Genomic DNA, 57339 nt, shown 5'->3' with positions numbered 1-57339 from the left:
TCACCACGGCAGCGGAGCCTAATGCCATGAACACACCTTTTCCGGTGGCTATCGGATGTGACGAAGCGGGTTTTGAGCTCAAGGAGCTGTTGAAGCGCCATATCGAGACGCTGGGGTATCCGGTGACCGACTTTGGTACCCATTCCACGGCGCCGGTGCTGTACCCGGATATTGCGCTGGCGGTGGCCACGGCCATCAACGGCGGGCAGCAGCGCCTGGGAGTGCTGGTGTGTGGCACGGGCATCGGCATGGCCATCTCGGCCAATAAAGTCTTGGGTATTCGCGCGGCTCAGGCCCATGACACCTATTCGGCGGAGCGGGCGCGCAAGAGCAACGATGCGCAGATCCTGTCCATCGGTGCACGGGTGGTGGGGGCGGAGCTGGCCAAGAGCATCGTCACCGCGTTTCTGGCCTCGGAGTTCGAGGCGGCGCGTTCCGGGGCCAAGGTCGAGCGCATCAACGCCATTGAGCGTGATGGGCATCAGTAGTGGACGTAGCGGGGCAAGAGTCGGGAGAATGCGCCTTTGACGCCGAAACGGAAGCCCGTCCCCATGAGTGACAGTACCCTGCGCACCGCCAGCGATATCGATCTGATGACCGAAGTGGCGATGCTCTATTACCTTGAGAACGTCACTCAGGAAGCCATCGCCAAGCGCTTTGACCTGTCCCGGGCCAAAGTCAGCCGGCTGCTCAAGCGTGCGCGCGATGAAGGGATTGTCGAGGTGCGGGTACTGCAGCATCCGGCGATGAACAACGAATTGGAACAGGCGTTGGTGGAGCGCTTCCAGCTGGACCGTGCGTTGATCGCGGTCGATCACAGTGACGCCGACACCCAGCGCTCCGCCGTGGCCAGCCTGGTGGCCAACTACCTGAACAAGACCCTGGGCGACGGCATGATTGTCGCTGTGGGCATGGGGCGCAATGTGGGGGCGGTAGCCGATAACGTGTTTTTGCCGGTGACGCGCAACTGCACATTTGTCTGCGCCATTGGCGGTTCGCTCAAGGCGGGCGAATACATGAACCCCGACCATATCTGCCGACGCCTGGCCCTGCGTTTTGGCGGCGAGAGCGAAAGCCTGTACGCCCCGGCGCTGGTGGCCAACCCGGAACTGCGCAGCGTGTTGATCAGCAACGACACCGTACGCTCCACCCTCGACCGCGCACGGCGCGCCGATATGGCGCTGATCGGCATCGGCGACATGAGCGAGAACAGCAATATGGTGCGCATGGGCTGGTTCTCACCCCAGGAAATCGCCCAGGCGCGCTTGTCCGGCACGGTGGGTGACATGATGGGTTACGACTTTATCGACATTCATGGCCAGCCGGCGGTCAACGCCATCCAGGGGCGGGTGATCGGCTTGACGGTGCAGGAGTTATTCCGCATTCCCGATGTGGTGGCGATTGCCAGTGAAAACACCAAGGCGGCGGCGACCCTGGGGGCGTTGCGCTCGGGGGTGATCAATACGCTGGCGACCACGGTAACCAATGCCCACACCATCCTGGCGCTGGACGACGCTACCCGCAAAACCTGACCTGTCGCCTCTCAAAATATGGGCACTGGCGTGTGGGGGGGGGGCTGGCTTGTGTGGGAGCTGGCTTGCCTGCGATAGCATCGCCTCGATCTAACTGATACACCGAGGTGCCTGCATCGCAGGCAAGCCAGCTCCCACACAAGCCACCACGCAAGACCACGGCACAGGCTTTCGAGGGGCGGCTTTTACAGATCTTGTAATGGTTTTAAATTGTAGGGAATTTGTATTTTTCATGTAGGATTAACGTCCTTTTCTCACTGCAGGATTTGCATGAACACCCTCTCGGAGCCCCCCAGTCGTCTTTCTCCAAGACCGCTACTGCCGACGTTCCCGCTGAAACATCCTCTATTTAGGCTGCTAACCTTTTCCCGGTCATCGGACCGCGTTTTGTTGTGCCCGGCATTCTGAAAATCAATAAAGAGACAGAGACTTCTATATGGAATGGTTAGCGGATCCAACGGCCTGGCTCGGCCTGTTGACCTTGATTGTGTTGGAACTGGTACTGGGTATAGACAACCTGGTGTTTATCGCGATCCTGGCGGACAAGCTGCCACCGGAGCAGCGTGACCGTGCGCGGTTGATCGGCCTGTCCCTGGCGTTGATCATGCGCCTGGGCCTGTTGGCGAGTATTTCCTGGTTGGTGACCTTGACCCAGCCGTTGTTCGAGGTGTTCGACAAGAGCTTCTCCGGACGTGACCTGATCATGCTGTTTGGTGGTGTGTTCCTGTTGTTCAAGGCCACCATGGAGTTGCATGAGCGGCTCGAAGGGCATGTCACCGAGCGCACCGGCAATGCCGCCTACGCGATGTTCTGGCCGATTGTGGCGCAGATCGTGGTGCTGGACGCTGTGTTCTCCCTCGACGCGGTGATTACTGCGGTCGGCATGGTGGACGAGCTGGCGGTGATGATGATCGCGGTAATCGTGTCCATCGGCGTAATGATCGTGGCCAGCAAGCCGCTGACTCGCTTCGTCAATGCGCACCCGACGGTGATCATGCTGTGTCTGGGCTTCTTGATGATGATCGGTTTCGCCCTGACCGCCGAAGGTCTGGGCTTCCACATCCCGAAAGGCTACCTGTACGCGGCCATCGGCTTCTCGATCCTGATCGAGGTGTTCAACCAGATCGCCCGGGCGCGCCGCAAGAAGTCGGCGCAAGGCCTGCGGCCGATCCGTGAGCGCACTGCCCATGCGGTGATGCGTCTGCTGGGCGGTCGCAGCCTGGCGGTGGAAGAAGTGGGTGAGGACGTTACGGACCTGTTGGGCGACTCGCAGGACCATCAAGGCCCGCTGTTCGACCGTCGCGAACGGATCATGATCAGTGGTGTGCTGCAACTGGCCGAGCGGCCGATCCGCACCTTGATGACCCCGCGGGCGAATGTCGACTACATCGACTTGGCCGACGACCCTGAGACGATCCGCCTGAAACTGATGCACTCGTCCTACTCGCGCTTGCCGTTGATCCGTAACGGCGCGGTGGATGAGCCCCTGGGCTTCGTGCATAAGAAGGAGTTGCTCAAGGAGTACCTGGCCGGCAATGAGCCGAACCTGGAACACCTGGCGCGGCGGGCGATCAACCTGCTGGACAGCTTCTCGATCCTCAACGCCCTGGAGCAGATGCGCCAGGAGTCGACGCACATTGCCTTTGTGATCAACGAATTTGGCGATTTCATGGGGGTGTTGAGCATGACCGACATCCTTGAGTCCATCGCCGGTGAGTTGCCCGATGCCAGTGAAGTCGAAGGTCCGGACATCGTCGAAGAGCAGGGCGGTTATCGCGCCAATGGTGCGTTGAACCTGAACCTGATTCGCCAGCGCACCGGGTTCAAGGCTGTGGCCACCGAGGATTACCAGACCCTCGCCGGCCTGGTCATGAGCCTGTTGGATCGCCTGCCAGTGGTCGGTGACAGCCTGGAATACGAAGGCTGGCGCCTGACCGTGGCGGCGGTGGAGGAGCGGCGGGTGACGCAGGTACTGCTGATCCCTGTCGCGCTGGGTTAACGGGGCTTTGCCCGTTTGGTCGGCACACCCCGGGTGTGCCGCTCGAAGGTTCTTTTCAGGGTCTGCTCCTGGGTCTCCCAGGGGCCGAACCCCTTGAGCTTCTCTACCAGCCTGCCGTTTTTCAAGATCAGCAGCGTCGGCGTGCCGGTCACCTCGGGATGCCGTGGGGTCTGGCTGGTGTCCAGTACATAAAGCGCCGCCTGGCGTCGATAGCGACCGGCCACTTTGCTGAACAGTGGCTTGGCCGCGCCGCACGCCGCGCACTGGGGCGATACAAACAGCATAAACACCGTGCGGGGCGTCTGCAGCGCACGTCTATACGCCTGTGCGTCGTCGATCACCGTGTTGATCGGTCCCATGACAGTCTCCTTGTAGGCACTTGGCCAAACCCTAAGTCGGGTGGGCCGGACGGTCTACTGTGAGAATTCACAGGTAACGCACCCAAATGGGATGGACCGCAACGGATTGTGGCGCACGGTAGCAGTGTGTCTGCCGGCGCTGGCGGCGCGGTGATTCGTCGGTGCCTTCTTATCTCTCTGATTTAAAAACACTTGCGCGCTTCAATAGGCTTCTGCTGCTGGCTGTGGCACACTTTCTGCTGTCTATTCCGTTGTTACATACCTGATTCCGGTATAGCGGAATACACAACTTCTGGAGTGCTTGCCATGCATCGCCGACCTTCCGTGTTTAAAGCCTGTGTTTTTCTCTTCGCCGCATCGGCTTGCCTCGCCAGCCAAGTGCAGGCGGACAGCAAGCTCGATGAAGTGCTCAAACGTGGGCATCTGCTCGTCGGTACAGGCAGTACCAATGCGCCGTGGCACTTCCAGGGAGCGGATGGCAAGTTGCAGGGGTTTGATATTGATATCGGGCGCATCGTCGCCAAAGGCCTGTTCAACGACCCGAGCAAGGTCGAGTTTGTGGTGCAGTCGTCCGATGCGCGGATTCCCAACCTGTTGACCAACAAAGTCGACATGAGCTGCCAGTTCATCACCGTCACCGCCAGCCGCGCGCAGCAGGTGGCGTTCACCCTGCCGTACTACCGCGAAGGTGTGGGCCTGTTGTTGCCGGCCAACAGCAAATACCAGCAAATCGAAGACCTGCAGGCAGCGGGGGATGACGTCACTGTGGCGGTGCTGCAAAACGTCTACGCCGAAGAGCTGGTGCACCAGGCGCTGCCCAAGGCCAAGGTGGATCAATACGACAGCGTCGACCTGATGTACCAGGCGGTGAACTCCGGGCGTGCCGACGCGGCGGCCACCGACCAGTCCTCGGTCAAGTACCTGATGGTGCAGAACCCCGGCCGCTACCGCAGCCCGAGCTACGCCTGGAGCCCGCAAACCTATGCGTGCGCGGTCAAGCGTGGCGATCAGGACTGGCTGAACTTCGTCAACACCGCCCTGCATGAGGCGATGACCGGCGTCGAGTTTCCGACCTATGCAGCCTCGTTCAAGCAGTGGTTTGGCGTTGATCTGCCGACCCCGGCGATTGGTTTTCCGGTGGAATTCAAATGATTGTTGAGCGTGGGGCGTCGCAGCGGGCGCCCCAATCAAGGTAGTGCCGACCATGAACTATCAGCTGAATTTTGCCGCAGTCTGGCGCGATTTCGACACCCTGCTGGCGGGCCTCGGCCTGGGCCTGCAACTGGCCTTGCTGTCGATTGCCATCGGCTGCGTGATCGGCCTGTTGATGGCCTTTGCCATGCTGTCCAGGCACCGTGCGCTGCGGATTCTGGCCTCGGTGTATGTGACGGTGGTGCGCAACACGCCGATCCTGGTGCTGATCCTGTTGATCTACTTTGCCTTGCCCAGCCTGGGCATCCGCCTGGACAAGATCCCCTCGTTCATCATCACCCTGTCGTTGTACGCCGGGGCCTACTTGACCGAAGTGTTCCGTGCCGGCCTGTTGAATATTCCCAAGGGCCTGCGCGAAGCCGGCCTGGCGATTGGCCTGGGGGAGTGGCAGATCCGCGCCTACATCACGGTGCCGGTGATGCTGCGCAACGTGCTGCCGGCGCTGTCGAACAACTTTATCTCACTGTTCAAGGACACCTCTCTGGCGGCGGCGATTGCCGTGCCGGAGCTGACCTATTACGCCCGCAAGATCAACGTCGAAAGCTACCGGGTGATTGAAACCTGGCTGGTGACGACCGCGCTCTACGTGGCGGCCTGCTACCTCATCGCCATGCTGCTGCGTTACCTGGAGCAGCGCCTGGCGATTCGTCGATAAGAGGGGTTTTCCATGTATTGGCTGCATGAGTTGTGGATCGCCCGGGCAACCCTGTGGGCAGGGTTCCAGACCAGCGTGTATTGCTCGGTGCTGGCGATTATCTTCGGCACCCTGATCGGCATCGTCGCCGGGTTGGTGCTGACCTACGGCAAGTTCTGGATGCGCGCGCCGTTTCGTCTGTACGTTGACCTGATCCGTGGCACCCCGGTGTTTGTGCTGGTACTGGCCTGCTTCTACATGGCCCCGGCGCTGGGCTGGCAGATTAGTGCGTTCCAGGCCGGTGCTCTGGGCCTCACGCTGTTTTGCGGCTCCCACGTCGCCGAGATTGTGCGCGGTGCGTTGCAAGCCATTCCCCGTGGGCAACTGGAAGCGGGCAAGGCCATCGGCCTGACCTTCTATCAGTCCCTGGGCTATGTATTACTGCCCCAGGCACTGCGGCAGATTTTGCCGACCTGGGTCAATTCCTCCACCGAGATCGTCAAGGCCTCGACCCTGCTGTCGGTGATTGGTGTTGCCGAGTTGCTGTTGAGCACCCAGCAAGTGATCGCCCGGACCTTTATGACCCTGGAGTTCTACCTGTTTGCCGGCTTTCTGTTCTTTGTCATCAACTACGCCATCGAGTTATTCGGGCGCTACATTGAAAAGCGGGTGGCCTTGCCATGAATCAACCATTGCTCAACATCAGCGGCCTGCGCAAGCAATACGGTGCGGTGGAAGTCCTCAAGGGCGTTGACCTGTCGCTGCAGCGCGGCAACGTGGTGACCTTGATCGGCTCCAGCGGCTCGGGCAAGACCACGCTACTGCGCTGCGTCAACCTGCTGGAAGAGTTCCAGGGCGGGCAGATCACCCTCGACGGCGAGTCCATTGGCTATGCCGATGTTGCCGGCAAACGCGTGCGCCACCCGGAAAAACTCATTGCCCAACACCGCGCCATGACTGGCATGGCGTTCCAGCAATTCAACCTGTTCCCCCATCTGACGGCGTTGCAGAACATCACCCTGGGCCTGCTCAAGGTCAAGCATATGGGCAAGGACGAGGCGGTAGCCCTCGCGGAAAAATGGCTGGAGCGCGTCGGCCTGCTGGAACGGCGCAACCACTTCCCCGGTCAGTTGTCCGGCGGCCAGCAACAGCGGGTGGCGATTGCCCGGGCGATTGCAATGAACCCCAGCCTGATGCTGTTCGACGAAGTGACCTCAGCGCTGGACCCGGAGTTGGTCGGCGAGGTGCTCAGTGTGATCAAGGGCCTGGCGCAAGAGGGCATGACCATGTTGCTGGTGACCCACGAAATGCGTTTTGCCTACGAGGTTTCGGACAACATCGTGTTTATGAACCAGGGGCGGATTGAAGAGCAGGGCCCGCCCAAAGCGGTCTTTGAGCGCCCGCAATCGCCACGCCTGGCGGAATTTCTGAAAAATATTCGTTTTTAATCAAGGAGCAACTTTATGAGCATTACTCGTTACGGCGCCGGCAGCACTGCCGGCGGTGGCCAACCCCGCCCATTTGCCCGTGCAGTGGAGGCTGATGGCTGGTTGTACGTGTCGGGCCAGGTGCCGGCGGTGGAGGGCGAGATTATCAACGGCGGGATTGTCGAGCAGACCCACCAGACCATGAAGAACGTGGTGGCGATCCTTGAAGAGGCCGGCTACGGGCTTGAAGACGTGGTCCGGGTCGGCGTATGGCTGGAAGACCCGCGGGATTTCTGGAGTTTCAACAAAGTCTTCGGCGAATACTTCACCCCCGAACACGCCCCGGCGCGGGCCTGTGTGCAGGCGAATATGATGGTCGATTGCAAGGTTGAGATTGATTGCGTGGCCTACAAGAAAAAAGGCTAAATGCCCGATCTCAAGACCACTAAAAATTCAATGTGAGAGTGAATTCGGGTGGGAGCGGGCTTGCTCGCGAAAGCGGTGTATCAGTGCCAGATTTGTTGGCTGACACACCGTTTTCGCGAGCAAGCCCGCTCCCACACAAAGCGACTCTTACATGGACCTCTTACGCTGATGAAGACCGCCATGACCGAAGACACCATCAAGCGCCGCGCAAAAGGCCTGGACCGAGCGTTCGATATCCTCGATTTTCTCAAGGAAGTCGGCCAGCCCCTGCGCCCCAATGATATTGCCAGTGGCATCGGCAGCCCCAAGTCCACGGTCTATGAACTGGTCGCCTCCCTGCTGGAGCGGCGGATTCTCGAAACCGTGGGCAAGGACGGTCACGTGTACCTGGGCCGTCAGCTGTACTTCCTCGGCCAGGCCCACTTGCGCCATTTCGACCTGACCCGCGAGGCCGATCACGCCTTGCAGGAGATCGTTAGCCAAACCCACGAGACGGCGCAGATGTGCCTGCTCAACGGGCGCAAGTACACGGTGGCGCTGATGCGCGAGGGCGAGCGGCACTTCCGGATTTCTTCGGATATCGGTGAAAACGCGCCCATCCCCTGGACTGCGTCCGGGCGCCTGTTGCTGGGGCATTTGAGCGACCAGCAGATCATCGACCTGATCGACCACGACGACTTTATCCTGCCGGACGGCCAGCGCTTACCCCTGGACACCTTCCTCGGGCAGATCCGCCAGGCCAGCGTCGATGGCTTTTTTTCCTTCGACAGTGTTGCCGACACCTTTACCCACTGCTTTGCCGCCCCGGTGCGTGACGCCCAGGGCGTCGCCATTGCGACCCTGTGCATCGTCGCCCCACGGGCCGACGCCAAGAACAATTACGACGACTACCGCCGGGTGCTGATCGAAAGCGCCAATAACCTGGCCCGTCGCATCAATGAATAGCGAAACGGAGTAACCCCATGTCTGCCTTCAATGCCGTTGAAAAAGGCGCCGCCGCCAGCGGTGCCCACCTGGTACGCGACGTCAGCCTGCCCGCCCTGGTGCTGCACCGCGCGGCCCTGGAACACAACATCCGCTGGATGCAGGACTTTGTCAGCAACAGCGGCGCGCAACTGGCGCCCCATGGCAAGACCAGCATGATGCCGGCGCTGTTTCAGCGTCAGTTGGCACAAGGCGCCTGGGGCATCACCCTGGCTACCGCAGTGCAGACCCGCGCGGCCTATGCCGGTGGCGTGCGCCGGGTATTGATGGCCAACCAACTGGTAGGCGGGCCGAACATGGCGCTGATCGCCGAGCTGCTGGCTGACCCCGAGTTTGACTTCCATTGCCTGGTCGATCACCCGGACAACGTCGCTGACCTGGGCGCATTCTTCGCCGCCCGTGGCCTGCGCCTGAACGTGATGATCGAATACGGCGTGGTCGGCGGCCGCTGCGGTTGCCGCAGCGAGCAAGAGGTGCTGGACCTGGCGCGGGCAATCAAGGCCCAGCCGGCCCTGGCCCTTACCGGGATCGAAGGTTATGAAGGGGTGATCCACGGCGAGCATGCCATCAGCGGTATCCGCGAGTTTGCCGCGTCCCTGGTGCGCCTGGCGGTGGATATGCAGAACAGCGGGGCCTTTGACTTGGGCAAGCCGATCATCACCGCGTCGGGTTCGGCCTGGTATGACCTGATCGCCGAGTCTTTCGCCGCGCAAAACGCCGAAGGGCGCTTCCTCAGCGTGCTGCGCCCCGGCAGCTATGTGGCCCACGACCACGGCATCTACAAGGAGGCGCAATGCTGCGTGCTGGACCGGCGCAGCGACCTCACGGAGGGCCTGCGCCCGGCCCTGGAAGTCTGGGCCCATGTGCAGTCGTTGCCGCAGCCGGGGTTTGCAGTGATCGCCCTGGGCAAGCGCGACGTGGCATACGACGCCGGCCTGCCGGTGCCCCTCAAGCGCTACAAGGCTGGCGTGCTGCCGGCGGTGGGCGATGACGTGAGTGCCTGCAAGGTCACGGCGGTGATGGACCAGCACGCCTTCATGAGCGTGGCGGCGGGGGTTGAACTGCGTATTGGCGACATCATCTCGTTTGGCACCTCGCACCCGTGCCTGACCTTTGATAAGTGGCAGGTGGGGTGTTTGGTGGATGAGCAGTTGCAGGTGATCGAGACATTGCACACCTGTTTCTAGAGCGCGTCGCGGCCATCCCAGGCAAGCCAGCTCCCACATTGGGATTTGTGAACACATTCAAATGTGGGAGCTGGCGGGCCTGGGATGAGGCCCCAAAACCCAGCCGAGAATCCAAATATGACCCCACACCCGCGCATCGCCCTGATCGGCGAATGCATGATCGAACTGCAACACCGCGCCGACGGCAGCCTGCAACAGAGCTTCGGTGGCGACACCCTGAACACCGCCGTCTACCTGCGCCGTGAACTGGGGGCCAGCAGCACGGTGGATTACGTCACCGCCCTGGGCGATGACAGTTTCAGCGATGCCATGTGTCAGCAATGGGTCGTCGAAGGCCTTGGCCTGGACCAGGTCCAGCGCTTGCCGGGGCGTCTGCCGGGTCTGTATTGCATCCAGACCGATGCCCACGGCGAGCGCAAATTCCTCTATTGGCGCAACGAAGCGGCGGTGCGCGATTGCTTCACCACGCCAGGGGCCGAGCCGGTCCTGGCGGCCTTGCCGAGTTATGACGTGCTGTATTTCAGCGGTATCACCCTGGCTGTATTGGGCGAAGTGGGGCGCGTGCGCCTGTTGGCCGCGTTGCTGGAAGCCCGCCAGCGTGGCGCCCGGGTGGTGTTCGACAACAACTACCGGCCGCGTCTGTGGGCCAGTGTCGAAGCCGCTCGTGAGGCCTATCAGCAGGTGTTGGCGCAGGTGGATATGGCCTTGCTCACCGAAGACGACGAGCGTGCCCTGTTTGGCTATGCCGACAGTGAGCAGGTGTTCGCCGCTTATCCAGGGATCGAGGAAGTGGTGCTCAAGCGCGGCGCGGATGACTGCCTGATTCGCCAGGGCGGGGAGCGTTTTGCGGTGCCGGCGCAGGTGGTCGAAAAGGTGGTGGACACCACGGCGGCGGGGGATTCGTTCAGCGCAGCGTATCTGGCCAGCCGGCTCAGGGGTGGTTCACCGCAAGAGGCGGCCTTGGCGGGGCATCGGTTGGCCAGCCGGGTGATCCAGATTCCGGGTGCGCTGATTCCCAGGGACTGATCGTTCCCACGCTCCGCGTGGGAATGCAGCTACGGACGCTCCGCGTCCCAGAAGCGGACGCAGAGCATCCAGTGAGGCGTTCCCACGCGGAGCGTGGGAACGATCAGGGTGCTCTAGTCGCGGTAGAACACCTGCACCAGGTGATACCCAAACTTGCTCTTGATCGGCCCATGCACCACCCGCAGCGGTTTCTTGAAAATCACCGCATCAATCACCCCGACCATCTGCCCCGGCCGCACTTCACCCAGATCGCCGCCGCGCTTGCCGGACGGGCAGGTGGAGAACTTCTTGGCCAGCACATCAAAGGCTTCGCCCTTGGCAATACGCTGCTTGAGTTGTTCGGCTTCTTCGCTGGTCTTGACCAGGATATGGCGGGCTTGGGCTTTCATCTGGCAGTTACCTTGCAACGGTCGGGCTTAAAGGCGCGGGATTATGCATCAACTTGGCCTTTGACGCCGATCATGCTGCGGATTTTCGTGGCCAACTGGTCAATGGAAAACGGCTTGGCCACCATGTCCATGCCGTCCTCCAGAAAACCCTGGCGCTCGGCGGCGGTCTCGGCGTATCCGGTCATGAACAGCACCTTGAGTGTCGGGCGGTGCTGGCGAGCGATTTCCGCCAGTTGTCGGCCGTTCATGCCGGGCAGGCCGACATCGGTCACCAACAAGTCCACCCGCAGGTCAGACTCCAGCAGTGGCAGGGCTGCGCGTGCGTCGGCCGCCTGGTGGGCGGTGTAGCCCAATTCATCCAGCAGGTTGACCACCAGCATGCGCACCGCCGCATCGTCCTCGACCACCACCACGGCTTCGCCGTCCAGCGCCAGGGGGGCTTCCACGGGGACCTGCGGCGGGACTTTTTCCAGGGCGGTGCCATGCAGGCGCGGCAGGTACAGGCGCACGCAGGTGCCCCGGCCCGGTTCACTGTGGATCGTGACGTGGCCGCCCGATTGCTGGGCAAAACCATAGATCATCGACAATCCCAGGCCGGTGCCCTGGCCGATGGGCTTGGTGGTAAAGAAGGGGTCGAAGGCCTTGGCCAGGATTTTCGGGGTCATGCCGGCGCCGTTGTCGCACACGCCGAGCATCACGTAGTCGCCGGCCTTGACCGGCTCCAGGGTGGTGATGTCGGTGCCGTCGAGGTAGCTGTTGGCGGTCTCGATGCTCAGTAGCCCGCCATCAGGCATGGCATCGCGGGCGTTGATCACCAGGTTGAGCAGGGCGTTTTCCAGTTGGCTGGCGTCGGTGTTTACCGGCCAGATATCGCTGCCCAGTTGCACCTTGAGTTCGATATGAGCGCCTTTGGTACGGCGGAACAGGTCTTCCAGGGACGCGACCAACTGGTTCGGGTCCAGGGGCCGGCGGTCCAGGGACTGACGCCGGGAGAAGGCCAGCAGGCGATGGGTCAGGGCGGCGGCGCGGTGGGCCGAGGACACCGCAGCGTCGGTGAAACGGCCGATCTCATCGCTACGGCCGGCGGCGATGTAGCGCTGCATCAGGTCCAGGCTGCCGATGATCCCGGTGAGCATATTGTTGAAGTCATGGGCTATCCCACCGGTAAGCTGGCCGACCGCTTCCATTTTTTGCGCATGGCGCAGCGCGTCTTCGGCACGCTCGCGCTCGAACATTTCGTTTTGCAGGCGCTGGTTGGCTTCGGCCAAGGCCTGGGTACGCTGGGCCACGCGTTCTTCGAGGTTGTCGTTGAGGTGGCGCAGGGCTTCCTCGGTGAGTTTGCGCTCGGTCTCATCAATCACAAAGATGTAGAAACCATTGACCGAGCCATCGGCGCTGAAGCGCGGCAGGTACTTCATCAGCGCATGCCGGGGCCGGCCATCGCGATGGGGGGTGACGGTAATGAAGCTGCAGGCCTTGCCCTTGAGGGCGGCGGCGATCTTATCGGCGCGCCCGGCGTAGATCTCGGCGCCGATCACTTCGCGGATGGTCTTGCCATACAGCTCTTGCGGGGTCAGGCCATACCAATCGAGGTAGGCGCTGTTGTTCAGGCGAAAGCGCTCTTCGTGATCGACATAACCGATCAGCACCGGCATCGCGTTGATGATCAACTGCAGCTCGGTCTGGCTCTGGCGCAGGGCTTGCTCGGTGTGCTTGCGTTCGGTCAGGTCCAGGGCCGCCCCGAGAAAGCGCGCCGGCCGGCCGTGGTGATCCTTGTAGCAGCGGCCACGGGCAAACACCCAGCGCACCTGGCCGTCGGCCTGGAGCAGGCGATATTCCTCGGCGTACTCGGAGCCATGGCTGATGCAATGCTTGATGCTGCGGGCCACCATGGCACGGTCTTCCGGGTGCACGCCTTGCAGGTAATCACTGATGGGCAACTGCCGGGCTTTAGCCGGATCAACCCCATGCAGCTGGGCAAAATGGCTGTCGGCGATAAAGCGGTCTTCGCTGATATCCCAGTCCCAGGTGCCCACTGCATCGGTGGCGGCCAGGGCCAGTTGCAAGCGTTGCTCGGTATCGTGCTGGGCCTTGAGGCTGGCCTCGGAGCGTTGTTGCAGCTCCTGGGCGAGTTGCCGGCGCTCGTTGGTTTCAATCGCCGTCACCAGGACCCCGGCGACCCGGCCGCGTTCGTCGCGGATCGGGCTGTAGGTCAGGTCCAGCCAGATTTCCGTATCACGGTGATTGCGCTGCAGGATAAAACGCTGCTCGCTGAACGTACGCACCTGGCCGGCCAGTACGGCGCTGTAGATCGGGGCGGTGAAGTGTTGCATCTCCGGCCAGACCCGGTGGGTCGGCTGGCCGAAGGCCTGGGGGTGCTTGTTGCCGGCCAGCAGGGCGAAGCCATCGTTGTAGATCTGCGTGAGTTCGTCGCCCCACAGCAACAGCATCGGCATCGGTGAGTGGATGACGATATCGACTGCCGTGCGCAGGCTTTGTGGCCAATGGCTGGCATCACCGAGGGGGCTTGTGGCCCAGTCCAGCCGTGCGATCAGGGCCGCGGCCTGGCTGCCGGTGGGTGATCCGTTCATGTGTAAGTGTCCCGCGCGTAACGCTTGAAGAATGACAGAGGCCGATTATCCCGTGCTGCGGAAACGGCTGCCTACCCCTCGAAAAATAGCATGCTTGAGGGGTTTATCTTCAAATGAGTGTGTGGGCGCTGAAACCTTTCATCCTTTATGCCAGCTCAGGGCGGTCGCGAAACTGCTCCAGGGCTTCGGGGTTGGCCAGGGCATCGGTGTTTTTCACCGGTTCGCCATGCACGACATTTCTTACCGCCAACTCGACGATCTTGCCGCTGATGGTGCGCGGGATGTCGCTGACCCTGAGGATCTTTGCCGGCACATGGCGCGGCGTGGTGTTGGCGCGGATCACCTCGCGGATCTGCTGCTCAAGCGCGGCGTCCAGGTGTTCGCCGTCATTGAGGCGCACAAACAGCACCACACGCACGTCGTCCTGCCAGCGTTGGCCGATGGCCAGGCTTTCCAGGACCTGGGTGACTTTTTCCACCTGGCGGTAGATTTCCGCGGTACCGATGCGCACGCCGCCGGGGTTGAGCACTGCATCCGAACGGCCATGGATCAGCAGGCTGCCATTGGCGCGCTGCTCGGCATAGTCGCCCTGGGCCCAGACGCCGGGGAACTGGCTGAAATACGAGGCGCGCAGTTTTTCCCCCTGTGGGTCATTCCACAGGCCAATGGGCATGGCCGGGAAGTGCCGGGTGCACACCAGTTCGCCTTTTTCACCGACCAGCGCCCGGCCCTGGTCGTCCCACACTTCGATGGCCATCGCCAGGCTCTTGCACTGCATTTCGCCGCGCCGTACCGGCAGCACCGGGTTGCCGATGACAAAGCAGGAGACGATATCGGTACCGCCCGACATCGACGACAGGCACAGCTCCTGTTTGATGTCGCGGTACACGTAGTCGTAGCTCTGGGGCGACAGTGGCGAGCCGGTCGAGATCAGGCACTTGAGGCTGCCCAGGTCATGGCTGCGACGCGGTTGCAGGCCGGCCTTTTCCAGGGTAGCGAGGAATTTCGGGCTGGTGCCGAACACGCTGATGCGCTCCTGGTCGATCAGGTCAATCAGACGCTCCGGCCCCGGATGAAACGGTGAGCCGTCGTACAGCACTACCGTGGCGCCGATGGCCAGGACCGAGACCAGCCAGTTCCACATCATCCAGCCGCAGGTGGTGTAGTAAAACAGGCAGTCGTCGCGTGACAGGTCGGCGTGCAGGCCATGTTCCTTGAGGTGAGTCAGCAGCACGCCGCCGGTACCGTGGATGATGCATTTGGGCACGCCGGTGGTGCCGCTGGAGTAGAGGATGTACAGCGGATGGTCGAAGGGCACGGCGACAAACTGCGGTTCGCCGCCGGGGCGGTAGAAGTCATCCCACAGGGCGACGTTGGCCTGGGTCGGGTAATCCTCGACGCGCGCCTCGGGCCGGGCGTAGGGCACGATGATCAACTGTTGCAGGGACGGCAGGCGGTCGAGGATTTCATTGAGCTTGGCGCTCTGGTCGATCAGCTTGCCGGCATAGCGATAACCGGCGCAGGTGATCAGCACCTTGGGCTCGATCTGGCCGAAGCGGTCGATCACCCCTTGGGTGCCGAAGTCCGGCGAGGAACACGACCAGATCGCCCCGAGGCTGGTAGTGGCAAGCATGCCCACCAGGGTTTGCCAGGTATTGGGCATGCACGCCGCCACCCGATCACCCAGGCCCACGCCCGCCGCTTGCAGGCTGCGTTGCAGGCCGGCGACGTGGCGGGCCAGTTCGGCATAGCTCAGTTGTTCGCGCTGGCCGTCTTCGCCGATGGCGACCACGGCGGGGTGGTCATCGCGGCGGCGCAGCAGGTGCTCGGCAAAGTTCAGGGTGGCGCCGGGAAACCACTGGGCGCTGGGCATCTGCGTGCCTTCCACCAGCACGGTGCTGGGTGGCGTACGAAACTGCACGTCGAAGAACTCGACAATCGCCGCCCAGAAATCCGGGCGCTGGTCGATGCTCCATTGGTGCAGGGTGGGGTAATCGTTGATCTGCAAGGCGTGGCGATCATTGATAAAGCGCCGGAACTGGTCCATCCGGGTGGTGTGGATGCGTTCCGGGCTGGGTTGCCAGAGGATATCGGACATGGCGCACTCTCTTGTTCTTGTATGAAATCTGCCAGGCACCACACATCCAAACTGTGGGCGCAGGCTTGCCTGCGCCTACAGGGAATTTGCGGTGTTTGGGTTACTGGGCCAACCACCCACCATCAATATTCCACGCCGCGCCACGCACCTGGCTGCCGGCTTCACTGCACAGGAACAGTACCAGTTCACCCAGTTGCGGTGGGGTGACGAACTCCAGGGAGGGCTGCTTCTCGGCCAGCAGATCATGCTGGGCCTGTTGCGGGTCTACGCCTGCGGCAATGCGATCGTCGATCTGCTTTTGCACCAGCGGGGTCAGGACCCAGCCGGGGCAGATGGCATTGCAGGTCACATTGCTGGTGGCGGTTTCCAGGCCGACCACTTTGGTCAGGCCGATCACCCCGTGCTTGGCCGCGACGTACGCGGCCTTGCCGACCGAGCCGACCTGGCCGTGTACCGAGGCGATATTGACGATCCGCCCCCAGCCCTTGGCCTTCATGCCCGGCAGGCTCAGGCGCGTGCTGTGGAACACCGACGACAGGTTGATCGCGATGATCGAGTCCCAGCGCTCCACCGGGAAGTCTTCCACTGCCGCCACATGCTGAATGCCCGCGTTGTTCACCAGGATGTCGATGCCGCCGAACTCGCGCTCGGCGTAGGCGACCATCTCGGCGATTTGCGCCGGGTCGCTGACATCCGCCGGGTGATGGCCGACTTTGCCGCCGAAGGCCTGCACCTGGGCGATCACCGCGCTGGCATCGCCGAACCCGTTGAGGATCAGATTGGCGCCGGCCTTGGCCAGGCTCAGGGCAATCCCCAGGCCGATGCCGCTGGTGGAGCCGGTGACCAGGGCGGTCTTGCCGTTCAATGTCGTCATGAAAACCTCACACAATGCCGGTGGCGTAGAAAGTACCGATCACCACGAACACCGCGAGGGTCTTGATGATCGTGATGCCGAAAATATCCTTGTAGGCTTCGCGGTGGGTCAGCCCGGTGACCGCCAACAGGGTAATGACCGCGCCGTTGTGCGGCAGGGTGTCCATGCCGCCGCTGGCCATGGCCGCGACCCGGTGCAGCACTTCCAGGGGGATATTGGCGGCATGGGCCGCGGAAATAAAGCTCTCGGACATGGCCGCCAGGGCGATGCTCATGCCGCCGGACGCCGAGCCGGTGATGCCGGCTAGCAGGGTCACGGTAATCGCTTCGTTGACCAGCGGGTTGGGGATGCCCTTGAGCCAGTCCGCCAGCACCAGGAAGCCTGGCAACGAGGCGATGACCGCGCCGAAGCCGTATTCCGAAGCGGTGTTCATCGCCGCCAGCAGCGCGCCGCTGACTGCGCTTTTACTGCCTTCGGCCAGCTTGCTCTTGATCGCCTGGAAGCCGAACACCAGGACCATGATGATCCCCACCAGCAAGGCCGCCTGCACCGCCCAGATCGCGGTGAGCTTGGCGATTTCGGTGGTCACCGGTGCGCTCATGCCCGGCAGGGCGAGGCTGTGGGTCTTGCCGTACCACTGCGGGATCCAGTGGGTGAACAGCAGGTTCATCACCCCCACCAGAATCAGCGGCGACAGGGCGATCCACGGGTTGGGCAGGCTCAGGTCTTCGGCGGTTTCCGGCTCGTTGCGCAAGTCGGTGCCATAGCCTTCACCGGCACGCTGGGCCTTGTTGCGCTGGCGCGCCAGGTACAGCATGCCGGCGCAGAACACAAAGATCGTGCCGATCACGCCCAGCCAGGGCGCGGCCCAGGCGGTGGTGTTGAAAAAGGTGCTGGGGATGATGTTCTGAATCTGCGGCGTGCCGGGCAGGGCGTCCATGGTGAACGAGAACGCGCCCAGGGCAATGGTCGCCGGGATCAGGCGCTTGGGGATATTGCTCTGGCGGAACATCTCGGCGGCGAACGGGTACACCGCAAACACCACCACAAACAGCGACACGCCGCCGTAGGTCAGCAAGGCACACACCAGCACGATCACCAGCATCGCCTGGCGAGTGCCGAGCAAGCGGATGGCGGCCGCGACAATCGAGCGCGAAAAGCCTGACAGCTCGATCAGCTTGCCGAACACCGCGCCGAGCAGGAACACCGGGAAATACAGTTTGATAAAGCCGACCATTTTTTCCATGAACACCCCAGTAAAGGCTGGGGCAACGGCGGAAGGGTCAGTGAGCAACACCGCGCCGAGGGCGGCGATAGGGGCAAACAGGATGACGCTATAGCCACGGTAGGCAGCCAGCATCAGCAGCGCGAGCGCCGCCAGGGCAATGATCACACTCATGGTGTGTCTCCATCGGATTGTTATTGTTGTGGGGTGTAGCTGTAGGAAGGGGCTATAGCGGGAAGCGTGCCAAGTTTGTAACTTATTGATATATATGGATATTTATAATTTCTGAGCTGTGGTTTTCATGCTGAGTCTCTATTTCAAGACAGATGAAATTCCAATGTGGGAGCGGGCTTGCTCGCGAAAGCGCTGTGTCAGGCAATGATTTTGTTGCTGATAGACCGCATTCGCGGGCGAGCCCGCTCCCACATGGAGGTGTCTTTGTTGTGAGATTTATGTCTCTTTATTGAGATTGCTCGATGCCCAGCGCCACCATCTTCTTGTACAGCGTCGAGCGCCCGAGCCCCAATTGCTTGGCGGCCTCGATCACATTGCCCCCGCATTGGCGCAACGCTGCACCAATCAACTGCCGGTCAAACCGCTCCCGCGCCACGCTGAAGGTTTCGACCTCTACGGGCGCCACAGCGCTACGCTCCACCGGGCTGAAGGTGCCGATCGCCGCACGAATCTCCTGCGCATCCAACACCAGGTCATCACTGAGCAACGCGGCGCGCTCCAGTACGTTGCGCAGCTCGCGGATATTCCCCGGCCAGGCATGCTGGGCCAGCAGTGCCAGGGCTTCGCGGTCCAGTTCATGCTGGCTGCGCAGTTCTTCGAGGATTGCTTCACTCAACGCCGGGATATCGTCCAGGCGTTCGCGCAGGGGCGGGACCTGGATCGGCAACACGTTGAGGCGGTAATACAAGTCGGCGCGAAACTCGCCACGCTTGATCGCGGCTTCCAGGTCGGTGGAGGTCGCGGCAATCACCCGCACGTCGCTGTGGATCATCTCGTTGGAGCCCACCGGCTCAAATTCTTTCTCCTGCAGCACCCGCAGCAGTTTGCTTTGCAGGGGCAATGGCATGTCGCCGATTTCATCGAGGAACAACGTCCCGCCCTGGGCGATTTGCAATTTGCCGGGGCGGCCCTTGCGGTCGGCGCCGGTGAAGGCGCCGGGCGCGGTGCCGAAGAACTCGGCTTCCAGAAGGTCATGGGGGATGGCGGCGCTGTTGATGCTGACAAACGCTTTATTGGCTCGGGGTGACGCACCATGGATGGCCTGGGCCAGCAGCTCCTTGCCGGTGCCGGTCTCGCCCAGCAGCAACACCGGCGACTCGGCACTCGCGCTGCGCCGCGCCCGGCGCTTGACCTCGAGGCTGGCAGCGCTGGTGCCGATAAAGTGCGCGAAGTTGTACTTGCTCTGGCGTGAGCGCAGCAGCGAACGGGTCGAAGCCAGTTCCTGTTGCATGCTCAGGTAGCGCTCGATCATCGGCGAGAGGTTGCGCAACTCATCGAACAGGGCAAAGCCGATGGCGCCGATGACCTTGCCGGCATCGTCGTGGATCGGCAGGCGCATCACCACCAACGGGCCTTTGGGCGTGTCCTGGATATCCAGGAGGATCGGCTGGTCACTGCGCACCACCTGGCGCAACAGGCTGTTGGAGATCACCTGCTCGCAAGGTTGGCCGATGGCCTGGTCGGCGCTTTTCAGGCCGAAGCGCTTGGCATAGCGTTCGTTCATCCACACGATGTTGGCGTCGCGGTCGACAATCACCGTGCCTTCGCTGGACTGCTCGATGATCTCGAACAGGGACTGGATCGCCAGGCCGCGAACGTGCGGGTAGTCCTTGAGGCTTTCGGTGGTGTTCATGGTCGGGGCGCCAAAAATAAAGGATGAGTTCAATGGTAGGAGCCGGCTCCTACAGGGGAGCGTGCGCGGCAGCAAGCAGCTCTTGAGTGTAGGGGTGCTGTGGCGCGGCAAAGACGTCAGCGCATGGCCCGCGCTCAACCACCTGGCCATCCTTGATCACGATCATATCGTGGGCCATGGCCCGTACCACGGCCAGGTCATGGCTGATAAACAGGTAGGTCAGGGCGTATTTTTCCTGCAGTTCACGCAGCAGCGCCACCACTTGTTTTTGCACGGTGCGGTCCAGGGCCGAAGTCGGCTCGTCCAGCAGCATCAAGGCCGGGCGCAGCACCAGGGCGCGGGCGATGGCGATGCGTTGGCGCTGGCCGCCGGAAAATTCGTGGGGGTAGCGGTGACGGCTGGCCGGGTCGAGCCCCACATCCTGCAGCACTTTGATCACCTGGGCGTCACGCTCCTGTGGGCTGCATGGCGCGTGTACTTCCAGGCCTTCGCTGATGATCTGCTGCACCGACATGCGCGGGCTGAGGCTGCCGTAGGGGTCCTGGAATACCACCTGCATCTGCTTGCGCCACGGGCGCATCTGTTTCTGGCTGAGGCTGTCGAGGGCCTCGCCCTGGAAGCGGATGCTGCCGCTGGAGTCGAGCAGACGCAGGATCGCCTGGCCCAGGGTGGACTTGCCGGAGCCGGACTCGCCGACGATTCCCAGGGTCTTGCCCCGTTGCAGGTCCAGGCTGATGCCGTCCACCGCCTGCAGGTACTGCTTGCGCCGGAACAGCCCGCCACCGATGGGGAAGCGCACACTCAGGCCGGCGACCTGCAACACCGTCTCGCGCTGATCCTGGCACAGCGCGGTACCGACCGGTTCGGCATCCAGCAGCAGGCGGCTGTAGGGATGTTGCGGGGCATTGAACAGGGTTTGGCAGTCGGCCTGCTCGACAATTTCCCCGGCCTGCATCACGCACACGCGCTGGGCAATGCTGCGCACCAGGTTGAGGTCGTGGCTGATCAGCAGCAGCGACATGCCCAGGCGTTGCTGCAAGGATTTGAGCAGCAGCAGAATCTTGCGCTGCACCGTCACATCCAGGGCGGTGGTCGGCTCATCGGCGATCAGCAGTTCTGGTTCGCAGGCCAGAGCCATGGCGATCATCACCCGCTGGCGCTGGCCACCCGACAACTCGTGGGGGTAGGACTTGAGGCGTTCCTGGGGGTCGCGAATGCCCACCAGGTCCAGCAGTTCGAGGATGCGTGCCTGCGCCGCCTTGCCGCCCAGGCCTTTGTGCAGCAGCAGGGTTTCGCCGATCTGCTTTTCGATGCTGTGCAAGGGATTGAGGGAGGTCATCGGCTCCTGGAAGATCATCGCGATGCGGTTGCCGCGCAGCTTTTGCAGGGTGCCGGCCTCGGCGCCGATCAGCTCCTGGCCGCGATAGCGCACCGACCCTGTGGTAACGGTGCCGGCCTGGGGCAGCAGTTGCAGGATCGAATGGGCGGTCACCGACTTGCCCGAGCCCGACTCGCCCACCAGTGCCAGGCACTCGCCGGGGCGCACATCCAGGCTCAGGTTGCGCACCACGGTCTGGCCGCTGAAGGCGACGCACAGGTCGCGGATCTCGATCAGGTTGTCAGTCATGGATGCATCGCCCTTCATGATCGTGGGTCGAAGGCGTCACGCAGCGCCTCGCCGATAAATACCAGCAGTGACAGAATCAGCGCCAGGGTGAAAAAGGCCGTGAGCCCGAGCCACGGTGCTTGCAGGTTCTGCTTGCCCTGGGCGATCAACTCACCGAGGGACGCGCTGCCCGCCGGCATGCCGAAGCCGAGAAAGTCCAGGGCGCTGAGGGTGGAAATCGCCCCGGTCAGGATAAAAGGCAGATAGCTCAGGGTGGCGGTCATCGCGTTCGGCAGGATGTGCCGGCGAATGATCTTGGCGTCGCCCAGGCCCAGGGCGCGTGCGGCTTTCACGTACTCCAGGTTGCGCCCGCGCAGGAACTCGGCACGCACCACATCCACCAGGGCCAGCCAGGAAAACAGCGCCATGATCCCCAGCAGCCACCAGAAGTTCGGCTCGACAAACCCCGAGAGGATGATCAGCAGGTACAGGACCGGCAGCCCCGACCACACTTCAAGGATGCGCTGGCCGAGCAGGTCGACCCAGCCGCCGTAATAGCCCTGCAAGGCGCCGGCGGCAATGCCGATGACGGCGCTGATCAGGGTCAGGCCGAGGGCGAACAGGATCGACACCCGCGCGCCGAAGATCACCCGCGCCAGCACATCGCGGGACTGGTCGTCGGTGCCCAGCCAGTTCACCGTGGACGGCGGGCTGGGGGCAGGGCGGGTCAGCTCGTAGTTGGGCGTGTCATCGCTGAAGGGGATCGGCGGGAACAGCATCCAGCCGCCGTCTTGCTTGATCAGTTGCTGCACGTAGTCACTGCGGTAGTCGGCCTGGAATGGCAGTTGCCCGCCGAACTGCTGCTCGGTGTAGCGCTTGAACACCGGGAAATACAACTGGTCCTGATAGCTGAGCACCAGGGGTTTGTCGTTGGCGATCAACTCGCCGCCCAGGGTCAGGATAAACAGGCCGATAAACAGCCACAGCGACCACCAGCCCCGGCGGTTTTGCTTGAAACGTTCGAAGCGGCGACGGGCCACGGGAGACAGATTGAGCATCAGGCGTTCCTCGCGGCGAAGTCGATACGCGGGTCCACCAGGGTGTAGCAGAGGTCGCCGATCAGTTTTATCAGCAGGCCAAACAGGGTGAAGATAAACAGCGAACCAAACACCACCGGATAGTCCCGCGACACCGCGGCTTCGTAGCTCATGCGGCCCAGACCGTCGAGGGAGAAGATCACCTCGATCAGCAGCGAGCCGGCGAAGAACACACTGATAAACGCCTGGGGGATCCCGGAGATCACCAACAGCATGGCGTTGCGAAACACATGGCCGTAGAGCACACGCCGTTCGCTCAGGCCTTTGGCGCGTGCCGTGACCACGTACTGACGCGTGATTTCATTGAGGAACGAGTTTTTGGTGAGGATGGTCAAGGTGGCGAATCCACCGATCACCAGGGCGCTGACCGGCAGCACCAGGTGCCAGAAATAATCGGCGATCTTGCCCAGGGTGCTCAGTTGCTCGAAGTTCTCCGACACCAGGCCGCGCACCGGGAACCAGTTCAAGGTGCTGCCGCCGGCAAAGACCACGATCAAAAACATCGCAAACAGGAAGGCCGGCATCGCGTAGCCAATGACGATGGCGGTGCTGCTCCATACATCGAAACTGCTGCCGTGGCGCACCGCCTTGCGGATTCCCAGGGGGATCGACACCAGGTAGGTGATCAGGGTTGCCCAGAGGCCGAGGGAAAGGGTTACCGGCAACTTTTCCAGGATCAGGTCGATCACCGTGGCGCCGCGAAAGAAGCTGTTGCCGAAATCCAGCTGGGCATAGTTCTTGAGCATCAGCCACAGGCGTTCGGGGGCGGATTTGTCGAAGCCGTATTGTTTTTCGATGTCCTTGATCAGCTTGGGGTCAAGGCCGCGACTGGCGCGGGAGCCACTGCTGACGCCGTCGCCGGCCGAGCCGCCGACGCCCCCGCCGCCAATCCCCTGCAAGTGGGCGATGGCTTGCTCCACCGGCCCGCCGGGCGCGGCCTGGACGATCACAAAGTTCACCAGCAGGATAATCACCAGGGTCGGGATGATCAGCAGCAGGCGCCGCACGATATAGGCAAACATCAGTGGGCACCTCGCGGCTTGCTCAGTTCGGCTTTCATCTGCTCATTGGTCAGTGGCGTGGGGCTGACTTCCCACCACGATTCCAGGGCCTCGTCGTTGCTGGCCTCGATGGCCGGGCGACCGAAGCGGTTCCACCACGCGGCCGAGGTGCCGGGCGGGTAGTAATTGGGGATCCAGTAGTAATTCCATTGCAGCACCCGGTCCAGGGCATGGGCGTAGCTGAGCATCTGTGCCTGGGTGGTGGCGCGTACCAGGCCGGTGACCAGGGTATCGACCGCCGGGTTTTGCAGGACGATGTAGTTGTTGCTGCCCGGGTCGAACGCCGACGACGAACCGAAGTAGTTGTACAGCTCCATGCCCGGCGAGGTGGTGACCGGGAAGCCGGTGACGATCATGTCGTAGTCCCGGGTCATCAGGCGGTTGACGTACTGGGACGAGTCGATGCGCCGGATGTTGAGGGTGATGCCGATCTGCGCCAGGTTGCGTTTATAGGGCAGCAGCAGGCGTTCCAGGCCGTTTTGCACATTGAGGAAGGTGAACTCCAGGGGCTCGCCGGCGGCATTCACCAGTTTGTCGCCCTTGGGCGTCCAGCCGGCGTCTTCCAGCAGGGCCAGGGCTTGTAGCTGCTTGTCGCGGATCATGCCGCTGCCGTCGGTGGTCGGCGCCTTGAACACCTGGGTAAAGACTTCGTCGGGGATCTGCCCGCGCAGGGGCTCGAGAATCGCCAGCTCCTGGGCGTCGGGCAATTGAGTGGCGGCCAGTGGGCTGTTGGAAAAGTAGCTTTGCTGGCGGATATACAGGTTGCGCATCATCTGCCGGTTGGCCCACTCGAAATCCCAGAGCATGGCCAGGGCCTGGCGCACGCGGCGGTCCTGGAACATCGGTTTTTGCACATTGAACACATAGCCCTGGGCCGTTTGCGGGGCGTGCTTGGCCAGGTGCGCGCGTTGCAGGCGGCCATCGTCCAGGGCCGGGCCGTTGTAGCCGATGGAATAGCCGGTGGCGGAGAACTCGCGATTGAAGTCGTAGGCACCGCCGCGCAGGACCTGGCGCGCGACTTCGGTATCGCCGAAGTACTCCAGACTCAGGCGGTCGAAGTTGTACAGGCCGCGGCTGACGGGCAAGTCCTTGCCCCACCAGTCGGGATCGCGCTGGAAGGTGATGGTACTGCCGGCATTGATTTTGCTGACCTTGTACGGGCCGCTGCCCAGAGGCGCTTCATAGCCGCCACCATTGGCAAAGTCGCGGCTCTTCCACCAATGCTCGGGGAACACCGGCAGGGTCGCGAGATCCATGGGCAGGGTGCGGTTTTCATTGCTGGCGAAGTCAAAGCGCACTTGCAGCGGGCCTTCGACCTCGACGTGCTTGACGTCGGCAAACAGTGTGCGAAAGCGCAGGCTGCCCTGGGTCATCAGCAGGTTGAAGCTGTAGCGCACATCTTCTGCGGTGATCGGCTTGCCGTCGGCAAAACGTGCCTTGGGGTTGAGGAAAAACCGCAGGTACAGGCCGTCCTCGGCGCGCTCCATCTTTTGCGCGACCAGGCCGTAGACGGTATAGGGTTCATCCAGTGAGCGGTAGGCCAGGGGCGAATACACCCAGCCGTCCAACTGGCTGACGCCGATGCCTTTGTCGATATACGGCAGCACATGGTCGAAGCGGCCGACCTCGAGGGCCGAGCGCTTGAGGCTGCCACCCTTGGGGGCGTCGGGGTTTACATAGTCAAAATGGCTGAAGCCGGCAGGGTACTTGGCAGGCTCGCCGTAGACGGTCAATGCATGTTGCGGGGCTGCGAACGAGGCGGTACTCGCCAGCAGCAGGGCCAGGGTAGAGCCAACGAACGTGAGGAAATCCAGTCGCATTATCAGCCTTGAGCACCGGGTGAAGAAGGAAGGGGACTTGTACCCTAACCGTGCGCGGGTCGCCAGTCACCTGGCGACCCCGCAAACACAACGGCCCACCAAAAGGCGGGCCGTTGAGTGCTGCGCAGACGTGGATCAGTCCTGGCGGCTGGTCACTTCCAGCAGGTGATAACCGAACTGGGTTTTCACTGGGCCTTGCACGGTATTGACCGGTGCGCTGAATACGACCGCGTCGAATTCCTTGACCATCTGGCCAGGACCGAACGAACCCAGGTTGCCGCCGTCGCGGCTCGATGGGCAGTTGGAGTTGGCTTTGGCGACTACTGCGAAATCAGCGCCGCCTTCGATCTGGGCTTTCAGTTCGTTGCACTTGTCTTCGGTGGCAACCAGGATGTGACGGGCGGTGGCTTTGGCCATGGTGGGTAACTCCTTGAATAAAAAAGGTGAGCGTACCGGATTCAGGCGGCTATTTCCCGGCAAAGTTCCACTGATTTACATCAGGCTCGATCGCGCAGACGTGCGGCTGCTTCACGCAGCAACTGCTCAGTCCCGTCCCAACCCAGGCAGCCGTCGGTCACCGAGACGCCGTAGCGCATCGACGGGCTGAGCGGCTGGCAGCCTTCGAACAAATGACTCTCCAGCATCATGCCGATCAGCGAGGTGTCGCCCTGCAAGCGTTGCGCCAGCACGTCATTGAATACCGCCGGTTGGCGCATCGGGTCCTTGCCGCTGTTGGCGTGGCTGCAATCGACCATGATCCGCGTGGCCACTTTGCTTTTGGTCAGGTCGGTCTTGATCTGGGCCACGCTCTGGCGATCGTAGTTCGGGCCACGGTGGCCGCCGCGCAACACCAGGTGGGTGTCGGCGTTGCCCGGGGTCTGGATGATCGCCGGATGGCCCTGGCTGTCGACGCCGAAGTGGCGGTGCGGGTGGGCCGCCGTACGCATGGCGTCACAGGCGATGGCTACGCCGCCGTCGGTACCGTTCTTGAAGCCGACGGGCATGCCCAGGCCGCTGGCCATTTCCCGGTGGATCTGCGATTCGGTGGTGCGGGCGCCAATGGCCACCCAACTGAGCACATCGTCGAAGTAGCCGGCGGCCATCGGTTGCAACAGTTCGGTGGCGACCGGCAGGCCCAGGCGCAGCATTTCGCGCATCAGTTCCCGCGACAGTGTGAGGCCGGCGGCCATGTCATCGCTGCCATCCAGGTGCGGGTCGTAGGCCAGGCCTTTCCAGCCGATGGTGGTGCGCGGTTTTTCGACGTAGGCGCGGATCACCAGCAGCATCTGGTCACTGACGTCATTGGCCAGCTTCTTCAGATTGCGCGCGTATTCCATGGCGGATTCGGGATCATGGATCGAGCAGGGACCGACGATGACGAGCAGGCGGGAGTCTTGACCATTGAGAATCGCGCGGATGGCCTGGCGATGAGCGTTGACTTGCTCGGTCAGGAACGGGCTCAGGGGCAATTGGTGCTTGAGCTCAAGGGCGCTGGGCAAACGCTGGGTCAGCGCTTCATTGGCGCTGGACAGGGTGGTAACGGGCAGTGCGGTGATAGAGGAGTTCATGATTTGTGCTTCCTGGGCAAGCGGCGGGCTGTTCCCGCGCGCTCTGCCCTACTGGGGTGTTCGACAATTGGCCGTATTGGCTGCGTGTGTTGGCTTGCCACCAATAGGTGACCGATCGGAGGCGGCAGGCTGTCCCGAACGGAGCTTGCTAAATCGCCAGGCGGTGCAGGTGTCGTAACGGTAATAAGTGGTGAAGTTCATGGTGTGATTTCCTTTAAGTTCGGTGTGTAGCAAAAATTGTTCAGGGCTGGAAAAACAAAACCCCCGGTCGGGGAGCCGACCGGGGGTTAGATTTCTCTGGCAGGCGACCCCTTGAGTAGTGGGCGCCGATTTCAGGTATCAGGCGCGCCAGTGGCTAAACCAATACCCAAAATAAAAGCTGACCAGTGCGCTCAAACCGTTCACGCGGGTAGCCACGACCGAACGCTGGGCGTTGGCAGTAGGGCAGGCCTGGGTGAGGGTGAGTGGCAACATGGTGTTTCTCCAAATGATGGGGTGGAGCTTAACTGAGGGATGCCGCTGGATTCAATCAGTAATTTCTATCGCGATGAGCGACTTAGCGCTATGGCGCAAGTCCCGATATGCTGGATGGATAGTCCCAATGATTGCCAGGATGCGAGCATGACCGCTTTGATTATTGCCAGTGCCCAGACCTGTTCGATTGCTGGCGACCTGGCGGCCAATATCCAGCGTCACCTGGCGTTGATGGTTGCGGCCGCCGAGCACGGCGTACAACTGCTGGTGTTTGCGGAGTTGTCCCTGACCGGTTACGAGCCCGCGCTGGCGCAGGAGCTGGCGATTGCGCCGGACGATACGGTGCTTGCGCCCCTGCGAGAGCTGGCGCGTGAGCTGCAGATGGCGGTGGTGGTGGGCATGCCGATTCGCTTGGCGTCGAGCAGCGGGGTGTTGATTGGAGCGCTGGTGTTGGCGGCGGATGGCTCATTGGCGGTGTACAGCAAGCAGCATCTGCACCCCGGTGAAGACGCGGCATTTGTGCCGGGCTCGGGTGGCAAGGCGTTGGTGTGGGGCGAGGACCGGATTGCCCTGGCGGTTTGCGCTGACTTTTCCCACGCCAGCCATCCGCGTGATGCGGCGGCGCTTGGGGCTACAGTCTATGCAGCGGGTGTATTGATCAGCGAGGGTGGTTACGCCGCAGATAGTGCGTTGCTTCAGGGGTACGCCAGCGAACACTCGATGGTGGTGCTGATGGCCAATCATGGCGGGCCGTCCGGTGGCTGGGCGTGTGCCGGGCGCAGCGCTATCTGGGGGGCTGATGGCGAGTTGATTGCGGCTGTGCCGGGGGTGGGCGACGCCTTGGTAATAGCCCGCAGGGAGGCCGGCAACTGGAGTGGTTGGCAGGTCATGCTGTAACGCAATGGAGTACGCCGCGATGGCATTCACCCTCAAGGCCGCATCGGATCAGCACTTGGCCTTTGCACGCAGCCTGACGCATCAGGCGATGGGCCATTACTATCGGCAGTACGATCTGACATGGTCCGACAAAGGCTTCGACACCGCCTGGGCCGGGCGGGAAAACTGGTTGATTTGCCAAGAGGACAGGCTGGTGGGGTTCGTCAGTCTGAGCCGGGATGACAACGCGCTGTATATTCGCGAGCTGCACATACTCGAGGATTTTCGCCGCCAGGGCGCTGGCAGTTGGGTGCTGGAGCAGATGTTCGCCAAGGCTCGGGCCGAAAGCCGGGGTTATTTGCGATTGACGGTGTTCAAGACCAATCCGGCAAAAAGGCTGTATCAGCGCCAGGGCCTGAATATTGTCGGTGAGGAGGGCTGTTTCTGGCGGATGGAGTCTGTTTGTCTGTCAGCGCAGTCGTCCCGGTAAACCTCGCGCTCAACTTGAATCGGTGCATACTGCTCTTTAGGAGCCGATCTCCTGATCATTGCACAGGCTTTGCGCCTCGTTAAGGATGATCCCCTCTTTCATGCCCAGAAGGACCGCCACCTTATGGGCTTCTCCACGCCGCCCCTTTTTGCGCCCAGCGAGCACTTGATAGGTGGTCGCCGGGTCCACGCCATGTTCCCTGGCGAATGCCTGAACCGACTTGCCTTGATGTTCCAGCCAGGCTTTGGCTTGTGCAGCAGTACGGATTCCGGGCATAGTTCAAAACCGTTCAAGTTTGTGTAAAACGAGATGACATCGTCACCTCTTGGGGTGTGCCATAAAGGATATTACATCCAAATGAGTGGAATAGGTTCGCGCTTAAGGCAAGAAAGAGAGCGACTGGGCTTGTCGCAAAAGGTTTTTGGTGAAATAGGAGGTGTGGAGGCAAACGCACAGGGAAAATACGAAAGCGGTGGGCGCGCGCCGAAGGCCGATTACCTATCCCGCGTGGCAGAGAAGGGTGTCGATATTCTGTTTGTTTTGACAGGTAGCCCGACGCCCATCCACTTGGACAACCTGAGCCAGATCGAAGAAAAGGTCTTGGGTAACTACCGTGCGATGTTTAAAGAGGACCAGGATGCAATCCGCAGACTGACCAGCACCTTGGCAGAGCATTCCTCAGCGGCGAGTGGAAAACCCCGGTCGATCCTCAAGGAATCCTGACCTTTTGCCCAGGAAACACCCCCGCCTGCCGCTCGGCAGGCGTTCGTAGTGTATTGAAACTCTATATATATGACGCGTTCAGCTAGGTCTGTGCCTTGGTTTTTTGCTAAGGTGCTCAGCAACCTATAAGACCATTTCGCGAGGTGTCTGCTTGATTAGGGTGCTAGTAGTCGATGACCATGATCTCGTTCGTACAGGCATTACACGAATGCTGGCTGACATCGATGGCCTGCAAGTAGTCGGTCAGGCCGAGTCGGGGGAGGAATCCCTGATCAAAGCGCGTGAATTGAAACCCGATGTGGTCTTGATGGACGTCAAGATGCCGGGGATTGGTGGTCTTGGTGCGACCTGCAAACTGTTGCGCAGTCATCCGGACATCAAGGTCGTGGTTGTTACGGTCTGCGAAGAAGACCCTTTTCCTACCCGGCTTCTGCAGGCTGGCGCAGCAGGTTATCTGACAAAAGGCGCGGGGCTCGCGGAAATGGTCCAGGCTATCCGCCTGGTATTTGCCGGCCAGCGCTACATCAGTCCGCAGATTGCCCAGCAATTGGCGATCAAGTCCTTTCAGCCGGTCAGCGACTCGCCGTTTGATGCCTTGTCCGAGCGCGAGATTCAGATCGCCCTGATGATCGTCGGCTGCCAGAAGGTCCAGTCGATTTCCGACAAGCTTTGCCTGTCGCCGAAAACCGTGAACACCTACCGTTATCGAATTTTCGAGAAGCTATCAATCAGCAGTGATGTTGAACTGACCTTGCTGGCGGTTCGCCACGGCATGGTGGACGCCAGCGCCTGAAATGCAAGCCTCTGAAATAAACACCGTGTTTGATCCGAGTGCATTTCTTGCGACCTGCAGCGGCCGGCCAGGCGTGTATCGCATGTTCGACAGCGAGGCGCGCCTGCTGTACGTGGGCAAGGCCAAGAACCTCAAGAAGCGCCTGGCCAGCTACTTCCGCAAAACCGGCCTGGCGCCGAAGACGGCCGCCCTCGTGGGGCGTATCGCCCAGGTCGAAACCACCATCACGGCCAACGAAACCGAGGCGCTGCTGCTTGAGCAGACGCTGATCAAGGAATGGCGGCCGCCCTACAATATTCTGCTGCGTGACGATAAGTCCTACCCGTATGTGTTTCTGTCGGACGGTGACTTTCCGCGCCTGAGCATCCATCGCGGGGCGAAGAAGCACAAGGGTAAGTATTTTGGCCCTTACCCCAGCGCGGGGGCGATCCGCGAGAGCCTGAGCCTGCTGCAAAAGACCTTCTTCGTGCGCCAGTGCGAAGACAGCTTCTACAAGAACCGCACCCGCCCGTGCCTGCAATACCAGATCAAGCGTTGCAAGGCGCCCTGCGTCGGGCTGGTCGAGCCTCAGGAATATGCCGAAGACGTACGTCACTCGGTGATGTTCCTCGAAGGGCGCAGCAACGCCCTGGCCGACGAACTGTCCGGCGCCATGGAGCAGGCAGCCAGTGTCCTGGACTTCGAGCGGGCCGCCGAACTGCGTGACCAGGTGTCCCTGTTGCGACGGGTGCAGGACCAGCAGAGCATGGAAGGCGGTACCGGTGATGTCGACGTGATTGCGGCCTTCGTCAATCCGGGCGGGGCTTGTGTGCACCTGATCAGCGTGCGTGGTGGCCGGGTGCTGGGCAGCAAGAACTTCTTTCCCCAGACCGGGATCGAGGAGGAAGTGGCCGAGGTCATGGCCGCGTTTCTCGGCCAGTACTACGTCAGCAGTCCCGAGCGCGACTTGCCGGGTGAACTGATCGTCAACGTGGTTCACGAAGACTTCCCCGCATTGATTGACGCCATTCACGCCCTGCGCGGCCGCGAGCTGGACATCAGCCACCGCGTGCGCGGCACCCGTGCGCGCTGGCAGCAACTGGCGGTGACCAACGCCGAACAGGCCCTGAGCGCGCGCCTGGCCAACCGCCAGCACGTTGCCGCACGCTTTGAAGCGCTGGCCGACGTGCTCAAGCTTGACGAGCCACCGCAACGCCTGGAGTGCTACGACATCAGCCATTCCAGCGGCGAGGCGACCGTGGCGTCCTGCGTGGTCTTTGGTCCGGAAGGGCCGATCAAGTCCGATTATCGACGCTATAACATCGAAGGCGTCACCCCAGGCGATGACTATGCGGCCATGCACCAGGCCCTGACCCGGCGCTTCAGCAAATTGAAGGACGGCGAGGGCAAGCTGCCGGATATCCTGCTGGTGGACGGCGGCAAGGGCCAGTTATCCATGGCCCGTGACGTGCTCAACGAACTGGCGGTGCCCGACCTGATCCTGCTCGGCGTGGCCAAGGGCACGACGCGCAAGGCCGGTTTCGAAACGTTGTACTTGAATGATGCCGCCCATGAGTTCACTTTGAAGGGCGATTCACCGGCATTGCACCTGATTCAGCAGATTCGCGACGAAGCCCACCGTTTTGCCATTACCGGTCACCGCGCCCGACGTGGTAAAACCCGGCGTACCTCCACCCTGGAAGGGGTGGCGGGGGTAGGGCCGAAGCGGCGACGCGAACTGTTGAAACATTTTGGTGGATTGCAGGAATTGTCCCGTGCCAGCATTGAAGAAATAGCCAAAGCCCCCGGAATCAGTAAAAAGCTCGCTGAGTTGATTTATGCAAACCTACACAGCGAGTAGAATGCCTTCTCACCTCGTAGCCAGTTGTGCCGATGAATATCCCTAATCTGATCACCGTTCTACGCGTTCTGCTCATACCGATTTTCATTTTGCTGTTTTACCTGCCTTATGATTGGAGCTACATGGCCTCCAGTTCGGTCTTTGCCTTTGCGGCCGCGACCGACTGGCTGGACGGCTACCTGGCACGACGCCTGGAGCAAAGCACGCCGTTTGGCGCGTTCCTCGACCCCGTGGCCGACAAGCTGATGGTTGCGGTGGCGCTGGTGCTGCTCGTGCAGGAGCACGGCAACCTGTGGCTGACCCTGCCGGCGGCCGTGATCATCGGTCGCGAGATCGTCGTCTCGGCCTTGCGCGAATGGATGGCCGAAATCGGCGCACGCGCCCACGTGGCCGTGTCCAACATGGGCAAATGGAAAACCGCTGCGCAGATGCTGGCGCTGGTCATCCTGCTGGCCAACCCGTCGAGCTTCACCTTCTGGGTGCTGCTGGGTTATGCCTTGCTACTGATCGCCGCCGGCCTGACTCTGTGGTCCATGCTGCAATACCTGCGCGCCGCCTGGCCCCATCTGCGCACGACCGTGGAAAAGAAATAAAACTTTTTTGAATCAAGGGGTTGACGGGTGGTGAGGATTCTATAGAATGCGCATCACCAAGACGCGGGAATAGCTCAGTTGGTAGAGCACGACCTTGCCAAGGTCGGGGTCGCGAGTTCGAGTCTCGTTTCCCGCTCCAAACATAGTACTGCAGAGTTCCACTGAATTCTGCAAGTGATTGAAATAAGGACCTTCGGGTCCTTTTTTCGTTGTGGCGCGAACCACTGAAATCCAGCTCCATCCAGTGCGTTAAGTCCCGAATGAGGATCTTGGATTTGGATGTGCACTGAATCGGTTTTTTGCTGGAGCAGCTTGGATAGCGAGACGAGCATCTGGCCCTGACTCTGTTCAGGAGTTCGCTATGGCACTCTCGGATACGACCGTTCGGCAAGCCCGAATCACTGGCAATGACTGCACGATACTTCACTGGTTCTGCAGGCCGTCAGGATGGTAAACGGAGGGCTTTAGCGCTGAGCGCTTCTGCTTTTTCGAGGGGCTTCATGAAGGCGGGAAGCTCTGTCCATGCCAATGCTGCATGGTGCTTCACTGCACGTACTTCGGCGCGAGGAGGCAGCAGTTTGTCCCCATCGAGCAGGATTCTCACCTTCGCGCAGCCCCACGGCTTTGACCGCATCTACAACCCGTTCGATGCGGTTGCGCACACGGCTAGCGGTTTCGGGTATCACTGTCCAAATCGGCTTAAGAATTTTCAGTACGTGTTGAGTGCCAATTTCCTGCGTTGGAAGTTTGCCTATTTCTGCGAACGCATAGGGTGTCCTGCCATTGCTGTGCATGCTTGGTATTTTTCCAGCCTGGTTTGTGATCGACGATGTAGCCGAGTGCGACCTCTTTGAAAGTGGTTGCTTTCGCCTTGGCGGCATCCTGCGCTAAACGCTCAGCCTCTTTTTAGAGCCGTCGCCTTTCCAGTTCTTCATTCCGATGGGCAAGCGGATCGACGGCAGACTTGCCTCGGGGTGCCTGCCCAGTCCCATATCTCGACTCTTACCAGCCAATTTGTACCGAAAAACCCAGCTGGCGGCTGCCACCCGTTTTCGTTCCTGTCCATTCAGGCGAGGTTGTGCTCATACGCACTGTTACTTTGAGCATACAGAGCAAAATCACCCTGCTCTGCGAGTCTCTGCTTGATTTTGGTGGTAATCCTGCTGGTGGGCCTTTCTCTTTATCAGAGCAGTGTCAAACGCTGCTCCTACTTACAAGTCGTTTTTTCTGGTTTTTCGGCCGATACAAAGCAGGTATTCGATAGTTGGTAAATGAGAATCCCTGTTAAATGTGAACGATTGGTATATTGTGTGCTGCAAATTTTTTGGCAGGTTTACTTTCCATTCGGCTTATCCATTAGGTCTAACTTCCATGCGTCGTACCTTGATTTCCCTTTGCGTGCTTCAGGCGTTTTCTCCTTTTGTCTGTACGCAGGTTGCCGCTTCCGAAAATGCCAGCCTTGAGCTGCAAGCCATCAATGTCACGGGCGAAATAGACGCTGAGACGGCTCAAGGGCCGGTCAAAGGGTATCGCGCTACACGTTCTGCAAGTGCGACACGCACCGATACCGCTATCCATGAGACACCTCAGTCCATCAGCGTGGTGCCCAAAGACGTGGTAGAGGATATTGGTGCAACCCGCTTGCAGGAGGCCTTGGACTATGCCGGTGGCGTCGGCCGGGCGAACAACTTCGGTGGGCAAGGGCTTACCAGTTTCACCGTGCGGGGCTTTACAACCGCAGAGTTCTACCGCAACGGTTTTCCGATTAACCGGGGCTATCCAAGCATGCCGGACGCCAACAGCATTGAGCGTCTCGAAGTGCTTCGCGGGCCAGCGACCATGCTTTATGGCCGGGGCGATCCCGGCGGTACCTTCAACGTGGTCTCCAAGCAGCCTTTACCTGAGCGTACGGTCACATTGGGTAGCCAGTTGGACGATCAGGGTATGAAACGTGGCACCCTTGATGCTTCAGGCCCGCTGGATGAGCAAGGGCGTCTGGCTTATCGCCTGAACCTGGTGGGTGAGGGAGGAGACACCTTTCGCGACCATGTATCCACCGAGCGCTATGGGGTGACGCCTGTCCTGAGCTGGCAGGTCACGGACGACACCAAGGTGATTTTCGAAGGCGACTTCATGCGCAACAACCAGCCGCTTGACCGAGGCCTGACCCGCTTCGCCAACCAGCACGGTACGCCGTCCCGCGACACCTTCTGGGGTGAAAGATACGCCGGCAATCTGCACAACGATAACAACATGGCTCAGTTGCGTTTCGAGCATATGCTCAACGACAACTGGACCCTGGGCGGTGGTTTCCAGTGGCTGGACGGGACTATGAAGGGTAATGCTGTTGAGGCTAACGGTGCCAACAGCTTGAATGCCGATGGTCGAACACTCCAGCGCAACTTCAACTACCGCAAGCTGGACTGGACCGATAAAGACTATCAACTGAACCTGACTGGGCACTTTTCTACGGGTGGCCTTGATCACACGTTGCTGACTGGCGTCGAGTACGAAGATTACGACTACAAGTCGATCATTCGACGCTCCAGCGGCGATTTTCCAATTGACATCTTCAACCCGGTCTATGGCCAGCCACGTCCGGCGCTGACTCGTACGCCGACCCACGACAAAGAAAACCTCAAGACTTACGCAGCTTTCGTACAGGATCAAGTGGCTCTGACCGAGCGTTTAAAGGTGCTCGCTGGTGCGCGCTTTGAGCGCTTCGAGCACGAGTACGAATCCTACGTGCCCGGCGTAAAAAACTGGAACTCTGCTGACAACGCCGTCACCCCGCGCGTCGGCGTGATGTATGACCTCACTGACACTGTCGCGATCTACGCGAATGCCGCGCGCTCGTTCAAGCCCAACGCGGGTGCCAGCCGCCAAGGCGGCGGGTTTGAGCCGGAGAAGGGCAAGTCTTACGAGATGGGCGTGAAGTGGGAAGCGCTTGACCAGCAGCTGAGCGTCGACGCGGCGATCTACCAGATCGACAAGAAAAATGTCCAGGGGGACGACCCCGTTGACTCAGCCTTCAAAGTCGCTACAGGCCAGGTACGCAGTCGCGGCTTCGATTTGAATATAGCCGGCAACCTGACGCCCGAGTGGCGGGTGATCGGCGGCTATGCCTATGTGGATGCTGCAGTGACCAAAGACACTACAGTACGTACCGGGACGCGCTTGGCGAACATTCCGCGCAACAGCTTCAGCCTGCTCAATGTGTATGAATTCCAGGATGGCGCGCTGAAAGGGTTGGGCCTCGGCGGGGGAGGTAAATACGTGGCCGAGCGTGCCGGCCAGACCGCCAACAACACGTTCTCGATGGGGGCTTACACGGTCGTAGACTTGCTTGGCTACTACAAGGTCAACGAAAAGGTCAGGCTCAATCTCGACATAAAGAACCTGTTCAATCGTGAGTACGAAGAAGGTTCATTCCTGAATTTCTACGCCTACCCGGGTGAGCCACGTACGGTGCAAGTGGGGATTTCTTACACCCTTTAGCCAAATCAGAACGCTGCTCGCTGGGGCATTATCGAAAATCTCAAGTCCACCTTTGCTCAGGTGGGCTTACACCTATCGATGAAAGCGCTTTGCGCAATGGTCTGCCCCGCGTGCCTTGGCCTCTCGCATTGAACCGCAATCAGCGAAAAACGAAAAAAGAGAATCTCTGTCGGTCCCTATGCGCTGTTTAATGTAAGGAATAGGGCTTGTGTGGCCTCCTTATACCAATACGAAATCATCAACAGCCCCAGCACAAATGTAGCTCGCCGGCGACATCCCCGGGCACCGGGCGTAGCAGACCGCCGACGATGCCGCTGATGCCGGCGATACGTCCATTGAACAGTATCAACAGCACGGCGCCCGTACCGATCAATAAGCCACCGCCCCATGCACTCATCGGTGTGGCTCATATCGATCATAGCGATTTCCTTTTAGGGACCTCGCGGAGGATGCCTGGTTGGGGAGGGCGGGCATTAATTCATGCCCAGCCAGTTGGGCAGTGCCAGTGCAATCCAGGGTACATAGGTAATCAGCACCAGGAACAGCAGCAACAGCACCAGCCAGGGCATGGCTGCCTTGATGGTGGCAGGCACTGACATGCCGGTCACCGCGGACGTCACGAACAAGTTCAGACCGACCGGGGGTGTGATCAAGCCGATCTCCAGATTGACCACCATGATGATCCCAAGGTGAATCGGGTCGATACCCAGCTTTATGGCAATTGGAAAAAGGATCGGCGCCAGGATCAGGATAATGGCCGAGGGCTCCATAAAGGCGCCAGCCACCAACAAGACAATGTTCACCACCAGCAGGAAGGTCACCGGTGTCAGCCCCGCCTCGATCACCCAGGCCGTGATTTGTTGGGGTAACTGCTCGGTGGTTAATACATGAGCAAAGAGCATGGCGTTGGCAATGATGAACATCAGCATGATGCTCAACTTGGCGGCGTCCAGCAGCACTTTAGGGGTCTCGCGAAACGTCAGATCCTTATAGACGAACAAGGCGATGAACGCTGAATACACGGCAGCAACGGCGGCGGCTTCCGTCGGCGTGAACATCCCGGTGTAAATGCCACCCAGGATGATCAGCATCAACAGCAATCCCCAGATGGCTTTACGCGCAGCACTCAGAAACTCACGCAGGGTTGCACGTGGCAGGGCCGGTAAGTTTTTCTTAACGGCGACGATGTAGATCGCCACCATCAGCGTTATCCCCAGCAACAGGCCTGGTATGACGCCGGCCATGAACAGCTTGCCAACGGATGTCTCGGTGGCGGCGGCATAAACCACCATCACAATTGAGGGTGGTATCAGGATACCCAGTGTGCCCGCGTTACAGACGATTCCCGCGCCGAATGCCTGCGGGTAGCCAGAGCGCACCATGCCGGCAATGGCGATCGAACCTACCGCCGCAACCGTCGCGGGGCTGGAGCCGGAAAGGGCTGCAAACAGCATGCAGGCCAATACGGCGGCGATGGCCAGCCCCCCACGAATATGGCCGACGCAGGCGTTGGCAAAGTCGATCAGTCGGCGTGCGACGCCGCCGGTGGTCATGAAGGCGCCTGCAAGCAAGAAAAACGGAATCGCCAGCAGGGTGTAGTGCTCCGACGTTTCAAACAACTTTATTGCAAGGGAACGTACTGAGTCTGGGCTGAAAAATACAAGGGTCAGCGAGCCCGCCAAGCCCAAGGAAATGGCAATGGGCACACCAATGAACATCAATGCGAAGAGTGCCGTGAACAGGAAGGCAATGGTCATGGTTTATTGTCCTCGTGCTCGGTCAGTTTCATCACGTCAGCGGCTTCATCGGCCAGGCCGAGACCGGTTTGGCGGTGCAGCAGGATGCGCACGAAAATTTCAGCGAAACGGATGAAAACCAATGCAAAACCCACGGGGACAATCAGCCCTATGTGCCACTGCATGATCCCGAAATGGCCAAGGTCCTCGGCGCCTATTCCCGCCGACATCAAGGTATGAATCCACTCGAAGCTGGCCGTACTGAACAGGCCGGCATAGAGCAGGCAGCAAAGACAGGCCAAGATTCCAATGAGCCGCTGGACGGGTTTACTCGCCAGCTTTACCAGCGCGTCAACGCCAATATGCCCGGCGGTGCGCACGCCATAGGACAGGCCGAAGAAGATCAGCCAGCCGAACAGCGCCTTGGTGAGTGCGGTGCTCCAGGTCATGGCTTGAGCCATGCTCATGACGCCATCACCCATGGCAAACAATACGTTACTGGCGCCTTCCCAGTTGTCGGCAAGACGGTAGAAAAGCGTATAGAGATTGTTGAGAATGACATAGACGAACGTTACCAATGTCATGGCGGCCAGAAGGAAGACAATGAAGCCTTCCTCGAAGTGTTCCCAGATGCGCCGAAAGGCCTGCATGGATGGCATCTCCCGTATCGTAATGACTGGCAGGTGCTACCACGTCGGTAACACCTGCCTCCCGGTCATTGAGCCGTGTTGGCGGCTTGCGCAGCGGTGATCAGCTCAGGGCCAATATCAGCTTCGAATTTTTTCCAGACGGGTTTCATCGCGGCTCGCCATTGCTCGCGTTGCTCAGGAGTCAAGGTAATGATTTCGGTGGTTTTGGCGGCAATGATGCTTTGCTTGGCGTCCTGATTGAGCTGTTCGGCCTCTTTGTTAACTTGCGCGGTAACCTGCACGATGATCTTGTCCAGTTCACTGCGAATATCCGGCGGCAGACCGTCCCAGAACTTGGTGTTAGTGATCAGCATGTAGTCCAGCACACCATGGTTGGATTCGGTGATGTATTTCTGTACCTCATGCATTTTCTGGCTGTAGATGTTCGAGTAAGGGTTTTCTGCACCGTTGACTACACCGGTCTGCAAACCCTGATACACCTCGGCAAAGCTCATTTTGCGCGGGTTGGCGCGCAAGGCCTTGAACTGCTCCTCAAGCACGGCGGAAGCCTGCACCCGAAACTTCAGGCCTCGGGCATCCCCAGGAACACGCAGCGGTTTGTTGGCCGACAACTGCTTCATCCCATTGTGCCAATAGGCCAGGCCGGTGATGTTTTTACTCTCCATGGACTTAAGCAGTCCCTGGCCCTGCGGGCTCATCTGGAAGCGGTCAACTGCAGCGATGTCATCAAACAGAAAGGGCAGGTCGTACAGCTGGAGGGTCTTTGTGTATTGTTCGAACTTGGCCAATGACGGCGCAATTAACTGCACATCCCCCAACAACAGGGCTTCCATCTCTTTGCCATCACCAAACAACGATGAGTTGGAATAAACCTCGACCTTGACCTTACCGGGTAAGCGTTCCTCTACCAGCTTCTTGAACATCAGTGCGCCCTGGCCCTTGGGCGTATGGTCGGCGACGACGTGTGAGAACTTGATGATGACTGGATCAGCTGCCATGACTGCACTCATGCTCCCTAGAGCAAGCGTGCAGGCGAGTGCCTTACAGATGGATTTGAACATTTTGGGGGAATCCTCTTATTTTTGTATTTTTTGGCCAACGCTCTGACGCGCATTCGGTTATACGGCCAAGACTCCAGTCTAGGCAAAAACATCACTTGGTGCAGGAGCGCAAGCGTGGCAATGGAAAGCGCCACTGAGCAGTTTCCGAATCTTCTGCCCCTGTGCGACACCCGCGGTGTCAGATTGGGCCAGGTCCTGGGGGGCGGCCTCCTAGTATTCGCCCAGTTATACCGCCCGATATTGCTTCTAGGTAGTTTCCGAGACTATTCAATAGCCTGCACAGGTCGCTAACTTGGGGGTATGCCGTACTGGAGTAGAGCGCACTTTTAGACAGGCGTTGCCCGGCCGCTAAACTTGCGTGTCTCGCACCGTGTTCAGGGTCCCGAAAAATAAGGTTACTGAATATGTCGGAGACGCCTACCCCCAATAGAACCCTTTATCCGCTCTGAAGGCCTCATCCTGGCAGGTGGCGCAGCGGTCGCGCAATCGCTCATCTCCTGCGCAATCATCGCCGGCAGGATGCCCATAAATATTTGTAACTTATGTGCTTTGGCGACAGCACCTGCGCTATGCATTCAGCGAATGCCGCTCCTGCCGGTATTGCCAATATGACGGCCAGCCGTTGCGCAGCAGTTATTGCAACTCTTGGCGTAGATTAGACGTGGCGCTTGATCCTTGTATCGGGATGTGATGTGGTGGGCCACACAGAAAGACGACTGTCCTTTGTCATTTAGGGCGCTCGCAACTTTAGTTCTTTTGAGCATTTCGAGGTTTCATGCAAATCGAGTTACAGGAGATTAGCGACCACCTCTATCGTTTCGCTCCATTTGATACGCTACCAAAGGAAACGGTAGACGCCATCGCCCGGCGGGTAGAAGTGAGTTATTTCAAGGCCGGCAGTGACATCCTTGAAGCGGGCGCAATCATTCATGACTTGCACTATGTCCGTAGCGGTGCGGTGGAGATTTACCGGCGCAATGGCGAACTCTATAACCGACTTGTCGAAGGCGACCTCTTCGGTCAGGCCGGTTTGTTGCGCAGTAACAAGGTGCGTTTTCCCGCCAGAGCCTTGGAAGATAGCCTGATCTATTACATACCCGCCAATATCTTCGCTGAACTGTGCGCACAGCATGATGCTTTCGCCGACTTCGTTGAAGCTGAGGGGCACTCCAGGCTCAAGACTGCCGTAGAGGCGCAGGGGCGGGCGAGTGAGCTTATTCAGCTCAAATGCCGAGGCCTTATCTCTCGGCCCTTGGTGTGGGTCACGTCGGATACCTGTGTCGGCGACGCGGCAAAAATCATGACAGAGCAAAGTGTTTCTTGCGTTCTGGTGATGTCATCAGCGGGCTTGCAGGCGGCTGAAATCCAAGGGATTGTGACCGATCGGGACCTTCGCACACGCGTTGTCGCTGAAGGCCGAAACGCTGACGAAACGTCTGCCCGAGACATCATGACGGCCGAGCCGGTAGCGATAGGCGCAGACGACTCAGTGTTTGAAGCGATGCTGGTGATGTTGCGCCGTAATATTCACCATCTGCCGGTGGTCCATCTTGGCCATCCGATCGGGCTGATCAACTTGTCGGATATCATCCGCTACGAGTCACACAGCAGTTTGTACCTGGTAAACAGAATCTCTAACCAGACGTCGGTCGACGGTTTGAAATCGCTTTTGCGTGACCTGCGCGGAACCTACATCCGCATGGTGCGTGATGGCGCGACGGCGCACATGATTGGCAGCGCGATTTCTGGTATTGGCCGAGCCTTTACCCAACGTTTGCTGGAGCTCGCAGAGAAAAAGCTGGGGCCGCCTCCGGTGCCTTACTGCTTTATGGTGCTGGGCTCCATGGCACGTGATGAGCAGCTATTGGTGACGGACCAGGACAACGCCCTGGTGCTCGACGACCGCTTCGATCCGATCCAGCACGATGCATACTTCCGCGCGTTGGCGACGTTTGTGAGTGATGGCCTGGCCGCGTGCGGTTACAGCTATTGCAAAGGCGGGATCATGGCGACGAACGATCAGTGGCGTCAGCCGCTGAAGGTATGGCGAAGTTATTTTGATCAGTGGATCGAAAAGCCTAATCCGACGACGTTGCTCAATAGTTGTATTTTTTTCGACCTGGATGGTGTGTTTGGCGAACTCGAGCTTGTCCAGGAACTTAAGGTTCTGTGTGCTCGAAAATCCAGCGCACATCCTGTTTTTCTAAGTGCCATGGCTCGAATTGCCCTTAACCGGACACCGCCATTGGGCTTTTTCCGGACCTTTGTGGTTGAGACAGATGGGCAGCATAAACGGATTATCAACCTCAAGGGGCGAGGCACTGCACCGCTGACTGATCTGATCCGTATCCACGCGCTCGCGTGTGGCAGTACTGCGCAGAATTCATTTGATCGCATGGATGCCATCGCGAACAGCAACGTCATTCCGCCTGAAGCATTAAAGCAACTCCGATACGCGCTGGAGTTCCTGTCGATGGTGCGAATTCGACATCAGGTTGACGCACTGGAGCAGGGAGCTGCGCTTAACAATTACATTGAGCCTGAGCGCTTTTCCAATAGTGAGCGGCATAACCTCAAAGAGGCGTTTCAAGTCTTGAGTAATGGCCAGAATTTCTTGCGCTTCCGTTATCCCTCCAAGGGTCGCCTGTCCTCATGAACCACGTGAAAGCGCAGCCCAATCATAAAATGCTGGAGTGGTCCGCGCGGTTTGAGACGCTGGCAGGCGAGGCCGTTAACAGCCGCTTGCGACAGTTCTATCAAGCCGGCGCGGTCTCGGCACAGGCATCCATTGAAAGCGTGCAATTGCTGGCCTTGGACGTAGAAACCACCGGCCTTGATGCACAGGCTGACAGTATTGTGAGCATCGGCGTCATGCCGTTCACGCTGCAGCGCATTTATTGTGGGAGTTCGCTTTACTGGGTGATAAAGCCAGCGTCCGAGCTGAAGGAAAAGTCAGTGACGTTTCATCACATAACCCATGCTGAAATTTCAGATGCTCCCACCTTTGAGCGGGTGCTGGCGCCATTGCTGGAGGCCATGGCAGGTAAGGTGATGGTCGTCCATTACCGGAATATTGAGCGGGCCTTTCTGGATCAGGCAGTGCGTAGCCATTTAGGGGAGGGGTTTGAGTTTCCGGTCATCGATACGATGCAGTTAGAAGCCCGTCTACACCGGCGAAAACGCGGGTGGTTCGCCCGACTTATGGGGCGCTCACAACCGTCCATAAGGCTGGCGGATAGCCGAGCGCGCCTTGGCCTTCCGGCTTATCACGCTCACCATGCATTAACCGATGCCCTGGCGACGGCAGAACTGTTGCAGGCGCAAGTAGCGACTCATTACTCAACGTCCACGCCTGTTGGCGAGTTATGGAACTGAGTCGCCGCTTGAAAGTGAAACGCTTGCGGCTGTCTGACGGACCTTCCTGAGGCCTCCGCTTGGGCCGATGGATCTCGCTTTGAGATGCATTTGGGTGTTGGGCCTGCCGTCATTATCCGCCTTGAGCAAATGGGCATTGACTCGCTAGCGGTACTCAGGGTGACGCCATCTGCGCAGACGATGGCGTCACGGGGGGGGGGCTGCGCGCTGACAGCGGCAGCCTATTTGCTAGCGAGGCTCAGACATCAGTCCTTTCACGAGGGATATGCACCCCAGCATTAATACGATTGCGAAAGGCAACCCTGTAGACACTGCCATTGCCTGCAATGCCACAAGACCGCCGCCCAGCAGGAGAGCAATAGCAATAACGCCCTCGATCACTGCCCAGAACACACGTTGAGGCACCGGCGCATCCACCTTGCCGCCGGCGGTGATTGTGTCGATTACCAAGGAGCCTGAGTCCGAGGAGGTAATAAAGAACACAATGACCAGAACGATGCCCAGGAATGAGGTGATCTCTTTAAGCGGCAACTCCCCCAGCATGGCAAACAACTTCAGTTCCAGCACAGCGTCCTTGACGCCCATCAGGCCCTGTAAGGTCGTTTGGTCAATGGCCGTTCCACCGAACGTTGTCATCCACAGCACAGACACCACTGAGGGGACGAGCAAGACCGAAATCAGAAACTCTCTGACCGTTCGACCACGACTGACGCGGGCGATAAACATCCCTACAAACGGCGACCAACTGATCCACCACGCCCAGTAGAAGGCTGTCCAGCCTTGGGTGAATTGAGTGTCAGTGCGGCCGAATGGATTTGACAGCGCCGGCAGGTATTCAACATACGTCACCAGGTTACTGAAGAACCCGGTGAAGATGGCCAGGGTCGGCCCCACTACGATGATAAATACCAGTAAGAGAAACGCGAGTCCCATATTGATCTGGGAAAGCATTTTGACGCCCTTGTCCAAACCGGAAAGGACTGACCACAGCGCGATCAAGGTGATGCCAACGATCAGGACAACTTTGCTGAGATTTGTCGATTGTATCCCGAAGAGATATTCAATCCCCGCAGCAGCCTGTTCTGCGCCAATGCCCAGAGAGGTCGCCAACCCAAATAGTGTGGCGAATACCGCGAGAATATCGATGAGATGCCCCGGCCATCCCCAAACGCGCTCACCCAGTAACGGATAGAAAATTGAGCGTATCGACAGCGGTAAGCCCTTGTTGTAAGAAAACAATGCCAGGGACAACGCCACAATTGCATAGATCGCCCAGGGATGAAGTCCCCAGTGAAAGATCGTAGCGGCCATGGCCAAGTCGGCGGATGCTTTCATATCGCCTGCTGCACCGCCCAACGGTGCCCAGTCCGTACGCACTCCGCTCGCATCGACGGTCACGCCTCCCATGGATGCCGCGTAATGCGACATGGGTTCGGCTACGCCATAAAACATCAACCCAATGCCCATGCCCGCGGCAAACAGCATTGAAAACCATCCGACGTAGGAGTGGTCTGGTTTGGCATCTCTGCCGCCCAAACGCACCTTTCCCAGCGGGGAGAAAATCAGCGCAATGCACAGCACCACAAAAACATTCGCAATGCTCATGAAGAGCCAGGCGAGGTGGCTGGTTAACCAGTTCCGGATGGCGCTGAAGAGGGGCTCTACTTCATTTTGCAGTGCCAATGTCAAAATCACGAACAGTAAAATTGTGGCAGCTGAAATGATGAATACTTTGCCGTGGATATCGAGCGAGAATGAAAACTCTCCCTTGATATTGTCTTGACCGATGACGTAGTCAGTGTCGATCAGATTGGCAGCCCCACTAGGCGCAGGAATACCGTCCTCACTGGGGACGTTTGGGGTGTTCGGTCGATCATCCGTAGGCTTTTCAACCATAAGAATCTCCTTGTTGTTGGCACGTCTTAACGTGTAGTTGTGATTATCCCCGCTGTTCCTATGGTAAAACGAGATGTAAGCGCGTTTATCCTAACAAGCTTTGAGAATAAAACCGGCAAAACTTGCCTATTGCACAGCCCTTCGATCGAATAGTTCACAACCACATGACTTGATTTTGGGCTTCAATCTGTTCGATTGAGTGCAATGAACAGGTTTGCGCGGGCCAGATCAATGCCCCATCAGCTTATGTATCCCGTCCGGTTTGGCGTGAGCGCCAAAGCGTTCCACGATCGTGAAAGTTGCCCGCTTCATACCGATGAGGTTTACGTGAAGTCCTTCGCGACGCCGCTTCAGTACGGGTAGCCCACCGTGCGTGGCTCCCGGTCATCCTTGATTAAAATCGCAAGTTTTCAGCGTCGTGCGAAATGCTGTTGGGGCGTTAGAAATGTGTGGTGGAAATAATTTCGAAATGCGTGCATCGCCGAGCTGAATTCACGTTCGCGATGCCACGCCAGGCCGACGCTCATGGGGGTCACCTGATCGGAGATGGTCAGGGTTTCAATGCGCTTTCCTTCCAGCGACCAGGGGCGGTGTACCAGGTCTGAGAGGATCGCAACGCCGTTACCATTGGCTACCATGCTGCGCACCGCCTCGACGGAACTGGTGCGCACTTTGACGTCCGGCTGAAAGTTTGCGAGTTCCCAGTAACGCATTGCACTTTGTTCGGCTTCGTCGACGGTCAGGAGAATGTAGGGCTCTTGCGCCACATCGGCGAGGCTCACGGCCGAGCGCTCGCAAAGGGCATGGCCGCTGGGCAGCCATAGCCGGCGCTCGGAGTTGAAGAGCGTCTCCGAGACGATGTCCGGGTGGGTCAGGTTCGCGGTGAGCACCACTGCCATGTCGAATCGACCTTCCAACAGACCCTGCTCGATGGCCGTGCGTTCTTGTTCGTGCACTTCGATGGCCACGTCCGGATGCCAGTGCTCAAGTCGTTGCAGGTGGTGCGGCAAGAAGTAACCGATCACCGTGTAGCTTGCCGCCAAGCGCAATACACCACTGGCGCGGATGTCCGGCAACGGGCTGTTCAACGCATCATCGACGCTGCGCAAAATCACGTAGGCCCGATTCAAAAAGTGCCGCCCGGCATCGGTCAGGCTCATGCCCTGGGCCGAGCGCTGGAACAACAGTGTACCGAGGATGCCTTCCAGCTCCTTGATCGCCGTGGTCACGGCCGATTGGGAAATATTTAACTGAATCGCCGCTTGAGAAATTTGCCCGATCTCGGCGGTGGCGACGAAATAGCGAATCTGGCGCAGGGTCAGTGACATAGGCTCTCCTGGTGAGCGCGTATCTGTTTTTCAGAAGACAGCCTATCTGATAATAGATCTTCCCAAGGGGGAGAGGAGGAATCTAACGTGGCCTGCAAGAAGTCACAAGCGTTGGGAGCAAGCGTCATGCAGGCAGTAGATTTCAACTCGGACATGGGCGAAGGGTTTGGCCCTTGGACCATCGGCGATGGCGTCGACAATGAGCTGATGGGCTTTATCAGTTCGGCCAACATCGCCACCGGTTTTCATGCTGGCGACCCCAGTACCATGCGACGTACCGTCGAGCATGCCAAGCGTTTGGGTGTGGCTATCGGCGCGCATCCGGGGTTTCGCGACCTGGTTGGTTTTGGCCGTCGGCACATCAATGCGCCGGCCCAGGAACTGGTCGATGACATGCTCTATCAGTTAGGCGCCTTGCGTGAACTAGCCAGGGTTCAGGGCGTAGCCTTGCAACACATCAAGCCCCACGGCGCGCTCTACATGCACCTGGCCCGGGACGAAGAGGCTGCGCTTTTGCTGGTGGAGAACCTCCAGCGTCTGGAGCCGGAGTTGCTGCTGTATTGCATGCCCGGTTCCGTGATCTGGCGGATTGCCACGGACCTTGGCCAACCGGTGATTCGCGAGTTCTACGCCGACCGCGAATACGACCTCAGCGGCTCCATCGTCTTCACTCGCAACGTGCGGGCTTACGACCCGATCCAGGTCGCCGAGCGAGTGCTGCGTGCTTGCCAACTGGGCGTGGTGCGTACCGTCGAGGGCGAAGACCTGGCGATTGAATTCGATTCCATCTGTTTGCACAGCGATACGCCGGGCGCCTTGGCGTTGGTCGAAGCAACGCGTCGTGCCCTCGATGACGCGTGTATAGAGGTCCGATCACCGCACTGAGACCGAATAAAAATACTTGGCACACACACGTCTGGGTTTGCCCACCCAGGTACTTTTTTGCCTGCCTTTCTACAACTATTCCAAGAGGAACAGACATGGCCGAACACAGTGTAATCACCCCGTTGCCGGGGTCCTTCTACCGCAAAGCGACTCCGGAATCGGCGAACTACGTCGAAGTGGGCGCTCAGGTCAGCGCCGATACGGTGATTGGCCTGATTGAGGTCATGAAGCAGTTCTCCGAACTGACCGCCGGGACGGCTGGTCGTCTCAGCGCATTCCTGGTAGAAGACGGTGATCCGGTGGAGCCGGGTCAAGTCATCGCAACACTCGACGTCGAGTGAGGGCGCGATCATGACCCAAGGTATTCATAAATTACTGATCGCCAACCGTGGCGAGATCGCGGTGCGGATTATTCGTGCCGCGAAGGCGCTCGGGATTCCCACCGTGGCGGCGTGCAGCGAGGCGGACGTCGACTCCCTGGCGGCGCGCATGGCCGATGAAGTGCACATTCTCGGCCCGGCCCGTGCTGACAAAAGTTACCTGAACGTAGAAGCCTTGCTCGGTGCCTTGACATCCACGGGCGCCAACGCAGTGCATCCCGGTTATGGCTTTCTGTCAGAGAACGCCGATTTCGCTGAAGCAGTCGTGTCTGCCGGTGCCATTTTCGTCGGCCCGAGCGCGGAGACGATCCGGCGCATGGGCGATAAAGCTGAGGCTCGGCGCACGGCGCAAGCCGCTGGCGTACCGGTGGTGCCGGGTTCGCCGGGTGAACTGTTCGACGTTGAATCGGCGCTCAAGGCTGCCGAATCCGTTGGTTTCCCGCTGCTGATCAAAGCTTCGGCCGGTGGCGGCGGGCGCGGTATTCGGCTGGCGGAAAATGCCGAGCAATTGAGTGAAGAGTTCCCCCGTTCCCAGCGCGAAGCCCAAGCGGCGTTTGGCAATGGAGCGGTGTACCTGGAGCGGTTTATCAGTAGGGCCCGGCATATTGAAGTGCAGGTACTGGGCGACGGTCATCACGCCGTGCATTTGTTCGAGCGCGAATGCTCGTTGCAACGGCGCCGGCAGAAAATCTTTGAGGAGGCGCCGTCGCCAGCCCTCAGCCAGCAGCAACGAGAGACCCTCTGCGAAAGCGCCGTGCGTCTGACCGAATCTTTGGGCTACAAGGGCGCCGGTACTCTGGAGTACCTGTATGACGACGCCACTGGGGAGTTCTTCTTTATCGAGATGAACACGCGGATTCAAGTGGAGCACCCGGTCAGTGAACTGATCACCGGCATCGATTTGGTCCAGGCCATGTTACGCATCGCAGGCGGCGAGCCGCTCGGCTTCAAGCAGAGCGACATCCGACTCAACGGCGCGGCCTTGCAAATGCGCCTGAACGCCGAAGACCCGGCGCGGGATTTCTTCCCGAGTCCAGGCCTGGTCGAGGAGCTGATCTGGCCGAACGGCGAGGGCATTCGCGTCGATACGCATCTGTATCCAGGCTATCGCGTGCCGCCGTACTACGACTCGCTGCTGGCCAAACTGATTGTTCACGGCGCGGATCGCGCTGAAGCCCTAGGCCGAGCGCGAGTCGCGGTGGCAAACACCACGCTTACCGGCATGGCCAACACCTTGGCGTTGCACGGCGAATTGCTGGAACAACCCTGGTTGCACAACGCCGACTTTCACACGGGCACGCTGGAAACCTGGTTGGCCGAGCGCGGCAATGGAGGCGAATCATGAGTACTCCCGTCCGCTACAGCTTTGGCGCTGATGAACATTTGTTTGCCGAAGTCAGTGACAGCATGTCCTTGGACGCCTTCTTCAAAGGACTGGCCATCACCCGCGCCGTGGAACGGTTGGCTCTGGATGGTGTGCTCGATATCTGCCTGGCTAACGCATCATTCCAGATTCGTTTCGACCCGGATCGCATCGCCCCTCACACCTTGCTCGAAGCGGTACAAATCGCCGAGACCGGGGCCGTCGCGGAGCGCACGTTGCAGACGCGGATCATCGAGATCCCCGTGCTCTACAACGATCCCTGGACCCACGAAACCCTGATGCGTTTTCGCGACCGCCATCAAGACCCGAGCGCCACGGACCTGGAATACGCCGCACGCATCAACGGCCTGGCCGACGTCGATGCATTCATCGCGGCCCACAGTGGCGCACCGTGGTTTGTCTCGATGGTGGGCTTCGTTGCCGGGTTGCCGTTCATGTTCCAGATGGTTGAGCGTGAGCGCCAGTTGCAAGTGCCTAAATACCTGCGCCCACGCACCGACACGCCAAAATTGACCCTTGGCCACGGCGGTTGCTTTGGATGCATTTACTCAGTGCGCGGCGCCGGCGGCTATCAGATGTTTGGCGTTACGCCCGCGCCGATCTACGACCCGCAACAGAACCTTGCGTACCTGAAAGAACACATGGTGTTTTTCCGTCCAGGCGACATTGTGCAGTTCAAACCGATGGACCGCGAAGCCTACGACCACGCGGTCGCCGAAGTGGAAGCCGGTTGCTTCGAGCTGCGGATTCGACCAGTCGAGTTTTCGCTGGACGCGTTCCTTGCCGATCCTGTCGGCTATCCCAAGTCGCTGCAGGAGGTATTGGCATGATTAAGGTCCTCAAACCCGGCCTCGCCACTTCTGTGCAGGACCTAGGCCGCGAAGGGTATTACCACTTGGGCATTCCGCCGTCCGGCGCGCTTGATCAATACGCCTTGAGCGTGGCCAATCAATTGGTCGGCAACCCCGCAGGAGCGGCGGCGCTGGAGTGCACCTTGCTGGGCCCTGAGTTGGAGTTTCAGCAGGATGCACTGGTGGCGGTCAGTGGCGCGCACATGACGCCACGGGTCGATGGCGTGGAAATGCACCACGACACCGCGTTCACGGTGAAGGCCGGGCAAGTGCTGCGCTTTGACTTTCCCAAGGCCGGTGCCCGCACTTATGTGGCGGTGGCCGGCGGCATTGATGTACCGGTGGTGCTCGGCAGTCGATCCACCTACGCGCTCGGTGCGCTCGGCGGTTTTCAAGGGCGACGGCTGAATGCGGGGGACGAATTGCCGGTCGGTATCGCCAGTGGCAAGGGGCTCGCCGGGGCCAGTTTGCCCATGGCGTTACGGCAAGCATTGGGGGGCGAAATCACCCTGCGGGTAGTGCCCGGTTTGTACTTCCACCGTTTGACCGAATCGGCGGCGCAGAGCTTTTTCGCCGAACCGTGGACGGTCGGTTCGGAAGCGGACCGCATCGGCTATCGCTTCAAGGGTGGCAGCGCGCTGAGCTTTCAGCCCCGCGAGCAGCCATTCGGCGCCGGTTCCGATCCGTCGAACATCGTCGACAGTTGCTACCCGATCGGCTCGATCCAGGTGCCCGCAGGGCTTGAACCCATTGTGTTGCACCGTGATGCGGTGTCCGGTGGCGGCTACGCGATGATTGGCACAGTGATTAGCGCCGACCTCGATTTGATCGGCCAGATGCAACCCAACCAGAAAGCCCGCTTTGTTGCGGTGACCCTCGAAGAGGCGCTGGAAGCACGACGATCCTATAAGAAAAAACTCAGCTGCCTGAGCAAGCTGTTCCCTTCCTGATCCTGCCCGCCGCATAGCGCGGGCCATGCCAAACGGTATGCCAACGCCGTACTTCGGTGCGGTGACGGCTGCCCGCGCTTCAACCTTTGACTGGTTTTGGAGTTCACGCATATGGCTGCTTTATCGCAATCGAATCAAACCGGGCAAGACCCGGCCCATCAGCCCGTCCCGACCGAAGCACGCATGGGGCGATTATCCCTGACTATGGCTTGGTGGGCGGTGTGCAGTGCGATGTTTTACATCGTCGTGGGTGCGTCATTGGCTTTGTCGTTCGGTACGCGCAATGCGCTGATCGGCATGGTCCTGTCGGTGATCAGCTATGGACTGATCAACAGCGTGCTCAGCCGCTTTGCGATTCGCAGCGGTCTGTCGGTGGCGTTGTTTTCACGACTACTGTTCGGCAGCACCGGGGCGTGTCTGGCGACGCTGATTTTCTTCTCGACCGCAATCTATTACGCAGTGTTTGAAGGTTCGGTGATCGCCGTGGCGCTCAACCACCTCTATCCGCAATTGGCCTATCCGCTTGCCGCACTGGTAGTGGTGCTCTACAGCGTGCCGCTGATACTGGGTAGCGTGCAGCACTGGCTGGACAAGCTCAACGGCGTGTTGCTCCCGGTGTACCTCGCAGGTTTGCTGGTGGCGGTGGGGCTATCGATCAGCCGGTATGGCTACCAGCCTCAATGGCTGGATTTCGGCCCGGCAACGCCGAGTGCATTCGGCTGGTGGGATTGCTTTGTCGCTTACATGGGCGTCTGGGTGCTGATGCTGTTCACCTTTGACTACGCACGTTTTGGCAAGCCTGAAGACGCCGAATACCACGGTCGCTGGAACTTTGGCATGCCATTCTACGCGGTGACGTTTCTGCTCAACGGCGCGGCGGGGATCTATCTGGTGAGTAGCATTCCCCATGAAGGTGCGCTGAGCGAAGTGTCAGTAGTGATGGCGATTCTGCAGTTGATGGGCCTGTGGGGGTTGCTGTTCGTCTGGGCTACGCAAACCCGGATCAACACCGCCAATTACTACTTGGCGACGCTGAATATGCAGGCGTTCTTCGGGCGTTCTGGCGCGCGCGGTTCATACCTGATGTGGGCAATAGTGGTCGGTGTGATCGTCTACGGGTTGATGCTGGCGGATGTGTTTGCCTACCTCCTCAAAGCGTTGGCGTATCAGGGGATTTTCGTGGTGGCCTGGGTCGGCGTGGCGTTGGCCAAGATCCTCTGCGAGCACAGTGATGTGAAGGCGCTTGAGCGGGTGGCAGCCTTCAATCCGGTGGGTTTGACCGCATGGTTTGGGGCTACAGCACTGGGACTGGCGTTGATGTTTGCAGGCGGTGAGCTGAGCCGCTTTTCCGCCCCCTCTACCGTGATCGTTGCGTTTGCATTGCAGGCAGGCTTGTCCCGCCTAAGCCATTCACGGTGGAGGTACGCAGAATAGGATTTTACGTCGGACTCACCGGCACCCACGGAGCAGGGCGGGCGCCGGTAGGCTGATCCGACTTCATTCCACTTGGGTTTTCCTTGACCCTTTCCCATGCAGCAGCACTCGACGCGGCCTAGGCTGCTGTTTCCAACAATAAACAGTAGCTGTTTTGAGCCGGTCGTATCCAAAATAGTCTGCAAACTCCAAATCACAACTATTCAGAAAATGAATGCTGGAAGTTGGCGTGTTTTGAGCGCGTACCAGACTCTAACTCGCAGTTGATCTCCCGTGGTGGGCATTTTCTAGACGACAACAGAAACATGTGGCTCCGGTTGGTACACTAGGAGATCTCCAGGCTGACAACTTAAATGGGCACAAATCGCTTCAAGTGTAGCTAAGCGTACTCCTTTGACCTTGCCTTGCTTTAATAGGGATAGATTTTGTTCGGTGATACCAATTGCGGCGGCAAGGTCTTTTGACTTAACTTTGCGTTTTGCTAGCATTACATCTAACTCAATAATGATCGTCATTATGCTGGCCTTACACAAAGGTTTGATTTTCGGAACTTACTTCACTCGCTTGTGCCAAAATTCGCGCGATCACTGCGATACATCCGGCGAGAAAGAGAGCGATAAAGTCCGCTGGTGTAAAGCTGATGGTAAGTAAGCGTTGACCGGGTGGAGCATGTAAGGTGACCAGAATACTCAATATTGGTGTGCATATGAAACTTGAAACCACCCAAAGAATGACCCCCCTTCCAACTTTCCCTAAGTGAACGGCAGCATTATTGGAGAAATACTCGCTCCGGGCATACCCCTGGAACAGGCGGCGGAGGTGATTCAGGCCGCTGGCCAAGGCGATCAAAGGCACGCTGGAGATGACGATCGCGCCGAGTATTTGCCACCAGGCGAGCACTTCGATTTTTACCGCGAGTTGGGTCAACATCACTCCGCTCAGGGAAAATCCAAGCCCTAATCCATCGTCTGACCCCAATATCGGAAATACCCACAGTGCGGCATTGAGGATGAGCATGCAGGCTATGAGCGTCAGTGTTAGAGCAGCCATACGCTGGCTAAAGGAAGCAAGGCGGTTAATGGGCATTTTTTAAGCCTTTTTGATGGGTGGAGCTCGATTTTTGCACAAGAAATTACTGTATTACAATAATTATTTATTGAAATAGAGCCTTTTGTGGTGTGTTACCGCCCCTGGCACCTGCCTGGTTGTAATGGAGGGATAGGGTCTGAGCGCCCAATGACCCACCGTGTCTACAAACGGGTCAACGCCGTGCTTTCTGACAAAGTCGAGAAACAGGTCAACGAACTGCTCGAAGCCAAAAGCGAGATTTTACGGTTGCGAGCCCAAATGCGGCGCTTGGGAGAAAAGCGCGACGTATCAAAAATACAGCGCGGCGCTTCGTCAGGGAACTCAAGTGAAATGCCGCTTTATGAACGAGCACCGACATCAATATTTGGTCACCACACCGTTCTGGCCCTGACTCTGTTCAGGAGCTCGCGATGGCACTCTCAGAAATGGCAATTCGCGCCGGATGAGTTTGAACTAGAGCGGCGATTGTGGATCATCCCGCCGGAAGTGGTGAAGCAGCTAGCGACGATTTCAACGGCACTCAATGAGATTGGCTACCCAAAAGTATAGGGAGACGCGCAGCTTTCTCACGCGGATCTGGACAAGGTGAGTGCGGCCTAAAATCACGCAGAATACGTCGAGAAGCGTCGGAGTACGTGGGTGTCACGTTGAAATTCCGGGTTGAAAATTCAGACCAGTCCTATTGTTGCTTTTTGTTTTCGCAGATAAAAATCAGACCATCAGTTAACCACCCATTCGAGTGGAACTTAGGTGTGATGACGGACAATTTACGAGAAATTCAATCTTTACAGTTACGGTTTATCGAATCTGCTTCGGTGAGCGAAAGCTGCGCATCTGACTTATTAACGTTGATGCAAAAACTTACGGAGGAAGAGGCCCTCAGCGTCATCAGTATAATTTCGTTATTGCAAAATGAAGCTGTTTTTTTGAGAAGGATTTCGCAAAAAATAAAATTTTTACATGTGGCTTAAATGAAATATTTGTTTGAGGCTTTATGGCTTCGATGCCTATGTGGGCGATGACATCGCGGTGATGTGTTCCGCTAGATGGAGGGCGGACATGGATAGCTCTTTAACTACTGCAAGTGGTCGATCTGGGTGTCATCGGGTGAAGTATAAGCGGGGTTGAGGGTTGCGCTTGCTACTTTGAATGCGCAGGTCTTCAAGGCTAAAAATTTTGGAAGGCTTTCATAGCACTGCCTTGCAGTGCTTGGTAGCTCACCAAAGACCGTAAAACTATATTGGCTTAAAGACTAAGGAAGGTTTTATGAAATCGAAAAGTTATAAGTCTTGCTCGAGTAGTTCAATTAAAGTTGTAGTTGTCACTGTGTTAGTTGTAGGAGGGGGGCTAGGAGATGCTTTTGCTGAGGAGGAAATACCGAAAAATTTCTCCGTAAAGGCTATGGTTTTTAATGTCTGGAATCGTCCAATGTCCTCCAATATTTGGAAAGAGAAAGGAGATGCAAATAATCTCACCTATTCAGATGCTATGAAAAAACTGCTTTTGAACGTGTCGCCAGATATTCTTGTGTTGCCTGAGCTTGACAATAACGCGAGAGCAGATAATGCAGGAGACGTTGCCGCGAACGGTGATAAAGCTTATGACGCGTTTACGCGAGAGACAATCAACGTTTTAAATAGCGCTCCCCGGAAACAAGATAGCTTTTCCGAATTTCGCAAGAACCAGGATGAATATTCTCGGGATACTGAACAGTATCGAATAAGAAATAAGGATGGGAGGGACTCGTACTTTAAAGGTATTGGAAGTATTTTTTCTTCCGTGCCTTTTGAGGAGTTATCCGGAGATAGTGTCAGGATTAATCCTGGTAATGGTTTTCCAGTAGCGGTCATAAAAAATCTACATTTAGATCATGGAGACCTTCCCGGCAACCGCGTTAATACTGCGCTTGAGCTTAATAATGAGGTGGCAAGCAGAAAATTCCCGACGATTATTTTGGGGGACTTCAATGCTGGCGATGTTTCAGAGCGAGGATTACATAGAAAAGAGCAGCAACTATTATTAATGCGGAATATTGTAAATGATAAAAATGTAGAGAGCTCTTTTTATAAAAAACTTATCTATGAGTACCTAGCTGAAGCGAAAAAAGGATACTTAAATATAATCGCGATGGCGTATCCTGATAAAAAGATTAATCTTTTGTCTTGGGCGGAATGGGAGGATGCTTTAAATAAACATTTAAAGTCTGGTGGAAATAGTCCGCTGCAAGATGAAATTTATCCTGTTAAAAGCAACCTTCCGGTCACTCTGAACACACTTAAGAAGCAGTATCAGCTTTTTCAAAAAGACCAAAATAGAGAAGTATTCAAACCTAGTCGAGTAGGCGATCAGCGCGCTACTTGGACTAGTGATGGGGAGGATTGGTCTAACAAATGGCCGAGCTGGGACCGTGTGAATATTGATCACATCATGGTGTCTCGGCCCTTCGCCAAATGGATCGAGATTGCTGACGATGGTAAGCCATCAGGTAATCTCAGCAAGCTAGCCAAGCTGCCCGGCGACGGTTCTCTTTCGGACCACGAGCCCGTGGCGCAGAACCTGCGCTGGGTGGGACCGCAGCTTGAAGTTTACAAAGACGTCGTAGACAACCAAGAAAAAACACGCCTTGTGTGGGGCGCCGATGCTTACAACTTCGCGGAAAAAAACAAAAGATTTAATCTTGTTCGCAACAACTATCGTAATGATGTCTATCTTGGACAAGTTGCGGATAGTAACGGTAATCCCACATTACCTAAGCTGAGTATTGAAGAGAAGAAATCCCTTCTCAATTGCAAGGGCAGCGATAGCCGTTTCCAGCAGGCTGTCACTGATTATTGTATCGACGATCACTCTTTTATCGGTGAAACCCTTGTAACGGACGGAGGGCTTCTTGTCGTTGATGAGGATAAAGCGTTGGGAGGAAGCGAGGCTAAACTGCGGCTGGCCAATGGCGGGCTCAGGGTCGAAGGTTTATCCATGGGCGAGCTCGATCGGGACGTCGTTCTCGAACAGCAAGGGTGGATTGATGTTGCCGAATCCGACTTGGTGGTGTCTGCTACGAAAGCCTTGACGGGCACAGGCAGCCTCACAAAACTGGGGGCCGGTACATTCGCGCTTTCAGGCCCCAACACCTATACAGGCGGAACATTTGTCGAGGAGGGCATCCTCAGAGCCGATAATGCGGGTGGGTTCGTCAACAACACCGCCTATACCATCAACGGTGGAGCACTTGATCTAAACGGATTCGATCTAATCGCTTCGAAGTTGGAAGGCAAGGGTGGCTCCATCCAGCTTGGAAAGGGGTCGCTAACCATCGACCAGGGCTTCAATACACGCTATGACGGCTCGATAGAGGGTTTCGGCGGGCTCACGAAGTCAGGTGGCAGTCAGCTCATTCTTAATGGTCAGAATAGCTATACCGGTGCAACCCTGGTTCGGGACGGGCGTCTGGTCATTGGTGACAGTGATCATCCTAATGCTCGCCTTGAAAGCCAGGTCACTGTGGGCCCGGGCGCTACGCTCGGTGGTATAGGCGCGGTGGGTGCTCTGACGATCAACGCTGGCGGCACGGTAGCGCCCGGTAACTCTATCGGTACGCTGCGCGCTGGCGATGTGACCTTTGATGCTGGCTCAGTTTATTCCGTAGAAGTCGGCCCGAACGGACGGAGCGACCTGATCGATAGTGCCGGTGTCGCAACCCTGAATGGCGGTGATGTTAGAGTGTCACTGGAGAACAGCACCAACCTATTGACGGAGGACGAGGCAAAAACCCTGGTCGGACAAACCTTCAATATTCTTACTGCCAAAAAAGGCATCGTCGGGCAGTTTTCATCCGTTACGCCGAACTACCTGTTCTTGGATAGTCAGGTGAATGTACCGCGGACACAGCAATTGCTTACCTCTTCCGTGCCTGCACCGTTGGTTGAACCTGTTCAGCCAGGGCCTGATGTGGTGGGTACTCCACCGCCAGCCTCGTCACCGACTGTGGTTGCAACGCCTGTTCAGCCAGGGCCTGATGTGGTGGGTACTCCACCGCCAGCCTCGTCACCGACTG

At 58.8% G+C, this 57339-nt stretch carries 51 protein-coding genes and 1 tRNA gene; 29 read left to right on the top strand and 23 right to left on the bottom strand.

The features are described 5' to 3' along the window. The first annotated feature begins 26 nt into the window (after positions 1-26). The 3 genes from rpiB to JFT44_RS22875 all read left to right on the top strand — a co-directional run bounded on the left by rpiB (position 27) and on the right by JFT44_RS22875 (position 3531). A complete protein-coding gene (rpiB, locus tag JFT44_RS22885; protein WP_057959243.1) occupies positions 27-488 on the top strand; it encodes a ribose 5-phosphate isomerase B in 462 nt (153 codons plus the stop codon). Positions 489-551: 63 nt separating this feature from the next. Beyond that, positions 552-1532 carry a sugar-binding transcriptional regulator gene (locus JFT44_RS22880; RefSeq protein WP_029293725.1) on the top strand — a complete coding sequence of 327 codons (981 nt, stop codon included), beginning with the start codon at positions 552-554 and terminating at the stop codon, positions 1530-1532. 436 nt (positions 1533-1968) lie between these two features. Next, positions 1969-3531: a TerC family protein gene (locus JFT44_RS22875; RefSeq protein WP_057959244.1), complete on the top strand. Its 1563-nt coding sequence runs from the start codon at positions 1969-1971 to the stop codon at positions 3529-3531. Here the strand turns inward: JFT44_RS22875 and JFT44_RS22870 are convergent. After that, positions 3528-3890: a co-chaperone YbbN gene (locus JFT44_RS22870; RefSeq protein WP_057959245.1), complete on the bottom strand. Its 363-nt coding sequence runs from the start codon at positions 3888-3890 to the stop codon at positions 3528-3530. The two genes, JFT44_RS22875 and JFT44_RS22870, sit on opposite strands and share 4 nt — an antisense overlap. Positions 3891-4196: 306 nt before the next feature. Between JFT44_RS22870 and JFT44_RS22865 the strand changes: the two genes are divergently transcribed. The 8 genes from JFT44_RS22865 (at position 4197) to JFT44_RS22830 (ending at position 10786) form a co-directional block, all read left to right on the top strand. Further along, positions 4197-5042 carry a transporter substrate-binding domain-containing protein gene (locus tag JFT44_RS22865; protein ID WP_057440842.1) on the top strand — a complete coding sequence of 282 codons (846 nt, stop codon included), beginning with the start codon at positions 4197-4199 and terminating at the stop codon, positions 5040-5042. Positions 5043-5094: 52 nt separating this feature from the next. Then, positions 5095-5757, top strand: coding sequence for an amino acid ABC transporter permease (locus tag JFT44_RS22860; protein ID WP_057440843.1), 663 nt, complete (start codon positions 5095-5097; stop codon positions 5755-5757). 12 nt (positions 5758-5769) lie between these two features. Beyond that, positions 5770-6420, top strand: a complete 651-nt coding sequence (locus tag JFT44_RS22855) for an amino acid ABC transporter permease (protein ID WP_057440845.1) — start codon at positions 5770-5772, stop codon at positions 6418-6420. After that, positions 6417-7184: an amino acid ABC transporter ATP-binding protein gene (locus JFT44_RS22850; protein WP_057440847.1), complete on the top strand. Its 768-nt coding sequence runs from the start codon at positions 6417-6419 to the stop codon at positions 7182-7184. Before JFT44_RS22855 ends, JFT44_RS22850 begins: the two co-directional genes overlap by 4 nt. 15 nt (positions 7185-7199) lie before the next feature. Beyond that, positions 7200-7589 carry a RidA family protein gene (locus JFT44_RS22845; protein WP_032857221.1) on the top strand — a complete coding sequence of 130 codons (390 nt, stop codon included), beginning with the start codon at positions 7200-7202 and terminating at the stop codon, positions 7587-7589. A gap of 180 nt (positions 7590-7769) precedes the next feature. Further along, positions 7770-8534: an IclR family transcriptional regulator gene (locus JFT44_RS22840; protein ID WP_057440989.1), complete on the top strand. Its 765-nt coding sequence runs from the start codon at positions 7770-7772 to the stop codon at positions 8532-8534. Between the two features lie 17 nt (positions 8535-8551). Next, on the top strand, positions 8552-9760 hold the full coding sequence (locus tag JFT44_RS22835; RefSeq protein WP_198831212.1) for an amino acid deaminase: 1209 nt from the start codon (positions 8552-8554) through the stop codon (positions 9758-9760). Between the two features lie 117 nt (positions 9761-9877). Continuing rightward, on the top strand, positions 9878-10786 hold the full coding sequence (locus JFT44_RS22830) for a sugar kinase (protein WP_198831211.1): 909 nt from the start codon (positions 9878-9880) through the stop codon (positions 10784-10786). A gap of 113 nt (positions 10787-10899) precedes the next feature. Here JFT44_RS22830 and JFT44_RS22825 read toward each other — a convergent pair whose 3' ends face one another. The 12 genes from JFT44_RS22825 to JFT44_RS22770 form a co-directional block, all read right to left on the bottom strand. Further along, positions 10900-11175: a peptidylprolyl isomerase gene (locus JFT44_RS22825; protein ID WP_029293742.1), complete on the bottom strand. Its 276-nt coding sequence runs from the start codon at positions 11173-11175 to the stop codon at positions 10900-10902. A gap of 41 nt (positions 11176-11216) precedes the next feature. Next, on the bottom strand, positions 11217-13766 hold the full coding sequence (locus tag JFT44_RS22820; RefSeq protein WP_198831210.1) for a PAS domain-containing protein: 2550 nt from the start codon (positions 13764-13766) through the stop codon (positions 11217-11219). A gap of 145 nt (positions 13767-13911) precedes the next feature. Next, positions 13912-15864, bottom strand: a complete 1953-nt coding sequence (locus JFT44_RS22815) for an acetoacetate--CoA ligase (RefSeq protein ID WP_198831209.1) — start codon at positions 15862-15864, stop codon at positions 13912-13914. A gap of 100 nt (positions 15865-15964) precedes the next feature. Then, positions 15965-16738, bottom strand: a complete 774-nt coding sequence (locus JFT44_RS22810; protein ID WP_057959252.1) for a 3-hydroxybutyrate dehydrogenase — start codon at positions 16736-16738, stop codon at positions 15965-15967. 7 nt (positions 16739-16745) lie between these two features. Beyond that, on the bottom strand, positions 16746-18137 hold the full coding sequence (locus tag JFT44_RS22805; protein WP_057959253.1) for a GntP family permease: 1392 nt from the start codon (positions 18135-18137) through the stop codon (positions 16746-16748). Positions 18138-18423: 286 nt separating this feature from the next. Further along, on the bottom strand, positions 18424-19830 hold the full coding sequence (locus JFT44_RS22800; RefSeq protein WP_115128434.1) for a sigma-54-dependent Fis family transcriptional regulator: 1407 nt from the start codon (positions 19828-19830) through the stop codon (positions 18424-18426). A 49-nt stretch (positions 19831-19879) separates the two neighbouring features. Further along, a complete protein-coding gene (locus tag JFT44_RS22795) occupies positions 19880-21457 on the bottom strand; it encodes an ABC transporter ATP-binding protein (protein ID WP_198831208.1) in 1578 nt (525 codons plus the stop codon). A 14-nt stretch (positions 21458-21471) separates the two neighbouring features. Beyond that, positions 21472-22494 (bottom strand): ABC transporter permease, encoded by a 1023-nt coding sequence (locus JFT44_RS22790; protein WP_057959255.1) that lies wholly within the window; start codon positions 22492-22494, stop codon positions 21472-21474. Then, complete coding sequence (locus tag JFT44_RS22785) at positions 22494-23555, bottom strand: microcin C ABC transporter permease YejB (protein WP_057440862.1); 1062 nt, start codon at positions 23553-23555, stop codon at positions 22494-22496. The genes JFT44_RS22790 and JFT44_RS22785 overlap by 1 nt, the downstream gene beginning before the upstream one ends. Beyond that, positions 23555-25414 (bottom strand): extracellular solute-binding protein, encoded by a 1860-nt coding sequence (locus tag JFT44_RS22780; protein WP_198831207.1) that lies wholly within the window; start codon positions 25412-25414, stop codon positions 23555-23557. Before JFT44_RS22780 ends, JFT44_RS22785 begins: the two co-directional genes overlap by 1 nt. Before the next feature lie 135 nt (positions 25415-25549). Further along, positions 25550-25831, bottom strand: coding sequence for a peptidylprolyl isomerase (locus JFT44_RS22775; RefSeq protein ID WP_198831206.1), 282 nt, complete (start codon positions 25829-25831; stop codon positions 25550-25552). Positions 25832-25911: 80 nt separating this feature from the next. After that, on the bottom strand, positions 25912-26982 hold the full coding sequence (locus tag JFT44_RS22770) for a 3-deoxy-7-phosphoheptulonate synthase (RefSeq protein ID WP_198831205.1): 1071 nt from the start codon (positions 26980-26982) through the stop codon (positions 25912-25914). Positions 26983-27603: 621 nt separating this feature from the next. Here JFT44_RS22770 and JFT44_RS22765 point away from each other — a divergent pair. Then, a complete protein-coding gene (locus JFT44_RS22765; RefSeq protein ID WP_198831204.1) occupies positions 27604-28353 on the top strand; it encodes a carbon-nitrogen hydrolase family protein in 750 nt (249 codons plus the stop codon). Between the two features lie 19 nt (positions 28354-28372). Then, a complete protein-coding gene (locus JFT44_RS22760) occupies positions 28373-28822 on the top strand; it encodes a GNAT family N-acetyltransferase (RefSeq protein ID WP_198831203.1) in 450 nt (149 codons plus the stop codon). 36 nt (positions 28823-28858) lie between these two features. On the opposite strand, the gene JFT44_RS22755 is transcribed toward JFT44_RS22760, so the two are convergent. Then, positions 28859-29098, bottom strand: a complete 240-nt coding sequence (locus tag JFT44_RS22755) for a DNA-binding protein (protein ID WP_057440874.1) — start codon at positions 29096-29098, stop codon at positions 28859-28861. An 81-nt stretch (positions 29099-29179) separates the two neighbouring features. Between JFT44_RS22755 and JFT44_RS22750 the strand changes: the two genes are divergently transcribed. From JFT44_RS22750 to JFT44_RS22730, 5 genes are all read left to right on the top strand, one after another. Beyond that, positions 29180-29545 carry a helix-turn-helix domain-containing protein gene (locus tag JFT44_RS22750; protein WP_057959260.1) on the top strand — a complete coding sequence of 122 codons (366 nt, stop codon included), beginning with the start codon at positions 29180-29182 and terminating at the stop codon, positions 29543-29545. A 151-nt stretch (positions 29546-29696) separates the two neighbouring features. Further along, a complete protein-coding gene (uvrY, locus tag JFT44_RS22745; protein WP_029293774.1) occupies positions 29697-30338 on the top strand; it encodes a UvrY/SirA/GacA family response regulator transcription factor in 642 nt (213 codons plus the stop codon). A gap of 16 nt (positions 30339-30354) precedes the next feature. Beyond that, entirely contained in the window at positions 30355-32178 is a 1824-nt protein-coding gene (gene uvrC / locus JFT44_RS22740; RefSeq protein WP_120734438.1) for an excinuclease ABC subunit UvrC, read from the top strand. 32 nt (positions 32179-32210) lie between these two features. Next, the gene (gene pgsA / locus JFT44_RS22735) at positions 32211-32771 is read left to right on the top strand and encodes a CDP-diacylglycerol--glycerol-3-phosphate 3-phosphatidyltransferase (protein WP_057959261.1); all 561 of its coding nucleotides are present in this window, start codon (positions 32211-32213) and stop codon (positions 32769-32771) included. 63 nt (positions 32772-32834) lie between these two features. After that, positions 32835-32910: transfer RNA gene (locus tag JFT44_RS22730), tRNA-Gly, on the top strand. Between the two features lie 325 nt (positions 32911-33235). Here JFT44_RS22730 and JFT44_RS29225 read toward each other — a convergent pair. Continuing rightward, the gene (locus JFT44_RS29225; RefSeq protein WP_374068258.1) at positions 33236-33565 is read right to left on the bottom strand and encodes a hypothetical protein; all 330 of its coding nucleotides are present in this window, start codon (positions 33563-33565) and stop codon (positions 33236-33238) included. A 577-nt stretch (positions 33566-34142) separates the two neighbouring features. Between JFT44_RS29225 and JFT44_RS22725 the strand changes: the two genes are divergently transcribed. Next, the gene (locus JFT44_RS22725; RefSeq protein WP_057959262.1) at positions 34143-36269 is read left to right on the top strand and encodes a TonB-dependent siderophore receptor; all 2127 of its coding nucleotides are present in this window, start codon (positions 34143-34145) and stop codon (positions 36267-36269) included. Positions 36270-36507: 238 nt separating this feature from the next. Here JFT44_RS22725 and JFT44_RS22720 read toward each other — a convergent pair whose 3' ends face one another. The 4 genes from JFT44_RS22720 to JFT44_RS22705 all read right to left on the bottom strand — a co-directional run bounded on the left by JFT44_RS22720 (position 36508) and on the right by JFT44_RS22705 (position 39716). Next, complete coding sequence (locus tag JFT44_RS22720) at positions 36508-36666, bottom strand: YeeE/YedE family protein (protein WP_178118094.1); 159 nt, start codon at positions 36664-36666, stop codon at positions 36508-36510. Positions 36667-36742: 76 nt separating this feature from the next. Beyond that, positions 36743-38026: a C4-dicarboxylate TRAP transporter large permease protein DctM gene (gene dctM, locus JFT44_RS22715; protein WP_057959263.1), complete on the bottom strand. Its 1284-nt coding sequence runs from the start codon at positions 38024-38026 to the stop codon at positions 36743-36745. Next, on the bottom strand, positions 38023-38655 hold the full coding sequence (locus JFT44_RS22710) for a TRAP transporter small permease (protein ID WP_057959264.1): 633 nt from the start codon (positions 38653-38655) through the stop codon (positions 38023-38025). The genes dctM and JFT44_RS22710 overlap by 4 nt, the downstream gene beginning before the upstream one ends. A 65-nt stretch (positions 38656-38720) precedes the next feature. Beyond that, positions 38721-39716, bottom strand: coding sequence for a TRAP transporter substrate-binding protein (locus tag JFT44_RS22705; protein WP_057959265.1), 996 nt, complete (start codon positions 39714-39716; stop codon positions 38721-38723). Positions 39717-40491: 775 nt separating this feature from the next. On the opposite strand from JFT44_RS22705, the gene JFT44_RS22700 reads away from it, so the two are divergent. Continuing rightward, on the top strand, positions 40492-42372 hold the full coding sequence (locus JFT44_RS22700; RefSeq protein WP_057959266.1) for a DUF294 nucleotidyltransferase-like domain-containing protein: 1881 nt from the start codon (positions 40492-40494) through the stop codon (positions 42370-42372). Further along, positions 42369-43091: a 3'-5' exonuclease gene (locus tag JFT44_RS22695; RefSeq protein ID WP_057959267.1), complete on the top strand. Its 723-nt coding sequence runs from the start codon at positions 42369-42371 to the stop codon at positions 43089-43091. Before JFT44_RS22700 ends, JFT44_RS22695 begins: the two co-directional genes overlap by 4 nt. Before the next feature lie 228 nt (positions 43092-43319). Here the strand turns inward: JFT44_RS22695 and JFT44_RS22690 are convergent, their stop codons facing one another. Together JFT44_RS22690 and JFT44_RS22685 are read right to left on the bottom strand one after the other, a co-directional pair. After that, entirely contained in the window at positions 43320-44987 is a 1668-nt protein-coding gene (locus JFT44_RS22690; RefSeq protein WP_057959268.1) for a BCCT family transporter, read from the bottom strand. A gap of 410 nt (positions 44988-45397) precedes the next feature. Continuing rightward, complete coding sequence (locus tag JFT44_RS22685) at positions 45398-46315, bottom strand: LysR family transcriptional regulator (RefSeq protein ID WP_057440882.1); 918 nt, start codon at positions 46313-46315, stop codon at positions 45398-45400. A gap of 126 nt (positions 46316-46441) precedes the next feature. On the opposite strand from JFT44_RS22685, the gene JFT44_RS22680 reads away from it, so the two are divergent. From JFT44_RS22680 to JFT44_RS22655, 6 genes are all read left to right on the top strand, one after another. Continuing rightward, the gene (locus JFT44_RS22680) at positions 46442-47200 is read left to right on the top strand and encodes a 5-oxoprolinase subunit PxpA (RefSeq protein ID WP_057959269.1); all 759 of its coding nucleotides are present in this window, start codon (positions 46442-46444) and stop codon (positions 47198-47200) included. A 95-nt stretch (positions 47201-47295) separates the two neighbouring features. Then, complete coding sequence (locus JFT44_RS22675) at positions 47296-47541, top strand: acetyl-CoA carboxylase (RefSeq protein ID WP_057440886.1); 246 nt, start codon at positions 47296-47298, stop codon at positions 47539-47541. A 10-nt stretch (positions 47542-47551) separates the two neighbouring features. After that, a complete protein-coding gene (locus JFT44_RS22670; protein WP_057959270.1) occupies positions 47552-48925 on the top strand; it encodes an acetyl-CoA carboxylase biotin carboxylase subunit in 1374 nt (457 codons plus the stop codon). Beyond that, positions 48922-49794, top strand: coding sequence for an allophanate hydrolase subunit 1 (locus JFT44_RS22665; RefSeq protein WP_057440888.1), 873 nt, complete (start codon positions 48922-48924; stop codon positions 49792-49794). The genes JFT44_RS22670 and JFT44_RS22665 overlap by 4 nt, the downstream gene beginning before the upstream one ends. Further along, entirely contained in the window at positions 49791-50765 is a 975-nt protein-coding gene (locus JFT44_RS22660) for a biotin-dependent carboxyltransferase family protein (RefSeq protein ID WP_198831202.1), read from the top strand. Before JFT44_RS22665 ends, JFT44_RS22660 begins: the two co-directional genes overlap by 4 nt. Positions 50766-50996: 231 nt before the next feature. Continuing rightward, positions 50997-52199, top strand: coding sequence for a cytosine permease (locus JFT44_RS22655; protein ID WP_374068257.1), 1203 nt, complete (start codon positions 50997-50999; stop codon positions 52197-52199). Between the two features lie 287 nt (positions 52200-52486). Here the strand turns inward: JFT44_RS22655 and JFT44_RS22650 are convergent, their stop codons facing one another. Next, complete coding sequence (locus JFT44_RS22650; protein WP_081044215.1) at positions 52487-52714, bottom strand: helix-turn-helix transcriptional regulator; 228 nt, start codon at positions 52712-52714, stop codon at positions 52487-52489. Between the two features lie 10 nt (positions 52715-52724). Next, a complete protein-coding gene (locus tag JFT44_RS22645) occupies positions 52725-53285 on the bottom strand; it encodes a DUF2975 domain-containing protein (RefSeq protein ID WP_057440893.1) in 561 nt (186 codons plus the stop codon). A 150-nt stretch (positions 53286-53435) separates the two neighbouring features. On the opposite strand from JFT44_RS22645, the gene JFT44_RS22640 reads away from it, so the two are divergent. Beyond that, positions 53436-53837 carry a hypothetical protein gene (locus JFT44_RS22640; protein ID WP_198831220.1) on the top strand — a complete coding sequence of 134 codons (402 nt, stop codon included), beginning with the start codon at positions 53436-53438 and terminating at the stop codon, positions 53835-53837. Positions 53838-54554: 717 nt separating this feature from the next. Beyond that, on the top strand, positions 54555-57339 hold a 2785-nt coding region (locus JFT44_RS28770), incomplete at its 3' end, for an autotransporter-associated beta strand repeat-containing protein (RefSeq protein WP_233098412.1).

The organism is Pseudomonas sp. MF5691 (assembly GCF_016405645.1).
Lineage (GTDB): Bacteria > Pseudomonadota > Gammaproteobacteria > Pseudomonadales > Pseudomonadaceae > Aquipseudomonas > Aquipseudomonas shahriarae.
Note: the sequence above shows the minus strand (reverse complement) of the source record. Positions and strands in the feature narration are given on the sequence as shown.

What these genes read in the sequence shown, in the direction of transcription:
- JFT44_RS22830 (WP_198831211.1), top strand. Translation starts at nt 9,878, where the DNA reads ATGACCCCACACCCGCGCATCGCCCTGATCGGCGAATGCATGATCGAA.
- JFT44_RS29225 (WP_374068258.1), bottom strand. Translation starts at nt 33,565, where the DNA reads ATGCACAGCAATGGCAGGACACCCTATGCGTTCGCAGAAATAGGCAAA.
- JFT44_RS22725 (WP_057959262.1), top strand. Translation starts at nt 34,143, where the DNA reads ATGCGTCGTACCTTGATTTCCCTTTGCGTGCTTCAGGCGTTTTCTCCT.
- JFT44_RS22805 (WP_057959253.1), bottom strand. Translation starts at nt 18,137, where the DNA reads ATGAGTGTGATCATTGCCCTGGCGGCGCTCGCGCTGCTGATGCTGGCT.
- JFT44_RS22835 (WP_198831212.1), top strand. Translation starts at nt 8,552, where the DNA reads ATGTCTGCCTTCAATGCCGTTGAAAAAGGCGCCGCCGCCAGCGGTGCC.
- JFT44_RS22825 (WP_029293742.1), bottom strand. Translation starts at nt 11,175, where the DNA reads ATGAAAGCCCAAGCCCGCCATATCCTGGTCAAGACCAGCGAAGAAGCC.
- JFT44_RS22855 (WP_057440845.1), top strand. Translation starts at nt 5,770, where the DNA reads ATGTATTGGCTGCATGAGTTGTGGATCGCCCGGGCAACCCTGTGGGCA.
- JFT44_RS22640 (WP_198831220.1), top strand. Translation starts at nt 53,436, where the DNA reads ATGACCCACCGTGTCTACAAACGGGTCAACGCCGTGCTTTCTGACAAA.
- JFT44_RS22710 (WP_057959264.1), bottom strand. Translation starts at nt 38,655, where the DNA reads ATGCAGGCCTTTCGGCGCATCTGGGAACACTTCGAGGAAGGCTTCATT.
- JFT44_RS22880 (WP_029293725.1), top strand. Translation starts at nt 552, where the DNA reads ATGAGTGACAGTACCCTGCGCACCGCCAGCGATATCGATCTGATGACC.
- JFT44_RS22870 (WP_057959245.1), bottom strand. Translation starts at nt 3,890, where the DNA reads ATGGGACCGATCAACACGGTGATCGACGACGCACAGGCGTATAGACGT.
- JFT44_RS22750 (WP_057959260.1), top strand. Translation starts at nt 29,180, where the DNA reads ATGAGTGGAATAGGTTCGCGCTTAAGGCAAGAAAGAGAGCGACTGGGC.
- JFT44_RS22665 (WP_057440888.1), top strand. Translation starts at nt 48,922, where the DNA reads ATGAGTACTCCCGTCCGCTACAGCTTTGGCGCTGATGAACATTTGTTT.
- JFT44_RS22705 (WP_057959265.1), bottom strand. Translation starts at nt 39,716, where the DNA reads ATGTTCAAATCCATCTGTAAGGCACTCGCCTGCACGCTTGCTCTAGGG.
- JFT44_RS22790 (WP_057959255.1), bottom strand. Translation starts at nt 22,494, where the DNA reads ATGCTCAATCTGTCTCCCGTGGCCCGTCGCCGCTTCGAACGTTTCAAG.
- JFT44_RS22795 (WP_198831208.1), bottom strand. Translation starts at nt 21,457, where the DNA reads ATGACTGACAACCTGATCGAGATCCGCGACCTGTGCGTCGCCTTCAGC.
- JFT44_RS22645 (WP_057440893.1), bottom strand. Translation starts at nt 53,285, where the DNA reads ATGCCCATTAACCGCCTTGCTTCCTTTAGCCAGCGTATGGCTGCTCTA.
- JFT44_RS22820 (WP_198831210.1), bottom strand. Translation starts at nt 13,766, where the DNA reads ATGAACGGATCACCCACCGGCAGCCAGGCCGCGGCCCTGATCGCACGG.
- JFT44_RS22775 (WP_198831206.1), bottom strand. Translation starts at nt 25,831, where the DNA reads ATGGCCAAAGCCACCGCCCGTCACATCCTGGTTGCCACCGAAGACAAG.
- JFT44_RS22840 (WP_057440989.1), top strand. Translation starts at nt 7,770, where the DNA reads ATGACCGAAGACACCATCAAGCGCCGCGCAAAAGGCCTGGACCGAGCG.
- JFT44_RS22845 (WP_032857221.1), top strand. Translation starts at nt 7,200, where the DNA reads ATGAGCATTACTCGTTACGGCGCCGGCAGCACTGCCGGCGGTGGCCAA.
- JFT44_RS22695 (WP_057959267.1), top strand. Translation starts at nt 42,369, where the DNA reads ATGAACCACGTGAAAGCGCAGCCCAATCATAAAATGCTGGAGTGGTCC.
- JFT44_RS22875 (WP_057959244.1), top strand. Translation starts at nt 1,969, where the DNA reads ATGGAATGGTTAGCGGATCCAACGGCCTGGCTCGGCCTGTTGACCTTG.
- JFT44_RS22860 (WP_057440843.1), top strand. Translation starts at nt 5,095, where the DNA reads ATGAACTATCAGCTGAATTTTGCCGCAGTCTGGCGCGATTTCGACACC.
- JFT44_RS22815 (WP_198831209.1), bottom strand. Translation starts at nt 15,864, where the DNA reads ATGTCCGATATCCTCTGGCAACCCAGCCCGGAACGCATCCACACCACC.
- JFT44_RS22765 (WP_198831204.1), top strand. Translation starts at nt 27,604, where the DNA reads ATGACCGCTTTGATTATTGCCAGTGCCCAGACCTGTTCGATTGCTGGC.
- JFT44_RS22650 (WP_081044215.1), bottom strand. Translation starts at nt 52,714, where the DNA reads ATGACGATCATTATTGAGTTAGATGTAATGCTAGCAAAACGCAAAGTT.
- JFT44_RS22690 (WP_057959268.1), bottom strand. Translation starts at nt 44,987, where the DNA reads ATGGTTGAAAAGCCTACGGATGATCGACCGAACACCCCAAACGTCCCC.
- JFT44_RS22720 (WP_178118094.1), bottom strand. Translation starts at nt 36,666, where the DNA reads ATGAGTGCATGGGGCGGTGGCTTATTGATCGGTACGGGCGCCGTGCTG.
- JFT44_RS22810 (WP_057959252.1), bottom strand. Translation starts at nt 16,738, where the DNA reads ATGACGACATTGAACGGCAAGACCGCCCTGGTCACCGGCTCCACCAGC.
- JFT44_RS22680 (WP_057959269.1), top strand. Translation starts at nt 46,442, where the DNA reads ATGCAGGCAGTAGATTTCAACTCGGACATGGGCGAAGGGTTTGGCCCT.
- JFT44_RS22800 (WP_115128434.1), bottom strand. Translation starts at nt 19,830, where the DNA reads ATGAACACCACCGAAAGCCTCAAGGACTACCCGCACGTTCGCGGCCTG.
- pgsA (WP_057959261.1), top strand. Translation starts at nt 32,211, where the DNA reads ATGAATATCCCTAATCTGATCACCGTTCTACGCGTTCTGCTCATACCG.
- JFT44_RS22785 (WP_057440862.1), bottom strand. Translation starts at nt 23,555, where the DNA reads ATGTTTGCCTATATCGTGCGGCGCCTGCTGCTGATCATCCCGACCCTG.
- JFT44_RS22660 (WP_198831202.1), top strand. Translation starts at nt 49,791, where the DNA reads ATGATTAAGGTCCTCAAACCCGGCCTCGCCACTTCTGTGCAGGACCTA.
- JFT44_RS22655 (WP_374068257.1), top strand. Translation starts at nt 50,997, where the DNA reads ATGTTTTACATCGTCGTGGGTGCGTCATTGGCTTTGTCGTTCGGTACG.
- JFT44_RS22685 (WP_057440882.1), bottom strand. Translation starts at nt 46,315, where the DNA reads ATGTCACTGACCCTGCGCCAGATTCGCTATTTCGTCGCCACCGCCGAG.
- JFT44_RS22700 (WP_057959266.1), top strand. Translation starts at nt 40,492, where the DNA reads ATGCAAATCGAGTTACAGGAGATTAGCGACCACCTCTATCGTTTCGCT.
- JFT44_RS22670 (WP_057959270.1), top strand. Translation starts at nt 47,552, where the DNA reads ATGACCCAAGGTATTCATAAATTACTGATCGCCAACCGTGGCGAGATC.
- dctM (WP_057959263.1), bottom strand. Translation starts at nt 38,026, where the DNA reads ATGACCATTGCCTTCCTGTTCACGGCACTCTTCGCATTGATGTTCATT.
- JFT44_RS22755 (WP_057440874.1), bottom strand. Translation starts at nt 29,098, where the DNA reads ATGCCCGGAATCCGTACTGCTGCACAAGCCAAAGCCTGGCTGGAACAT.
- JFT44_RS22760 (WP_198831203.1), top strand. Translation starts at nt 28,373, where the DNA reads ATGGCATTCACCCTCAAGGCCGCATCGGATCAGCACTTGGCCTTTGCA.
- JFT44_RS22675 (WP_057440886.1), top strand. Translation starts at nt 47,296, where the DNA reads ATGGCCGAACACAGTGTAATCACCCCGTTGCCGGGGTCCTTCTACCGC.
- rpiB (WP_057959243.1), top strand. Translation starts at nt 27, where the DNA reads ATGAACACACCTTTTCCGGTGGCTATCGGATGTGACGAAGCGGGTTTT.
- JFT44_RS22850 (WP_057440847.1), top strand. Translation starts at nt 6,417, where the DNA reads ATGAATCAACCATTGCTCAACATCAGCGGCCTGCGCAAGCAATACGGT.
- JFT44_RS22865 (WP_057440842.1), top strand. Translation starts at nt 4,197, where the DNA reads ATGCATCGCCGACCTTCCGTGTTTAAAGCCTGTGTTTTTCTCTTCGCC.
- JFT44_RS22770 (WP_198831205.1), bottom strand. Translation starts at nt 26,982, where the DNA reads ATGAACTCCTCTATCACCGCACTGCCCGTTACCACCCTGTCCAGCGCC.
- JFT44_RS22780 (WP_198831207.1), bottom strand. Translation starts at nt 25,414, where the DNA reads ATGCGACTGGATTTCCTCACGTTCGTTGGCTCTACCCTGGCCCTGCTG.